Source organism: Methanobrevibacter sp. (assembly GCF_045603845.1).
In the GTDB taxonomy this organism is placed as follows: domain Archaea; phylum Methanobacteriota; class Methanobacteria; order Methanobacteriales; family Methanobacteriaceae; genus Methanocatella.
The window spans coordinates 1-44,042 of record NZ_JAZUMY010000062.1; the positions used below are offsets into that span (position 1 = coordinate 1).

Here is a 44,042-nt window from a genome sequence, read left to right on the forward strand (position 1 = left end):
TATCATACCTATTGCAGGCATCATGAATCCTAATGCAAGTAAGATAATACCAGCTTCAAATACAAACCAACAAATTTGAGAACCGATAGCTTCTTTGACATTTCCGTATCTTAAGTTGTTAATTGCACCTAAGATGAAACCAATGTTAGTGTAAATAAGACCAACAGCGATAGCTATTATCAAAATAGTATCCGGGTGTACAAATGCTTCAACAGGAGCGAATACGGTAGGAAAACGGAATCCCATTATTCTTTCCGGGGAATCTCCAATAAAACCATTTGTTATAAGACCTAGGATAACAGCCCACAGACCGGACCAAATCAAAATCCATCCAAATGAATGCATAGATTCTTTAATTTTACCTAAACCTTTTAATAATACAACACCGATTAATGATACGATTAAACCATAAACTGCATCAGTTAAACAGAAACCAAAGAAAATTGGGAACATTATTGCAACAAATATAGTTGGATCGATTTCATTGTAACGTACTGGAGAGTACATATCAACAAGGTATTCGAAAGGTTTTGCATACCATCCATTTTGTTGTAAAATAGGTACATCTTCGTCATCTGTTCCTTCTACTTCAATTAATTCAAAGGCACAGTGACCTTCAGAACTTTTTTCTACTAATTGTTCAACTTTTTCGGTATCTTTAACAGGTACCCATGCTTCAAGCATGTAAGCATCTTTAGTTTGAACAAATGCAGAAAGAATCTCGTTCTTTTCTTTTTCATTTTCTATTTGCTCTTTGAGTGCTAATATATCATCATCCCATTGCTCAGCGACAACTCTTAATTCTGATTTAACAGTTGCACGTTCTGATTCAATGGCTTTTAATCTGGAATCAGCATTTGAAATAATCTGTTGAGGAGTTCCTTCAACGTTTCCTATTTCAATTTTCTCAAAGTCGAATTTACGAAGTGTTGCGTAAACATCATCACTAAATTCTTTTAAAGTCACCACAACGATGTTAACATATTCTTTATCATCGCTAGGGACTGTATACATATCTAATTCATCAGTCAAGTTACTTAATTTAGTTTTGATTTCTGAAGCAGATTCAACATTAATCCTTCCAACAGTAGTAGAAGTGTATTTAGAATCTTTTAAAAGAGCTAAATCCATGTCAAAATTAGATAAGTGTCTAGCTAAACTTTTATTAGACTTTAATTCACTTGTTTCTGAGTCGAGAGCGGCTAGTTTTCCTTCAATGACATGAGTCTTACTTTCTACCTGAGACAAAGTCTCTTCAGCTTTAGCAATGAAAGCTTCAGTATCCAAATCTTCAACATCCTTTTGAACAGGTAAATCTGGACTAACAAAAGACTTAATTAAGTCTTTAATCCCATGGCCTTCTGATAAAGAATTTCCTAAAAGTTCAGATATACCGTTAGTTTTCATTAAGAGTGAAGATAATTTACCGGTGTACTGGGTAGATTTCGCAGGAGTTACCAATTCCGCTAATTCAGGATCTTGCTGAACGCTATCAGAAATATCACTGATTTGCACTAGCCCTTGTTCGTGGAGAGCATCCACAGTAGGAGCTACATACTTATCAAGTGTAACTATTCTAATTTTTCGCATTCTAGCTGTCTTGAACATATAATCTCACACTACAAAATATTTTTGACAATAATTGAAGCAGCTTCGTCTACATTTGCCATAGCCTTATCTTTCAATGCTTTAACATCATTTTCAGCGCTAGCAGTGATAGATTGAGCTTCTTCTTTAGCTTTATCTTCTGCATCAAAAACAGTTTTTTTCGCTTCTTCTTCTGCTGATTGCTTAGCTGCGGAAATAATTTCTTCAGCTTTAACTCTGGATTCATTGATTAAATCATTTGATTGTGATTCAGAATCCACGATAAGTTGTTCAGCATCTGATTCAGCTTTTTTAATCATTGTGATTGCATCTAAAATCTCTGCCATAAATCATCACCATGGTATATTAATGTTTATTTTGCTTAATATATATCTTTTACTATAATTTGATAAAAAATAAATCAAATCATGACTTAAACTAAAAAAAAATAACAAAGAAATAATATTTTTATAAATAACAATACTTAAAAAAAGAATTTAAAAAAATAAAGGAAAAAAAGTTTACCTATAGAAAAATTTAAGAATACTAGGGGGCAATTTCATTAAATAAGCTAAAATAGCTATTACAATAATGATAAGGCCGATTATAAGGAAGCCAAAATTATACGGAACTTCAAGAATCATATACCCTGCAACACCAATGACAATGCCTTCAAAGAAAAATACTGCCTTTGTCCATTCAGGCTTATTAGTAATTATAATGTATGCAATACCCAGAAGAATAAGAATAATTGATGTGGCGAGAGTATCGTTAGTTAATTCATCCCCACGAATAACCGGAAGGATTCCTATAACTATTAACATAACAGCCAATATTATCCCAAGCATTTTGATAGTTTTAATACGAGACATACATCAATATTTAACTTACTTAATATAAATACTATTAATTATGAACAGATGTGTTTGGATAATAGTTAACAGGAATTTTGAAATGATGCTGGATGCGCAGATTCTAGAAAACAGGATTGTCGATAAAAAATTCTCACCTGGAAGCGACATATGGACCAATGAACTTCCGGAACTGAGAATTAAAGATGAAAAAGTCCAAAAGGAATATGATGAATTCAGAGGAGATATCCTAACATTTTTTCTGGAACCTCAGGCGGACAAAGTATTAATTGATGCTAAAATAGGTGAGGAATCAGAATATCTTGAAAAAATAATAATAAGAAAAATAGAAGAATATGAAGTTGAAAAAATAATAGAAGATTAAAAAAAGTTAATTTTTTAATCTTTTGCCGTTATGGTTATTGTATTTGCAATAACTGCATTACCATACATTGAAGTGATAATATACTCACCAGGAATTAATCTAATATTTAGACTTGCAAAACCTGAGGAGTTCGTGGTTCTGTTATAGAATACCCCATTAATATTGAATGTTATAGTTACATTAGCTAATGGATTACCTTCACCATCAAGTATCTTTGCAGTGAATTTGCTTCCGTCCAGATAAGTCATGTTCATATTTTCTGCAGATAGAACTGGCAAAACAGTAATGTTATATGACATCATAAGACCTGTTAATGGATCAATAGCCGTTAAAATATATTCACCAGGAGATAAATTAATATTCAATTTGGCTGTTCCGTTTTCATTTGTGGTTCTGTTGTAAAATACTCCATTGATATTCATAGTAACATTCATTCCGGTTAATGGACTGCCTTCCCCATCAACCAGGCCGATATAGAACTGTGAAGCGTTTTGGAAATATTTAACAAGATTTTGTCCATACAAAGTTGAAAGAACAGTAATGTTATTAACAACAGTGACGCCATCATAATGAGTTTTTATGGAATAAACACCGGGATATAGATTAATGGCGATTTTAGCAGAGCCATTTTCATTACTAGTTCTTGTATAATTAACACCATTAATTTCAAAAAGAACAGTGGCATTAGCTACACCAACATCTGCAACAAATTGAGAAGCATTCCTGTAATATTTAACTAAATCCTGAGTAATTATTGGATTTGGAAGAGTATAAACTTTTAAACAAGCTACTGATTCGTTAGAAGCCATATCCTCCCAGTAACCTTTCGCATTGCTAAATGAAACACCTTCCATGAAATGTTGTCTGGTCTGTGATAAATACGGAAGTGAATTTGCAGTAATTTCCACTTCAAAAATATCTCCTTCTTTAATTGGAATATAATTAGTTAACTTTATAGTGTTGAAACCCATTAATGGAGCTTCTCCACTTTGAGTGTGTTTTAATTCGCCATTAACACTAACATTTAAAGAATAACTTCTGTCTTCAACAAAAAAGTATGTTCCGACTGCTGCAATCAAATCATCCTCATAAGCTTCATAAATATTTTTATAGGAAATATTTTCCTGATCTACAGTGTTAGATAATCCTCCGATATCATATTGATAATTATTATTATACGGAATCGTATTATTAAGAATAAAACCTATAGCCGGACTTATTGTTGTAAAAGTAGTATCATAATAGGACACATAGCAATATCCGTTATCTCCAAAGCTTTCACCCCAGCTGTTTTTGATAATCCATGCGCCGTTTTCCGGTGCTTCCACCAAGAAGTTTTCTTTAGAGTAATTATCATCCCATCCAACTAAAGTTACAGCATGGTTTGGCATGGCATTTTCATCATAACAGTACTGACCATATGTTTCTGGATTGTAGAATGATTCACTACCACTGTCTCCCAGATAAAGTACCATTAATGCACCATATTTAATTAAAGCATCCTTTATGTTATTATTATCCGTGAAATTAATGCGGGGCATGACAAATATGACATCCTGTATGTGGACACTTTGATTTGAATAGATTAATGGAGATATCTTTCCATACTGGTCATATTCATCGTTTTCAATTGGAAGCATACCGAACCAACTTACAGCATATCCAACAGCAGTATATTGGGTTGCTTCCTCAAAATGAGAAGGATTTCCATAAATTGAGTAAGCTATTGCACTATTTTCAACATTATTTTCTGAAAAGTCCATGTAAATTCCAGTAGATTTCAGTAATGCAGATTCAACAGCACCACAAAGTCCGAATGTCCAACAAGATCCTTTATTTCCCTGATTTTTAACAGAAGTTACCCAACCCCAATCACGCAAATCAAATCTTGACGGCAATCCTGCAACATTAATAGTATTGTTTATTATTTTAATCTCCAATCCGGATAGACTTAAGACATATGCATAATTGGTATTGTTAAGTGAATATGTGTCATTGTTGAAATTATTATCTATAAGATTTACTTCATCATCAAATGTTGAGAAAATTGCTTCTCCATTATTATCGAAGTTTGAATTTGTTACATCCATAGAACTGTCATATGTGGATATTGCACCTCCAGCCTGAGCGGAATTATTGATGAATTCACTTTCTTCAATTTCTAAAATACCCTTATCAACATAGATAGCACCACCGAATGAACCTCTTTCTCCATCATATAATGCATTATTTGAGGTAAATGTTGAGTTTTCAACGGAAACTACTGAATATGAAGTATAAATAGCTCCACCATCAAATAAAGCATAATTATCATTAAAATTAGTGTTGTTAATTTTAAGAACTCCACCTAACTGAAGAACACATCCTCCAAACTCAGAATAACATTCGCTGAAATTTGAATTGGTTATTGTGAAGTTACCTTCAAATCCTTCAGAATTTCCAGTTACATCATTAAATATAACCCCACCATTTTTTTGAGAGGATATGTTGTTAAATGTGCAATTGTCAATTGTCAGGGACACGGTGTTTTTAAGACCAATTGCTCCTCCACTCAATTCCGCATACAAATTGACGAATTTGGAATTTAATATGGAAATCTCATCAAAGCCAGCTCCTCTCAAAACAGGATTATATTTTGAAGTGATATTTGAAAAGGTATTGTTAATGATGAATATTCTATTATTACCATAAGAAAAAATGAAAGCATTATCTAATTGCTCATTACTTATTATTTTGGCATTATTCAAAATCAGAGAAGACATCTGGAAGAGAATTGGTCCATAGTTATCAGCTACAAGATTAATGAATTGATCATTATTACTGGTATATTCAGCACCTGAAACAAATATGATTCCTAATGAACCATAATTATCTTTAAATACAATATTATTTGTCGTTAAACTAGCAGATGGCTGAACGTCAAGCACCCGACCATTACTGTTAATAAATGTAAGATTATTTATTGTGACATTGTTAGCTGTGATTTTAAATATTGCATTTTCGTTATTTGCATCAATTATATGTCCATTACCCTTAATGATGAAATTACCCCTTTCAATGAAAATAGGTGAGTGTTCATCAGTTTCACTATCAAATTTATAATCTTTGGTTAATTCAAAAGTATCTCCACTCGCATTTATATCATTTTTTAAGTCTGTAAACGTACTGCTAGAATTTGTATAAATATCATTGTCAGTAATTTGTATTATATCTCCACCAATATCGCTTATTACATCATCAGTTATATTGTCAGTTGCTGAAACTGCACCTAAAGACAATATCAGAATAAGCAATACCATAGATAATTTGCATATTCGCATGATTTTCACATCCAATTATTAACTTATATAATTTTAATGAATATTTAAGTTATGCTATTCATTAATTAAGAAATTAATTGAATGATTTTAAAATGCAAGTATTAAAAAAATTAGAAGAGTTTATTCGCCTTTTCCAGCACTTCATCCATTGTATTGAACTCTAATTTTTCACCATCTTCAGATTTCAATTCAGTTGTTACCAAAACGTGTGGTGAAGCCCATAAATAGCTGTATGTGAAATACACTACATTAACAATCAGGGCAGGATATGCGAAAAACAGACCTATTAAAAGAAATAGACAATGGACATAATAATTCCCATATCTTTTTCTTTTCATTAATCTGAAATGATTTTCTTCCTGTATAACCTTAAATTTATTTTGAGATAATTCTTCAGAAATTTCATCCAATTCTTTAGAATTATCTGCTTTTAAAATAAACAAATCCATATTAATCTATAAATAAACTGTAAATTCATCGATTTCCTTTCTTGGAGTGTCTCTTGGTTCAGCATCCCCGTAACCTAACGGAGTAAATAATACCGGTTCCTCATTGTCTTTTAACTGTAGGAATTCACGAGCCTTATCCGGTTTGAACGCTGCAATATAACAGGTTCCAAGCCCGACGCTTGTTGCCGCCAAAATAATATGGTCCATTACAATTGTGGCGTCAATTTCATAGATATTTTTATTATCCCATTTCCTTACCCATGCCTCATCGGTTTTCGCAACGACACATAAAACATATGGAGCCTGAGTGAACCAGTCAGCAGGATAAATTTCAGCCAATGCATCCTTATTTTTCTTTGTATCAATTACATAAACTTTAAACGGCTGGTAATTGACGCCAGTTGGTGCGATTGTGGCTGCCTTTAAAACATAATCCAATTTTTCCTTTTCGACTTCCTTGTCCAAATATCCTCTAACACTATATCTTTTATTAATCACTTCATCAAATTCCATTTTAGTGGCCTCCATATTCTATATCATCCAAATCGCAGAAACGTCTGAACTCATCTTCATCCATTTTTTCTTCATGAATATGTGCAATGATTCCAGGAACACGTCCAATTATGAAAATACCCAAACCTAGATCCGGAGTAAAACCCAAATCAGATAAAATCGCAGCATTGGCTCCGTCAACATTCAGTTTGATGCCCTTATTTTGATGAACCAAATCTTCAATAGCCACAGCCAATTTTATATGCGGTCCGACAAATCCCTCTTTAATGGCCATTTGAATTAATTTTTCGGCTCTTGGGTCAGTATCATGATAACGGTGCCCGAAACCAGGGATTTTTTCCTTTTTTGCATAGTAATCATTATAAATATCAATTGCAAGACTTGCTATTTGCTTATTGTCCAAATCAACATCTTCTGTTAAGATTAAAGAATTTATTTTTGACTGATACAATTCCATTGTTTTTTCGATAGCTCCAGCATGCTTATGACCAAAGGAAAGCAATGCTCCCGCTACAGCGGAATTCATCGGTGAGCCGGAAGATGCGATTATTCTAGCTGTTTGGGTACTTGGCGGAGTAACACCATGGTCACAAAAGGAAACCAGCACATGATTGAACATTTTACTTTCCTTAATTGAAGGCAATCTTCCTTTTAAAAGTAAGTAAATCATATCCCCATATCGGATTTTTTCAATCAGATCCTTCTGATTATACCCTCGGGTAGTTAATTTATTAGGTTCTACCTTAGAAATAGCTGTTTTCAATGAATGTTCATTAATATGAAAATTATTTTCTTGCATGGTTAAAAATATAATTTAATTGTTAATAAATGTTATAGTATCTCCCAAGTCAATATTATAATAACAAGGTTGATTTTCTAGGTTCGACAAAACAGGCAGGCCTGACAGAAACTATACGAACACCGCTAGCCCTTTGATTACCTATCCTTATAAAAGAACCTAGAACAGTAGTATTTCCACCGAACCCCAATGGACCGATATGCGTTTCGTTTAATTTATGAGTTACGTATTTTTCCTCTTTGGTCAGATTATCCAAGTTTCCATAAATCATTGCCTTTAACATTAATGATGATGCTTCATAATGACTTCTTCCAATTCCTATAGCCGGAATTGAAGGAGTGCAACCCAATAACTTTAAGGAATCCTTAAGCCATCCGATAGCTTCATTAATAACAATATCAAAAGAACGCTTGTGATAAACCCTATATGTCTTTGCTCTTATTTCAGGGCCACCTCCCTGCAATAAAAAATGAATATTGAGCGTATCAGGATTTTCAGAATTATCAATTAAAAAGGAAGCCGGCTTCATTAACCCTGGATCATCAAATAATCCTTTTGACTGTTCAATTCTTTCAATAGCATTTCCCTTAACTGCCATAGGTCTTGCGGGAAGTTTATTCAATCCCTGATAAATTCCATCATTAATTTGAGATATCAAATCCGAAGTAATCTGGCGGTCTTTACCCAATTCGATTACAACATGCGGAATTCCAGTATCATCACATAATGGAAATTTGGTTTTTTGGGCCACTTCATAGTTTTGCAAAATCTGCTGTAAAGCCCAGCGTGAATTATCATTAGTTTCATTTTCAATAGCTTTCTTTAAAGCGTTTTTCTTGTCATCTGACAAGCTGGTGCTTGCTTCAATTATGCAATCTGACACTTTGTTGACAATATCCATCATAATCACTCAGGCACAGCCAAATCTGAAGAGTTCCCATCTGACATTATTGCTTCAGGCAAATACTGATTTATCATTCTTTCAACCAGTTTAACCTGTTTTATTCTTAGGATGGCTTCTTTTTGAGTAGTGTCCCAGTTATGATTGGCTGCAACAGAACCGCCTGTTTTTAAATAAACAGGAGCTGCAACCTGAATGAATTTTGGAACCTCATAATGCCTGATAAATCCTCCTGTTGATTTAGGATTTTCAGTGTGCAAATCTATTGGAATATCTATTGCATTTCTAATGCTTGCAAGCATTGGTATCTGCAAATCACGAACAGGATTTAATGAATCAAGACCTATGGATTCTAAAAGCTTTGCAGAAGCGGGATTGCCATGTCCCGTATGGGCGGACATTTTAAAATGCAAATTTTTAGGAAGCTCCCCTTCATTTCTCATTTCATTTAATACATACAATAATCCTTCATCATAAAGTAAAATTCCACGAACTCCCAAATCAACTGCCCTTTTCACATCCTCTATTGCATAAACCAAATTGTCATAACCTCTTAAACGATAACCTATTCTGCTTCCTTCCTTGGTATGGACGGTAGCTGAAGTGTCATAAGTTGCCCTTGGTCCGACAGATAAAAACAGTTCACACCAATAGTCTTTTGCAAAATTGACCATTTGTTTGATTTCATCATCTGTGAGCAGCATTATCCCTTTAGTTTGAGTTACCCTGTGAATGACAAGATCTTGTCTGTTCGCCTCATTTAAAAGTCCTTCCATCGTTTTAGGTGATTGGATTCCGGGAACTTCAAATCTGAACTGACCACCATCATTGAAAGTCTTATTGGAAATATAATTAGAATCTATGTCATCAATACCAATACCCTTTAAAAATTCCTTAGTATTATTCATTTAAAACACCAACAACGTCTGTCATTGAGTAATTATCCAATTCATCAATAATTACTAAATTATTAATGTTATAATCAGGATTTAATGCCTTAAATTTATCAATTAATTCACTCAAATCATATGGATTTTCAAAGTCTCCCTTAGGGATGAAAGTAATGTTTTGGAAAACACCATTTCTAAATTCCTCATCCAATTTAATAATTACATTAGATGGTCTTTTATTTGGATATAAATCATCTAATTTATCATCTTTAAGAATAATCATTTTATTGACGAGATTTTTAATACTGTTAACCTTATCAACCGTTGAATAATTTTCAAATAGCCCATAATCAACCAGTTTGTTTAAAGTGTCTATGTCAACTTCTCCCATTACAAGAGTTATGGCTACCGCATATGGCAGACTCTGTTTCAGTTCTTCAAGGTTTTTCGGTTGAAAATTATTGTGGTCTGCTGCAACACCATATGTTTTAACGGCCACATTTTGAATATGGGTGTATTCCTCGCCAAGACTGGTCCTTAACTTCAGTGCAGTATCTATGGAAGAGTGCAAATGTCTGCAGAACGGATATTTTTTAAAGTAAATATCCCTTACCCTGACTGCACCGACATCCTCCAAAATTGACTCGAAGGAAAAATCTTCACTGTTGAACTCATCGCCATCAAACACCATTGTTCGTAAAAATCCTTCAGAACCTTCAATTATGGTTTCAGCACCAGTAAAACCATTACGGGCAAGAAAAGCAGACAACATCCCATTATAGTTAGCCTTGCCAACATGGAGAACTTTGCCCATACTGCCACCATGATCAGATTCCAAAAGACCGGCAGCCTGAGTTCCGCACAAACCTAAAGCATTCAATATTTGTTCTTCATCCAGTTTAAGTAATTTTGAAGCAATTGCTCCTGAAACAAAAGTTCCTATTGTTCCGGTTGTGTGAAAACCATTATTTCTATGTCTCGGATTGACAAGCTTTCCAAGTAAAATACCGACTTCATAACCTACAATAACCGCCTCAAAAAAGTCTTTTCCACCTAAACCGTATGCTTCGGATAATGCAAGTGCTGTTGGAAAAATAACTGCCCCTAAATGTGCCTGAGCTTGTCTGTGTCCATCATCCAGCTCCAGAACATGGGCCGAAATACCGTTTAAGAAAGCGGCATTCAACACATTTGTCTTGACACCCGGCTTTCCAATAACTGATGCCTCAAGGCTAAAATCATTATTAATATTGAATACTTCATTAATTGTATTGAAAGCAATATTTGGAGAGTCTTCATTAGATCCCCTATATGTTACACCAATAAAATCTAAAAATGCTGCCTTAACTGTGTTTATAGATTCAACAGTAGCCTGTTCATAGCGATAATTTGAAATAAATTTGGAAATATCTTGTAAAAACATAACAATCTCAACATTAATTATGTTTAAATTAGAATAAATAGTTATCTTAAAAAAATAGAAAAGGAATTTAAATTGCTGGAACGCCTGTTGCAACAAGTACGATATGTGCTACAATAGCTGCACCATAATAAGTGGCTGCAATGACTAAAATAGTTATGACAACTGCTCTCCAACCTAATGCCTTGAATTCATCCCAGCTTTTACCCATTCCAATACCCACATAAGCTAAAAATACTGTGACAATTGATAAAAGCTCTACTTGTGAAACGTAATGAAGAACGAAATCAGATGTAGGCATTCCCGGAAATGATATTGCAATACCAATGACACTGATATAAAGGATTGATGAAATATTAAATGGAAGTTCCCTTTCCATCCAAACACCAATGAGCGTAATTACAGACAATATGGCCATACCCACCAGAGAATCAGTCATAGGATGCTTGTAACCCAAATAATTACCGATTACAGTTATGATTGAAAATATAATCAGCAATAAAATCCAATTGAAAATACCATGAACTGATACATTTTCAGATCCGTCAATCAAATCAGGCATACTATTCATCCTCCATTTTCTTTTCTACAATTGATTCTTTTCCTATTTTAGGTTCCAGCCAATAATATAATTTTTCAGTCAGCGGCATGGCAATGAATATTACAATGTAAATACCAACACAGAATGAAAGCAAATTACTGAAACCTGCAAATGCTTCGATACTGGTTTCCATTCCAGGAAATGCTGCAAGAGTCGGTCCGATAGCAGCAGCATTCATACTGGCACTGCCCACACCGCTTGCCATTGCAAATGCATAAGGGTGAAGCGGTAAAAATGACAGTGAAAGAGTAACAAGGAAACTTATGAAAATGGTTCCTATAACAGTACCTATGATAAATATTGCTAATACTCCTCTGGATTGTGGAGAATTAAAACCGAATTTATCAACAACAACAGCAACATTGGGTTCACGACCAATGGAATTGGTCATACCAATAGCTTCTTCCTTAAATCCTAAAAGTAAAGCAATCGGAAGTACCAAAATTGTGGCCAAATGTCCCAATTCCTGCAATATCAATGCAGGACCCATTTCAAAAATCAGATGAATGGACTGACCGCTGGAAATTGCCAGTTTTGCAATCAAAACACCTATAAAAAGCATCATTGCACCTTCAGCAATTCTGGCCTGTTTTCTTTGAATCCACTTAATAGGCTTTGCCAAATAAAAAACTAATCCTAAAATAATAGTATAAATCAAAGGCATTATTGTGATGGAAACATCATGGGTAATAGGTATGTTTATAGTTCCAATTAACTCGGCGATAATAACTAAAATAAGCACAGTAACATGTAATCTGTAATCTCTCCAAGGATTCTTTCTTAAAATCCTTTTATCCGTCTTTTCACGATAAATATGTTCAACCTGACCGTCATTATCTCGCCATGGAATAAAAACCCTCTCCCATCAGTATAATATCCTGGCATAAAATATGCTCAACATAAGTATTTTTCTTAAAACATATTATATAAATTATTAAGTTTTAATTTTTAAAAATTCACAAAAAGTGAATGAAAAATAGTAATAAAATTCTCAAAATAAGAATAAAATTTAAACTGCAGGCACACCCGTTAAGACCAGTATAACATGAGCAACAATAGCTGCACCATAGTAAGTTGATGCTATAACCAAAACAGTGATAACAACTGCGCGCCACCCCAAAGCCTTGAATTCATCCCAGCTTTTACCCATACCGATACCGACATAAGCCAGAAATACAGTAACAATGGATAAAAGTTCAACATTGGAAACATGATATAAAACAAATTCTGAAGTGGGCATACCCGGAAGCGCTATCAATATACCAATAATACTTATGTAGAGGATAGAGGAAATATTGAATGGAAGTTCCCTTTCCATCCACACGCCAATAAGAGTTATTAAAGATAGAATACCCATTCCCACCAATGAATCGGCAATAGGGTGTTCATATCCTATATAATTACCTATAACAGTAATAATAGAAAATATCACCAATAACAATATCCAATTGAAAATACCGTGAACAGAAACATTTTCAGATCCATCAATGAAATCAGACATATCATTCACCACCATTTTCTTCTTTAACAATGCTTTCTCTTCCGATTAATGGTTCTAACCAAGCATATAACTTTTCAGTTAACGGAATAGCTATAAAAATTACAATATAGATACCAATGGAAAAAGAAAGTAAATTACTGAATCCTGCAAACGCTTCAATACTCGTTTCCAATGATGGAAATGCTGCAAGAGTAGGACCCAAAGAAGCCGCATTCATACTGGCACTACCGACACCGCTGGCCATTGCAAAAGCAAAAGGATGAAGCGGAATTAAAGAAACTGAAATTGAAGCTAAAAAACTGATAAATACAGTACCTATTATTGTTCCTACAATAAATAATGCGAATATTCCCCGGGATTCTGCTGAATTAAATCCATATTTATCAACAATGACTGCAACTTCCGGTTCACGACCGATTGAACTGGTCATACCTATTGATTCCCGTTTAAATCCTAAAAGCAATGCAACTGGAAGAGCAACAAGAATAGTGGCCAAATGTCCCAATTCCTGCAACAATAATGCAGGACCCATTTCAAAAATCAAATGAATTGATTGGCCGCTGGAAACAGCGAGTTTAGCAATTAAAATACCAATAAAAAGCATCATTGCCCCTTCAGCAACTCTGGCCTGTTTTCTTTGAATCCATTTGATAGGTTTGGCCAAATAGAAAACCAAACCCAAAACCATCGTATAAAGCAACGGCATGATTGAAACTTCAACACCTTTAGCAATATAAATCTCTCTTGGACCAATAATCTGCGCTATTATAACTAAAACAAGTACCGTGATGTGCAATCTATAATCTTTCCATGGATTTTTCTTTAAAATCCTTTTATCAGTCTTATCCCTATATACATGCTCAACATTAGATGTTTGCATATCCTTTCCCAAAATAAAGCATTCCCCCAAATGATGCTTGCATGATTAAAACTTAATTTTCATCATATTTAAATTGATATTACTTGAATCTCAAAATTTCACTAAAAGAGAACAAAAAATAAAATAATAGGAAAAAAATACTCAAAAAGTGAATAAATAAATACTGTTAAAAATCATTTAAATTAATAAATATAAAATAAAAAAAGTTTATATATAAATTACATTCTGCAAAGGGGTTTTGAAAGATGTCTACGTGCACTAACAGGAGTTTCATAAAATTGGCCTTTATTTAATGAACGTTCAATTTTAAAGTTCACTTTTTGTGAAGAACTTATACGAGATCCACATCTTTTACATTTAAATCCCTTATTTTTTCCGGCAGAAGTCATTGTTTTTCCACATTCACATACAGGATTTCTATATTCAACATCATTCAACTTTATAACCTGGAATTTTTCAATGTTAAATGTATTCTGCTCACCGATTCCACCATAAAGCTTTATTACATCCCCTTCACGTAAATGAGAAACCGTCTTTCTGAAATTTTTTGTCGGTTCATATGCACCGCATTCAATTTCACCGCTTTCATCAAAAACCGTGAAAAACATGTGTCCGCCATCAATCACATGAGGCTTATCCTTAACAGTTGCAGTAACTTCATAGCATCCGAACTGCTTCATTTCAGATATTTTATCTGCTTTTTGGATATGCATGTCAGTATGCTGGTTGGTTAAAAAAATACAATAATCTTCTATAGGCTCATTAACCTTAACAATCTCACGAGCCTTATTCAAAGATTCCACATTGTTTGAGCGGATACCATATAAAACAGGACATGGCGTTTTAGGCTCGATTGCAATGTAGTTTTCTGAATAGTCAATATTTTCAAAGGTGTCCGGAAAAGTTTTCTTATCCATTTCAATTACAGAATCATAATCAATCTGGCGTTTTGTGCCGTAATTTTCAGGAATGCGATAAGCCAAAAGCTCATAAGTAAAATCATCCAAAGGTAAACTGATGGCCGCAATGGATCCGATGATGCCCCGTCCTTTTTTAAATTTATGCATTTCACATCCTACAGATTTGCCGAACTCTTCGGCCTCATCAATCGTGATGAATTCATTAATTGCTCTGAATGCATATTCCTGCATCGCTTTGGTGATTTCACCGTCATAAAAAACAACACCGGGATTTGTATTGTCACAGTCAAACATTGAAAGAGCAGATACTTCATCCAAAATGATTTGTTTGGCCAAATCGACCTTATCGTCATTGATGATTTTAAAAGAAACACCACCATTACCTCTGGTTTTAAAACGAGCAAAAGGATTTAACCTTATTAAACGAGGATAACCTACAATGGAAATGTCATTTTCCTGAAGCTTACTGATAATATGGCAAGCCAAATAAGTAGTACACATCCCATCAGGGGAGTCAGTATCATCAATTCCAACATATAAATAGCTAATTATAATCACCTTACATTAAATTATTATAGTTGAATGTAATATATAATGTTTTAAACAAAGTTATATCAGGCGTATTTAATATGTTGACCCGAAGCAGAATGTTGCAAGAAATAGAAAAATTATTAATTTCAGAAGGTTATAAAACATCAGACATTTATGACCAAGGTTCTTTTGATATTGTAGCTCGTAAAAACTTATTAATTTTACTCTTAAAGACATTTGTTAATATTGATAGTGTCAATGAGAAAAATGCTCATGAAATGAAGCAGCTGGCAAACATATTTTTGGCTTCACCAATAATAATAGGAGCCAAATCAAGGAACGGAATCCTTGAAGAGGGAGTAATCTATGAAAGATACGACATTCCCACCATAGGATTTGAAACATTGAAAAACATGATAATGTATAAAGAATATCCTGAAATATTGGCCGATAGAGGAGGATACTTTGTAAAAATTGATGGAAATGTAATAAAACAATACAGAGAAGATTATTCACTTTCACTTAAAGATTTAGCTGACCTAGCACATGTTTCAAGAGCAACAATGTACAAATATGAAAATGAGATTGTAAGAGCCAATACCGAAACGGCCATGATTCTCGAAGAAATACTGAATACAAAAGTAACGTTGGACATCGATATTTTAAAATACAACCAGGAAGAGCAAATTCAATACCACACAACAGGAGAAGGTACTGAAGACCTGTCAAAACTGGGATATGGAGTTATTTCAACCAATAAAAGTCCGTTTGATGCCGTTGCAAAAGACGACAACTCTTCATTAATAGCAAATATAGAAAAAAACAGAAGCCAGAAAACCTTAAAAAGAATGGCCGTACCACTGAAAGATTTGTCAATGATTACCTCCTCAGAACCGGTATTCATAATAAATAACGATAAGATAAAGGAATCACTTGGAAGTATACCTGTAATTAAATCATGGGAACTGAAAGAATTCGAACGCTCCCAGGAGCTGCTTAAATTAATTAAAGAACGAAAAGAAAATTAGGGATAATATGGAAGATTTAAGAATTGATGATATGAAAGATTACCCTATCAAATGGGTTTGTAATTTTAGAGGACAAAAAGCCATTGGAATCTGCGGATATTCACAAAAAATAGCGATGTTCGCATCAGATGAAAGAGTTTCAAGAATTCTCGAAGATATCGTGATTGGAACTAGGGAAGACCTTGAAGGATACGGATGCGAAGAAAAGGACAGATGCTGTAATTTCGACTGTGAATATTGCGAAATTACGCCTAGACAATACCTGCAAATTACTGGAAAAAAACCGTCAAATAAAAATGTAAAAGATTTAAATGAAGGATTAAAAAGCTTAAATGCAGAATTTGAAATAATGAACATCGTTCCTTTTGAAGAATACGATGTTGTTAAATTTTAAAAACTTTTTAAAACTTCCATATCTTTTTTTATCTCATCTTCACTAGCCACACCAAACGTGATTAAATCTATGAAATCCAGATTATTTAAAAAAGAGAATGCCTCGTGAGGCGTTTGGATACCTGCACTGAAAATACGGCAGGCAATTATCTTTTTATTTAAATCCAATATTTTGGATCTGAATTCTTCACGCTGTGCCTTTAAAAATGAAGGAGTATCCATCATATAGGCAAAACTATTAATAGGGAGCATATAAAAATCAAATAATTCCATATCAATATTATCCTTAAGCAAATCCGTTGTACGGTAAGGAAATGCAGTGACAATACCTGATAGTGAACCTGAATCATTGATGCTTTTTAAAATCTTTGATGTTAAATTCCATTTATATGCATCAGTGATGAATTCATCCACCAGCATCACGGGAGTGTCATATGCGGAAAACAGCTCAATATCATCCTCCCAGTCCACTTCACAGGCAACTTCATAGTTGGGATTTAGGTAATCAACATCAGACTTGCCGACAGTAGCAATAACTTTCATGTTACAGCCGTTATCGCAAGCCAAATCAAATCCTTTAAGAAGATTTTCATTATTGACGAGATTTATGGCCTCAACACCACTATCATATGCCTGCAATATTACATCAGCAATCCTTTCAGGTTGCGTGTATAAATCTTCATAGTACAATCTTGCCCTATGGCCATAATAAGGCTCGGCCATGAATGGACCATATCCTAAAATAGTTTCAGGAATGGACTTATCTTTAAAATTTAAGTTTTCATTGAAAATATTATCGCCTTATCTATTCTTTTTCAACTACAACAGCAGTTCCATAAACCAAAATTTCCTGCATCACATCAGATATTTCATTAGAATCAAAACGAATAGCAACAATACCATTTGCCCCTAATTCTTTTGCATGATCTATTGCCCTATGTAAAGCTTCATCCCTTGATTCTTCCATCATTTTAACGTATTGGGTGATTTCACCACCGAAAAGAGATTTGATACCTGCACCAATCTGGCCACCGGCACCTCTGCTTCTGACAGTCAACCCATATATAAATCCTTTTGTTTCAACAATCCTAAATCCAGGAATATCATTAGCTGTTGATATTGCAAATTCATTTACTGATACCATAATTTCACCATTTTATATTATATAATTATAGTTTTAAATAGAAGGAAATATATATATTTATTTAATATTAATGATAACATTTTAAAAAAATTAATATGGTGAAAGAATGAAAGTACTCGTTGCAGACGCAATTAATGAGAAAGGAATAGAAAATTTAAAGGAAGTAGCTGAAGTCGTAGTCGATACAAGCATTACTCCTGAAGAATTAGTAAAAACCATCGGTGAATACCATGGTATAATTGTAAGAAGTAGGACAAAAGTTACAAAAGAAGTAATTGATAACGCTGACAATTTAAAAATAATTGCAAGAGCAGGTGTTGGAGTAGACAACATCGATTTAGATGCAGCTACCGAAAAAGGAATTATGGTTGTCAATTCACCAGAATCAACTTCCATTACCGTAGCTGAACACACTATGGGATTATTACTTTCCATGGCTCGTAAATTATCCATTGCTGATAAATCTGTAAAAGAAAGCAAATGGGAAAAGAAAAAATTTATGGGAGTTGAACTCAGAAACAAAACTCTTGGTGTTATTGGAATGGGAAGAATCGGTTCACAGGTTGTTAACAGATGTAAAGCATTTGAAATGGATGCTGTTGCATACGATCCATACTTGCCTGAAGAAGTGGCTAACCAAATGGGTGTAGAATTAACTGATTTGGAAACTGTTCTTAAAAGAGCAGACTTCATCACAATTCACGTACCATTAACTCCTGAAACCAAACATTTAATTTCCTACGATGAATTTGAAATAATGAAAGATGGAGCATTCATTACAAATTGTGCTCGTGGTGGAATTATTGATGAAGAAGCATTATATGATGCTTTGAAAAATGAAAAAATAGGTGGAGCGGCCTTAGACGTATATGAAGAGGAACCACCAGCAGAAGATTCAAAATTATTTGAACTTGACAATATTGTATTAACTCCACACATTGCAGCATCAACCAAAGAAGCACAAAGAGATGCGGCAATTATCGTGGCTGATGAAATTATCGACCTATTCAAAGGCGGAACTCCAAACAATGTTTTAAACATGCCAAGAATTGATAACAGAACTTATCAGGAATTATCTCCGTACTTTGAAATCGCTGAAAAATTAGGTAGTTTCATATCACAAGCAGTTAACGGTAAAATTAGAGATTTGGAGATTATCTACAGTGGAGAACTCGCAAAAATTGATAACTTGGAAATTTTAACAAGAACTGTTATCCAAGGTGTTGTAAATCCTTTCTTAAGCTCACCTGTAAACGCAGTAAATGCTGCACTCGTAGCTAAAGACCGTGGAATCAACATAACTGAAGGAAGAAAAACCAATGCCAAAGGTTATGATTCATTAATCAGAGTCAAAGCAAAAACCGATGATGATGAATTCTCTGCAGAAGGAACCACCTTACACGAAGCAAGAATCTTAAAAGTTAATGATTATTGGGTAGATGTTATTCCTGAAGGACACATGTTCATTGCAAAATATGAAGATGTTCCTGGAAGTATTGGTGCAATCGGCACTAAATTAGGCGAATATGGAGTTAACATCGGAATCATGCAAGTTGGAAGAGACGAAAAAGGTGGAAGAGCCATTATGGTATTAACCTTGGATAAAGAAATTCCAACTGACGTAATCAAAGAAATCCAAGCTTTAAGCAATGTTTATGAAGCTGTCGGATTGAACTTATAAAAAACAATTTTCACCATATTGTTTTTTATTTTTTTATTTTATTAACCTAAAAAGCCTATTTTTTATGAATCTTTTTAATATTTCCATTCTCATCAAATTCTATTTTGATAGAATCGCCATTGGAGATGATTATTGGTTCCAAAGAATTATTTGAAATAATCTTGACATTATTTGGCCTCAGGCTCTTTTCATATTCCTCATAAGCAGTGTTAGGTTCATCATCAAAATTGGCATCCTCATCAAAGAATCCCGGCTTGATAACTTCACCTTCCTTTAAAACATCACTTTCATCAAAGAAATCATCAATGTCCTCATCAAACATATAACTGTAATCACCTACAGTGTATTTGCAGGGATTACCATACTTATCATATGCCATGAAAGTGTCATAGCCATATGGTAAGCACACAATCATATGAAACAGACCATGTTTTGAAAAAGTCTTTAAATCGGCACCTGACGGCTGTGCGCTTGGACCGGGGTGGGAGTGAACAGAACCCCAATATTTTAAAGTTGGAGGAAGCATTTCCGTATGAACAACAGCGCCGGTAGATCCGGTTTCTCCCGGAACAAAAATAAGACTAAGCAAATAAAGTTTTTTATCCTTGATTTCCCCATCAAAAAATGCTAAAAATTCATTGGGATAAGACTGTTTGGAATAATAAATTACAGCATCGAGAACTTCCCTATCAACACAGATTTCCTCAAACTCTATGTCCTCATTATTATTGAAAATTTTTGATAAAAAACTCATGATTTGACCCCTTAAAACAAACTGCTAAAAAATTCTTTTGAAAAAATTGGAAGGTTACAGTCAACATTAATGAAACTGCGATAGGATATCTGTTCCCTTCCCTCTTTTTTATTGAATCCTTTTATTTCCTTATTTTTTCTATAAACGCCAATTCCTCTTTTTTTCCAAGTTTCAACATCATTTAAATTAATTCCATTTTCAAATAATAATTCATGAATATCAGACAAATTTAAACCGTTAATTTTATTGTTAGCCTCTTCGGAAGAGTATTTTGATTTCAAGAAATGGATTCCATAGCCATTCACACAATTTTTCCATGCCTCATCCTGTCTCCATTTGAAATAACTCAAGATTTCATCATCATTAATTGGAATGACCCTGGAATCAAATGCAACAGGTTTAGAAAATTCCTTATTATAATTAATGGAAAAAGAGGAAGACGTAAAACTTGCAATGACAGAATTTATTTTTTCAATGCGGCCGTTAAATGGAACATTATCTAAAAGAATACTTATTTCATCAGAAAAAGTGTAAATAAATAACGGTGAAAACTCTTCAAACAGATCCTTGGAAACATTCACCATCACTTTATAGAAATTATCATCATATGGCTTTACAAGTTCCATTTTGCGAGCAAACGAATGGAAACTTCGACCATCCAGCCTTACAATGATTTTTGAATTAACTGGAACCCTCAAATCTGAGTAAATTTCATATTCTTTCATTATAATCCTACTGATATTGTTTCATCAAAACTTTTAAGCAATTTAATTGCAGAAATTGCGGCAAGCATACTTGTTTTTGGATTTGCGGCACATGGATGATTCATCGTAATTGTTTTAAACTCACCGAAGTCACCCTTTGCAGTAATTTCATGAACATTACGGTCAACATTTGGATCGACAATGATTTTTACATCAATGTCACGATTACATGCTAGACTAATGGTTGCTGCCACATTAATGTTTAATGGAAATTCTTTAACTGCATCTGAAGCTTTTCCTTCAAATAAAACTTCTCCAGTATCGATATCCTTTCCTAATGATTTTGGAGACTTGCGAGTAACTAATGTAATTTCTTTCAATCCGAAATCGGCAACGGCCTTGATACCGTCCAAACCGACAACAGCTCCTGAAGGCAAATGAATATGCGCATCATTTTCACGGGCAATGTTTAACGCTTTGGTAAAGAAATCCTTATCCATAAAAGCACCTATGCTCATAATAATCATGTCTATTCCTTTTTCCAGAATTTTTGGAGCCAGCAGTTTAACTGAATCAGGTGAAGCACATTCCAAAATCAAATCAACATCATCCAACATGTCATCAAAATCAAGAACAGCAACACCACCTGCAAAACTGGCTAAATTTTCTGCTCTTTCAATATCCTTGTCAAAGAAATATTTAATTTCAATATTGTTATCTTCAGGAACTATTCTGCTTGCAATAATGTTAGCGATAGCCCCACAGCCTATAATTCCTACATTCATTAAAATCACTTAAAAAAAATTAATAAATAAAAAAAGTAGAAAGATTGAAATTATAATCTTTCAGATTCAAAATTAGGTTTATTTTCAAATTGTGGTTGAGTTTCAGGTTTTGGAGCTTGTTGTGGAGCAACGGATTCAGGAACTGGAGGTTCCGGGTTAACCTTTTTGATATCTCTTGGGTTGATTAACATAATGTCCCCAATAGCTTGTACTTTATCGAAATCAACAGTCAATAAATCATGCTGGAAAGATCTGGTTCCAATACTTTCTTCAGGAACACCCTGAAAAGCTCCTTTAATATTGTCAAGAAGACCAATTTGTTTTCTTTCAGGTTCAACAGCTCTTACTTGTAATTTTGAAATTGTTCCTAATCTTATGTTTAAAACAACATCTTCTACTTGGCCCACATAATGGCCAGTGTTTGTATATATACTTAAATTACGTAAATTTGAAACTTCTACCATTTTAACACCACAGGTTAACTTATAATAAATCAACTAAATAAATATGTATAACTTTATATTATTGTTTATATAAATAGTTTTTGATATAAAAACTAATTTTAATTAAAAAAATAAGGAAAAATAATAGAAATTAGCCAAAAATATAAGTTATTAATTGAAATATCCCCTCTGAAATATTTTGGAAAAAATTTATTATTGTTTATGTCAAATATTATATTAATTATAATTTGAAAGGAGATTAGACATTGTGGGATACAAGTAAAGATTATAGAATTTTAGTGGCAAACAAAGCAAGAGAAAACTACTTGAATCTTATTCCAACAGCATCATTTAGAGGAAATTGGAACAAAAAACTTGCTGTTGAAACTGGAAAACAGATGAACAGCGATTTTCAGTCATTGATTTACTCATATCTTGAAGGAGATGACCTTGTCAACTCACCTGATGTAGCAAGCCTAACCGAAAAAGCGGAAAAAATCGTTGAATGTTTAGGTGGAGAAGGCTGGAATAAAAAGTTTTTAAGTGCCGCTCCAAAGGAAGACCGTGAAAAAACAGCTGAAAATATCGCTAAAGTAAGATTTTTCATTGATACCATGTTAGGACTCAAAGACCGTCTGGCATTGGGTCCAATAAATGATCCGATAATAGGTGTTGACATTAGGGTTGGAGAAGTAATGAGTGTTACAAAACATCCTAAAGCAGATTCATTAATGATATGTAATGTTAACTTAGGAAAACGTGCAATAACCGTTGTGACGAATGATTTGAATGTAAAAGAAGAGAATCGTGTAGGTGTTTCACTTCTGCCACCTCAAAGCTTTATGGAAACAGTGAGCGAAGGAATGTTTCTGGGAATGGATGGAAGTATCCTTAAAGAAGTTGACGGCGAGCTTGGCCAGATGCCAAAAGGCATCCCAATGGAATCATTGAACGAAACACGTAATTTAGTGGAAGCTTATCTGGATTAAGCAGATATAACTTTCTTATTTTCAATTCAAAATTAACCATACACCCATAATTAATTCAAAAAAAACTATTTATTGTATGAAAATTAAATTATTAGGTGTACCTAAATTTAAAAAAATTTAATTATACTTTATAACGGATTTGAATGAAAAAACATATTTTCTATTTTGATGCTTTGAGAGCGTTGGCAATAATCAGTGTTATTGTACTGCATGCAACGGCAATGCTGAAATTTTCAATGCCAAGCAATATGACACACGTATTCAGATTTGATGTTATTGTAGAAGCGATATGTAATAATTCATTTAGAATTGGAGTTGACTTGTTTTTAGTTTTATCCGGAGCCCTTTCATTAGGCCGTGAATGGAAAATTAAAGATTTTCTCTCCAAAAGACTGGTTAGAATAACCAAACCGTTTATATTCTGGGCAATATTTACAAGCATAATGTTAATCATATTTTCATACTGTTTCACACAGGTGCATTATGTAACCGCATTTGACCCAATTAGCTTAATCAAATACATTTTGGAAACATTTCTTGCCAAATCAAGCGGATCAACACCATACTGGTTCTATTGGATGATTCTTGGAACTTATCTGATAATGCCAATATTCAACAAATGGCTACTTCATTCCGATTTATAAGAAGCAGAATATTTCTTGGTGATTTGGTTGTTTGTATCCTTGGTTGAAGAGACATTAGGCTACACTTCACCAATAAAACTCAGCTATTTCACCTCCCCAATCGGACTGGTTGTTCTGGGATACTATTTAAGATACACTAAACGTGAATTCCTAAACAATAAGAAAGTTGCAATATTTTTAATCCTATTCTCATCAGCAATAATGTTAATCTGCTCATTTGCATTTCCAGAAGACAATTTCTTCAAAACATTTTCAAGATATTCCATATTGAATATAATTGAAGTTATTGGAATCGTATGCCTGTTCAAAACGTCAAAAATACTTGAAAATCCAAATAATATTCTTAAAAGAATTACACAGGCATTGGCACGTACAAGCTATGGACTGTATTTGGTTCACTGCCAGATTATGATAATAATAGTAAGATTTTTACCGTTGGATAAATTAGGATATACTATAGAATTTTTAACATTGATACTTGGAAGCCTTATAATATCCTATATTTTAGTAACTATCGTAAGTAAAATCCCACATTTAGAGGAATATGCTGGATCAAAGTAAAAAACTATCTTAAATTCAAACCAATCAATTTGGTTTTAGTCATCTCTTCAACAGCATATTTAATTCCTTCTTTTCCACAACCACTGCTTTTAAATCCACCGAAAGGCATGTTGTCAGTTCTGAATGTGGACTGTTTATTGACAAATACTGTTCCCGCTTCAATTTCATTGGCACATCGCATTGCATTTCTGTAATTTTCCGTGAATACTCCTGCCTGAAGGCCATATTCTGTGGCGTTGGCAAGTTCAATAGCATCATCCACTGTCTTTACTTTCATCAACGGTGCTACAGGACCGAATGTTTCATTGACAACCAAATCCATTTGCGGAGTTACCTTATCCACAACAGTTGCTTCGTAAAATGCCCCATCACGTTTTCCGCCGATTAATATTTCTGCACCATCATTAACTGCATTGTTTACTGTTTCTTCAACCTGCATTGCTGCCTTTTCGCTAATTAACGTTCCAAGCTGTGTTGTCTTACCCATAGGATTCCCCATCTTAATTTTGGATGTTGCATCAACTAATTTAATCTTGAATTCATCATAAATGCCTTCCTGTACAATTATTCTTTTAACACCCATACACACCTGACCGGCATTGAGATATGCTCCGTTGATAACGCCCTTAACTGCAGCATCGACATTGGCATCATCCAGAACAATCAAAGGGTCATTTCCGCCGAGCTCCAATGTTACCTTTTTCATTCCCGCTCTTTGAGATATTACCAAACCCGTAGGCACGCTTCCGGTAAATGATATCTTATCAATTTCATTAGATGCAACCAAGGCATCACCGACTTCGGAACCGTATCCTGTGATTGTATTGATTACACCGGCAGGAAACTCTTCATCAACAAGTTCTGCAAATTTCATTACGGTTAACGGTGCATCAGTTGGAGGTTTAATTATTACTGTATTTTTACATGCTATTGCAGGCGCAATCTTGTGAATTGTTAAGTTTAAAGGATAATTGAATGGAGTTATGGCCGCAACAACACCTAAAGGCAATCTTTGAGTGAATGCAAAAAATCCTTTTCCGTTCAATCCAGCATCCAGAGGAACTGATTCGCCATAGATTCTTTTAGCCTCTTCAGCAGCAAGCTTTAAAGTTTCAATTGATCTGTCAAGTTCAACATAAGATTCATTGATCGGCTTTCCCACTTCCATTGTCAATAGCTCAGCAAAATCTTCCTTATTGTCTTTTAATTTTTCACAAACGGCATATAATTTATTTGATATTTTAAAAGCAGACATTTCCTGAAGAGATGCTTTGGCATTATTGGCCGCTTCAATAGCCTTGTCAACATTATTCAAATGAGAAATCGGAACAGTATCTATCACTTCACCATTATATGGATTTATGACTTCACTTTTATCCATGTCGCTTACATGTTCACCATTAATCAGCATATCCATCTTATCACCTTATTTAATTATTTATAGTTTAAAATTAAAATATTATTTTATGGAGACGACACGATTTGAAACATTTATCGATGCGATAATTGCAATTATAATGACTGTGTTGGTTTTAAAAATTGCACAACCTGCCGAACCAACATTATCTGCAATATGGGAATTAAAGACTTTCTATTTGGCTTATTTAATAAGTTTTCTAACATTGTTTAATATATGGTATAACAACCACAACCTTTTCAAGAAAGTGGATAATCTGGACAATACCTCAGTGTGGATTTATGGAGTAATGACTTTTATAATTTCATTAGTGCCATATTTTACGATATGGGTAGCATTGCATCCAGAATCCATTCCTAGCGAAACAATGTTCGGTTTACTGTTTGTTGTAACAAATATTCTTTACATAATATCCATTAAAGCAGTTTATAGGAGCAATCCATATAATAAAGAACTGCAGGAGACCAATTCAAAAGTGTACTACGAAATCTCCCCATTATTTATAATACTGATTGGTTTTATTTTAACATATACCATTTACAGACCAGGAATCTATATTTCATGTTTGATTTCCATAATTCTTTGGATAATTATCGGATGGAGGTCTATAAATGGATAGTGAAAGATTTGAAGCATTGATTGATGCTATTTTAGCCATCATACTTACAATTATTGTTTTGGAAATACCTATGGCCGCAGACGGGACTTGGGAAGCCCTGTTTGAAATACATCTTGAATTTATCATATATGCCTTAAGCTTTTTGGTCATATTCAACTACTGGAATTACAACAATAATGTATTCAGCATGGTGAATAAAGTAAACAACAAGGTTATCTGGTTAAGCGGACTTTCATTATTCATTCTGTCATTATTGCCGTACCTAACAATATTCGTTGCAGAAAACTTTGATTCATTCATTGCCCATGCCGCATACGGCCTTGATTTTGTGGCAACAGCAATAATTTCAATTTTCATATCCAATGCGCTTAAAAATTCAGATAAGGGAAACATTGCTCTTCAGGTTGCATTCGAAAACAACAATTCCCTATACTGCATGCTGGCATTAATGATTGCAGGTTATATCATAGGATATCTTGTTTATCCTCCGGCAATAACATTATGCTGTTTAATATCAATACCCTCCTTATGGATACTAAAAAAATATAAATTTATGTAAAAATTTCGGATATCTCTTGCAGTTTATTGTTTAGTCTTGAAACTTCTTCAGACTGGATTTCATTTTGCAAATCCCTAATATAGTTCTTATACATATAAATTGCAAGCAATACCACCACCATAATACCGCCAAATAATAATATTAATTCTGCAGATGCTTGAGCACTATTATCCATTTAAATCACCATTAAATATTATAAAAAACATCATATATAAGTATTTTGTAATTTAACGGACAATATAACCTTTTTAAAGCAATATTGCCCTCATGAAGTAAAATAGATAAATACATATGAAATCCCCAAATCAAAATAACACAACATATAAATATATTCGTAGATAATTATTAACTACATGAATGTTTTATCAAATAATATTGCCTTTTAAGATTGTTTGTACAATATAGAACATTTTTATTAGAATATTTTTCAGATAGGGGGAAAATTTAATGAAATTAAAAAAACCTGTATTAATATTATTAATGTTTTTAATGATATTCCTCTGCATTGGCTCTGTCAGTGCTTTAGAAAATCAGACAGACGACTCAGGAGAATATGAAATAATCGGTGCTGATGAAAGTCCGGCAATTTCAACTGCCAGCAATGGTACTTACACCGATTTAGCTGCAAGAATAGATGATGCGATTGCAAACAACAATAGTGTATTATACTTACCTTATGATTTTGCATATAATGAAGAAACCGATCATGAATACAACCAGTATACTTACCCTGACCACCAATATTACGGCATACTGATTAACAAAACATTGACAATCAACGGTAATAATCACATAATTAGCGGCAGTAGTGGAGCAAGAATTTTCACAGTTAATGCTACAGACGGCACAGTAACATTCAATAATATCACATTTGCAGATTCTGCAGGCGCTATTAATACTGAAAGTGAGTTAATTATTAATGATTGTACATTCATCAACAATATTGAAAAACATAATGTGGGCAGTTGGGGTGCAATCCTAAGTAATGGCGGTAGAATTACAGTAACCAACAGTGCATTTATAAACAATTCCGCATTTTCAGGAGGTGCAATCAATCTTATGCAAGCCGACATTAATACGATAACCGGATCTGTATTCATCAACAATACTGCTACCGGAGATGGAGATGCAGCTGGTGACGGTGGTGCTATCTATGCTAATGCCGGCCTTAAACTCAATATTGATAATTGTACATTCACAGGCAATAAGGCTCTTGCCGGAGAATTAACTGGCTCAGGCGGTGCTATCGAGACATATTACGATACTAATATAAACAATTCCAAATTCAATAAAAATAGTGCTGGTTCAGGTAGTGTAATATATGCTATAGGAGGTATTGATCCTAGTTCCATAATAATATCCAACTCCAATTTCACGGAAAATGATGATTCAGATGAAGAAGGTGGTGCTATTTTTAATCTTGAAGATAATGTAACTATCCAATCATGTACTTTTGATGGAAATAAAGGCAAATCCATTTATAACGAAATGGAGAGCATATTATACTTATCAAATAATAAAATATCATACGATAAAACGGAAATTTGTAATAATGGCGGTGCAATCATCTCCACAACTAATCTAACCATATTATCAAATAAAACCGTCAAAGTCGAATATGGTCAAACCGTAACATTAAATGCAACTTATATGGACGACAATGGAAACTTAATTTATGATACCAATTTTAATTTCGTAGTTGATGGTGTAGAAAATCCTATTCCTGCTACTTACGATAAAGGCCAATACACAGCCCAATACAGGGCGGATAATATTGAACAAAAAATTGTATCAGCCGATTTAGGATATGATGTGCCTACATACAGCGGTTTACTCGATGTTGTTCCATCAAATGACACAGTAATTGTTTTCGCCCCGAACTTGACCAAATACTATAAAAATTCTAAAAAGTTCACTGCAACAGTTACGGATGGAAAAGGCCAAGCAACACCAAATAAGACTGTAAACATCACCATTAATGGAGTAACATACTCCAGAACTACTGACGAAAACGGTACCGCTAAACTAAACATTAATCTTAATAGTGGCGAGTATCCGACCATTGTTACTGTTGATGATGTGATTGTCAACTCCACAACAATTGTCAAGACAACCATAGATGCGGCAGATGTATATAAAGTATACAAAAATGACAGCCAATATGATCCAATGTTCCTTGATTCAGACGGCAACCCAATAGAAGATACTCTAGTTTCCTTTAATATTAATGGGACTATTTATAGTTATACAACAGTTGATGGCGGTCTTGAATTATACATTGACCAAATGCCCGGTGACTACATTATAACCGCAACCAATCCGGTTACGGGCGAGATGAGATCCAATAAGATAACAGTAATTTCACAAATCGAGTCCAATGAACTGACTAAGTATTACAAGAATGAATCCCAGTTTATCGTTCGCATGCGCAATCTTGAAGGAGAATATATAGGTGCAGGCGAGGCAGTGAAATTTGACATCAACGGCGTATCCTACACTAGAACGACCAATGCAACTGGTCACGCCAAGTTAAATATTAATTTACATCAAGGAAACTACACAATAAGTACAGAATATAATGACTTTATTGTAAGTGATAATGTTGAAGTCCTTCCAATTTTAAGCGCTGATGACTTAGTGATGAATTATATGGACGGATCACAGTTCAAGGCCAAATTGGTCGACGGTCAAGGAAAAGCTTACCCTAACCAATCTGTTACATTCAACATTAACGGAGTGTTATACAACAGAACAACCGATAGTGAAGGTGTGGCTAAATTAAACATCAGGTTGCAGTCAGGCCAGTACATCATAACATCAAGTTTTAATGGCTGTGAAATTGCAAGTAAAATTACAATAAGGAGTTAAGTAAACTCCTTTACTTATTTTTTTAGTGAATATTACTGTAAAATAACAATCACCACAAAGCAGTAAAAGAAAAGAGACTTCAAAATCCTCCTGCAAACATTGACAGCCCGAAATTTGATACCAAATAGAATATTCCGTAGGATACGACAACAATCGGAATTGAAAACTTAATACCTTTCTTAAAGCTCCCATACATGATAACGCTTATAATTAAACCAATTAAAATAGAATGGATTATTAGATAGAATTGACCTGCAACAGGTGCAACCCGAACCAAATCAGTAACCTGGCCGAAACTTTCCATAAATCCGGCATAAACGCTTACCATACCCAATGCAAAAGGCGTTGCTATTACTGCAGATATTATTAAAAACATTACTGCCATCATTACGGAGGACTTTCTCTCCTGTTTAATTGCAAGCAAATCCCTCAAGTCATCGGAAACATTCCTTATAACATCCGCCATGCTTGATCCGCTTTTACGACCATCCAAAATTATCCCAAATATTCTTTCCAGCTCCCTTGACTTCAGTCGCTTGCTCATGGCAATCCATGCCTCATCAAAATTACGGCCCATCCTTATTTCCAAAATTGTTCTCCTCATCTCATCATAAAGAGGCCCTTTTCCATATTTGGACATGTCTTCCATAGCATTTTCGAAACTCAAACCAACCTGAAGCATACTTGAAAGCTGTCTTAAAAAATCTGGGGCTGACTGTTCAATTTCGGCCACATTCCGTTCATGTTTCACAGAAACATATGTATAAATTACTGGAAAAATCAAAAATGGAGCAAATAATATTGACGATGGTAAATTAAATGCCAATAATATAGTTACTAGAATAATTTCAGTAACGACCATAAAAATTATTATTCCGGCTAAAAATTCAGATGTTTCGGTAAAAATAGATCCGCTAAGTAAAAATTCCCTTAAAGATTCCAAATATTTTTCAGAAATTTTATTTTCCAATATTTCTGATATTATAATAATACTTTTAAATTTCATAAAGATATTATTATCCTTATCCTATATAAAACCCTAGTTATGAGCTAAATTAAAATTACTGAGTTTTTAGAATATTTACATGAGCAGGTAATTCCATTATCATATTTTGAAGAGATTTTTCGCATTTTCTGTAGTTGTTTCAATGATTTTATCTTCATCCATACCTAATTCTTCTGCAATCTTTCCAATTATATATTTTATGTTTAATGAGGTATTTTTTTCACCTCTTTTATCCTCAGGAGGCAAATATGGAGAATCAGTTTCTACAAGGATATGATTAATATCAATTTGTTTAAGCATTTTTCTTATTTTTTTATTGTTGCTGTGAGTAATCGGCCCGGCAATGCCAATATAGAAACCTAATTTAATAAATTCCTGTGCCATTTCAGCAGAACCCTGATAACAGTGCATGGAGCCAACAACATCATGATTTTTTAATATATCAAAAGTGTCCTGCATCGATTTTCTGGAATGCACGATTACAGGTAAATCATGTTTTTGTGCGAGATCCAGCATATTTTCAAATAATTCAATTTGTTTTTCCTTATTTTCTTTTGTATGATAATAATCTAACCCAATTTCTCCCACTGCAATTACTTTATCGCAGCTAAGTTGACTATCCAATAAAAGGATATCCTCATCAGTTATCTCATCTGCAAAAGAATGAAAATATCCCAAAGCAGTATAGACATTTTCATATTTGCCTGATAATTCCAATATTTCTTTATTGCTTATGGGATCAGTACCATTCAATATTATATGAATATCCCTTTTTGCAGCTTCTTTTATTATTTCCTCAGCATTTTCCATTTCACTGTTATAAACATGGCAATGTGTATCTATTATCATGAAAAATCCTCATTTGAAAGATTAAGTTTTTATTCTTAAGGCATCAATTATTATATAATGGATTGAATTAAATTAAATTTTTTGGTGAAAGGGATGGATGAGAAGTTTTCAAGAACAGAAATGTTAATTGGAAATGATGGAATGGAAAAACTGAATAATGCTAAAGTTGCCGTTTTTGGCCTTGGAGGCGTTGGCTCTTTTGTCTGTGAAGGACTTGCCCGAAGCGGAGTGGGTAATTTTATTTTAGTGGATTTTGATAAAATAGATGAAAGCAACATTAACAGGCAACTGATTGCAACAGTAAACACTGTAGGCAAATATAAAGTGGATTTAATGAAAGAAAGAATTTTAGAGATTAATCCGAATGCAAACGTTGAAATTTATAAAGAATTTTACCTTGCAGATTCAAAAACTGATATTATTACACCAGAACTGTCATACGCTGTTGACTGTGTGGATACGATAATGGCCAAGATTGCAATAGTGTGCAAATGCGACAGCATTGATGTTCCGGTAATTTCTTCAATGGGAACTGGAAACAAATTAGACCCAACAATGTTTGAAGTGGCAGATATTTATGAAACTTCAGTATGTCCCCTTGCCAGAATAATGAAAAAAGACCTCAGAAAGAGAAATATAAAAAAGTTAAAGGTAGTTTATTCCAAGGAACATCCAATAAACACGAATGATTGTGAAATAAATAAAAATGCAAAATATAAAGTGAAAGGCAGCGTTTCATTTGTGCCTTCCGTTGCGGGACTGATTATTGCAGGTGAAGTGATAAAAGACATCATCAGTGATTGAATTAAAACAGAAGATGAAAACATGTGGGAAATAATTATTAATGCATTGAATCAGATTGACAATTTCATGTACTTTCCTGTTCTGATTGTAGTTATGGCTACAGCAGGATTATATTTTACCTTCCGCACAAGAGGAGTCCAAATCAGATTGTTTATCGAATCAATTAGACTATTATTAGAACCTTCAGGTGATGAAAATTCCGTGTCATCCCTGCAGGCAATGTTAGTATCAACTGCTTCAAGGGTTGGAACAGGAAATATCATAGGCGTATCAACAGCAATATGTCTTGGTGGACCCGGAGCATGTTTCTGGATGTGGATTATGTGTATTATTGGAGCATCATCCGCATTCGTTGAAAGTACTCTCGCCCAAGTTTTCAAAAGAAAAGATGATGACGGAAATTTCTATGGAGGTCCTGCATATTATATAGAGGAAGGGCTGCACAGACATAAGCTCGCTATTCTATTTTGCATATTCCTAATCGCCACTTACGCTGTAGGATTTAACTTATTGTGCTCCTACAATCTTCAGTCAACATTTATGGAATATTCATTTTATGATGCATCAACCACACCGATAATCATAGGTGCATTAATAGCTATTCTAACCGGATATTGTCTTCTTGGAGGCGGCAAAAGAATCGTCAAGGTTACAAGTACAGTTGTTCCATTAATGGGTGTTTCATATGTTATTATTGCATTAATTGTTATTCTGTTTAATTATTCCAACATACCATCAATGTTTATTCTAATTTTCCAGGACGCTTTTGATTTCAAATCCATTGCAGGAGGGATTCTTGGTTCCTGTTTAGTTTATGGTATTAAAAGAGGATTATTCTCTAATGAAGCAGGTGTTGGATCTGCACCAAACGCTTCCGCTTCTGCAAGAGTTTCACATCCTGCAAAACAGGGATTGGTCCAGACATTATCCGTTTATATAGACACTCTTCTTTTATGTACCGCTACGGCATTGATGTGCTTGTCTACGGGAGTGACAAGAGATGCTGCAGTTTCAGGTGCACCATACGTTCAAAATGCAATTTCAACCGTCTTTGGTACTGCAGGACCAATATTCATCACTGTTGCAATGGTTCTGTTTGCATTCACCACACTTCTTGGAAATCTGTATTATGTTGACAATGCCCTGACTTTCATGAACAACAATAATAAACCTTCTAAAAGATTCATGAACATATTCTATATTTTCGCCACTTTGATTATATTTGTCGGCGCGATTATTCCAATGGATGCTGCCTGGGCTATGGCGGATATCACAATGGGGGGAATGACCCTTATTAACCTGCCAACATGTATGATTCTCAGTAAAATCGCCATTGACTGTTTAAAAGATTATGAAAAACAGAAGAAATCCGGGAAAAATCCTGTTTTTAAAGCAAATCTCATTGGACTTAACGAAGAAGAATTGGATTACTGGAAATGAATACCATTTCCTTATTTTCCATATTTTACCGAGAAAAAATTAGTGAAAAATGAAAATAAATAAAATTATGCAATTACTAGAATAATTTCAGTAACTGTTAAAAACATCATTATTTTCTAAAAAACCAATAAATTCAAGTCCAAAAAAATAATTATTGAATTGAAATGTTAATTTTCAAAAAAGTAAACCCTCCAGTATTTACTTAATCATTATCTTCAATCCAATTTGAAACATTATGAAGTAACTTTTTTGAACGAAGCCCGATTAATCTTTTACAGAACAACAATATGAACGGCGCCAGAATAACCATCAGCAATGCATGAATCATTTCAATTGACGTTAAATTTGGAGAAAAATCAATATAACATGTAAATATAATCAATTGTGATGTTATTGCCGCCAAAAAGAGCAATATAAAATTTTCCAAATCAAACAATTTAAATAAAGAGAAAATTTTCTTGAAATTGAAAGCCTGGAAAAAAGAACCCTTATGCTGATACCTGTTGAGAAGGGCAGTTATTAAAATAGCATATAGAACAATGAATAATGCAAAAAACACTGATGCCAACAATAGATTATCGGACAAATGGATTTTACCTAAATGAAACAAATATGAAAGGAAAATTCCATAGATTGCCACAATAGCAGTCTTTTTAAATCCTTCCCAAGTTAATTTTCTAAAATGTCCAATTTTTGGAGGCTTATCATTTTCCTGAATTGTTTTCAAAGTGACATAAGAACCATAACCTGTAATGTAAAATGACAACAGATTAAAAATTATTCTCACAGCAAAATCAAAATCATCCAGATTTACTTTCTTATTCAATAAGGAAATTATACAAAGCACGATACCAACAAATAGGACCGTTTTCAAATCTGAAAAAGCAAATCTTATTGCATCTTTAATATCTGAGATAATAACATTCATCATATCAGCTTAAAGCGGCAAATTGCCGATAATTCTTCCTTTATTTCCTATTGCTATCGTATCTTCTATGCGAATACCAAATTCCCCTTCAAGATATATTCCTGGCTCGACGGTGATGACCATTCCCTTTTCAATAAGTGTTTTATCCCGAACGGAAAATCCGGGAGTTTCATGAATATCAAGACCAAGGCTATGACCTGTAGAGTGAATAAATTTATCCCCATAGCCATATTCCGTGATAATGTCTCTTGAAACTTTATCGATTTCACAGCATTTTAAACCAGGCTTTATTGCCTTGATTGCCTTGTCATGAGCCTGGCGAACAATATCGAATATTTCATGCTGCTTTTCAGTGTAGACTATAGTTCTTGTATTGTCTGAGCAGTACCCATTGAATTTAGCTCCCCAATCGACCAATATTGGTGTTTCCAGAGATTTGGGCCGTGGAGTTGCATGGGGCAAACTAGTATCGGATCCGCTCACCAGAATGGTGTCAAATGACTCGCCGGAAGCACCATTTTCAATCATCAGTCTGACCAAATCAAATGCTAAAACATCTTCATTTTCATCTCTTGAAGCAACATCCAACTCCTTAAAAGCAATTTGTGCAATTTCAGTTGCTTTTTCAATGTTTTCAATCTCTGAAGGCGTTTTTATCATTCTTTGTTTTTCAATATAGTTTTTTGAAGAAATTTCAAAATCGTCTTTAAATTTTTCATAAGTACTATAAACCAAACTTGGTTCAATAGCCAGACTTTTTATACCCTCTTTTTTCAGTTCATCAACCATAGTTTCAAATTTTTCATATTCCCGAACTTCAATTGAGGAATCCCTTTTTGCAATTTCCATATCCATTTGTGAAGCATAAATTATCGGATTTTCCTTAATGATGCAAAATGCAAAACTGGTGGGTTTATAATTTGAAATATATTGAATATTTGTAAATTGAGTAAGCAGATAAGCTTGAATGTTATCTTTTTCCATATCCCTTAAAATATTTTTTATATGCATACTTAAATATTTAGAAAAAACTTTTATATATAGAATTAGATATTTTAAAACTATGTTTAAAGTTACAACAAGTGAAATTCGAGATTTAATTATTGCATTTATTTTTATTTCTCTAAGCTTTTCAATCCTGTATTCAGGTCGAAATATAGCTGCATTGCAGCAGATATTCCCAATAGTTATGATTGGATTAGGTTTAGGATTTATATTACATGAATTAGGACATAAGTTTACTTCAATGCATTATGGTTACTGGGCCGAATTCAAGTTATGGCCTGCAGGACTAATATTTGCATTAGTATCATCATTTTTCGGCTTTGTTTTCGCAGCACCGGGTGCGGTATATACTTATGCGGGAAACTATTTGGATGATAAGACCAATGGGATAATATCCCTTGCGGGACCTGTCGTTAACATTGTGCTTGCTTTAATTTTCCTCTTTATCGCAGCTGCAGTTTATCCACTTGCATTTTATGATGCTACAATGCAATTCGTATTCATTGTATGTTCCTTAGGCTTTTCAACAAACAGTTATTTGGCTGTCTTTAATTTAATTCCCGTTTGGAATTTGGATGGATCCAAAGTTTTAAGATGGAATATTGGAATTTGGCTTGTTACAATTGCCATTGCAGGAATTATGACCTTTATGTCAATGACAATAGGTGTTGAAAACATTATCAGAATTTTAATAGGATTTTAAAATGACATCAAAAGAAATTAAATATTTTAAAGGAACACACAGGATTATTCCCCCTAGCGAAACCATTGCAAACAATGAGGACAAATGCAAAATTGCAGGCATTACCCGTATTACTGAAATTACCCATTTGGATAGAATAGGACTTCCTGTTTTTTCAGCCATCAGACCAACATCCCAGGAAGGTTCAATCAGCATTTATGGAGGTAAGGGAATAAGCGTTGAGCATGCTAAGGCTTCAGCAATGATGGAAGGTTTTGAGAGATATTCCGCTGAAAGACAGGATGATGAGACAATTTTTGGAACGCTCACGGACATTTCAAAAAAAGGAAATGCTATTGATCCAAAATCATTGAATTTACCTAATGAATTTGAAAGAAAAGATATGGATGATGTAAATCTTGAATGGAGTCTCTGCCATGATTTAATTAATGATGAAGATTTTTATGTTCCTTCAAATGCGATTTTCCACCCCTATAATTTGGAAGATAATTCGGCTTCAAGCTTATTTAAATCCAATACTAACGGCCTTGCTTCAGGAAACAGCAAAGAAGAAGCAATACTGCACGGAATGTTTGAGGTTATTGAAAGGGACGCATGGAGCATATTTGAATTAACCCATAAAAATTCCAGACAGATTAATCTGGACACCATTGAAAGTGATGTAGTAAACGATGCCCTTTCAAAGTTTAGCGAAAATGACATTAACATCAAATTAATGGATCTGACCGCAGACATCAATATTCCGACAATAGCTGCATCATCAGACGATACATTGCTGAAAGATGCCGGCTTATTGACATTAGGAATCGGAACTCACCTAGATCCCGAAGTTGCGATTTTAAGGGCATTGACAGAAGTGGCTCAAAGCAGAGCAACCCAAATTCATGGAGCTCGTGAAGATACTGTAAGGGCCGATTTTGCAAGAACTGCAGGCTATGAACGTATGAAAAGAATAAATAAACATTATTTCCACCAGGAAGAAAATCAAATCGCCTTAAGCGACATTGAAAACAGAAGTACTGATTCAATCACTAAGGATATTGATATCGTGTTGGATGAATTGAAAGCAAATGAAATAGAGCATGTTTTATATTATGATTTGACACGTCCAGAACTCGAAATTAACGTTGTGAGGGTCATTATTCCGACAATGGAAATGTATTCAATCGACCAAAGCCGTGCAGGATATAGATTTTTAAGAGTATGATTTTATGGTAAAAATTATAATTTATTGCGGATTATCCGTTCCTTATGACGAAGCAAAAGAAATCCTGGATTCTCATGATGATGTGGAAGTAATTTACAAAAGGCCAATTAAAAGAGGAGATTTGGGTGTGGATATGAAAGAGAATCCTGACATTATCGGCATTATAGATGGAGTATTCCACCAAAACTCATCCGTTGGACATAAAGAGCTTTTAAAAGTCATTGATAGTGGAGTTACTGTTGTTGGCGCATCAAGCATGGGAGCGCTGAGAGCATCAGAACTTGACACACTGGGAATGATTGGTATAGGATATGTTTATGAACAGTATGCCACAGGAAAAGTTGCATCAGACGACGATGTGGCAGTGATGCTTGACAGCGAAACATTAGAAAGCCTGTCCGAACCGTTAATCAATATGGATTATGTTTTTACTAATGCGGTTAAAGAAAATATCATTTCACAAAGCCAGAAAGATGAATTGATTCAAATTGCCAAATCCACTTTCTATCCGAAAAGAAATTATGCGCAGACATTAGCCAAATCAGATCTGGATGATGATACTAAAACCAGACTTATTGATTTTATCCGCACATCCCCTGACATTAAAAAAGAAGACGGCAAAGAATTGCTGAGATATATTGCAGACATGGTAAAATGAAAATTGAAGACAAAATTGAAATTGTTAAAGAAATTTTAAAAGATAAAAAAGTAGCTATCGGATTTTCCGGAGGAGCCGACAGTACACTAATCACATATCTTGCATCAAAAGTAAGCAGCGATGTTTTGGCAATAACCATCGACAATCATCTCTTTCCAGACAATTTTTTAAATCACACCAAAAATATGGCCTGCGAATTTGGGGTGAAACATCATATTATCGATTTGGATTTCTATGAGGATGAAGAATTTTTGAAAAACCTCTCTGGCAGATGCCATTCATGCAGAAAGATGATGTATTCAAAGATTAAAAAGTATGCTGAAGATAATGGCTTTGACTATATCTGTGATGGGAATAACATTAGCGATCTTGTTGTAGACAGACCGGGAATATTAATCACCTATGCAATGGATTTCAAAACCCCATTAATTGAAGCCAAATTAACTTCAAAAGAAATTCATGAATATCTAAGTAAAAACAATATCAAATATTCAAAATCAACGACATGCCTTGCAACGAGAATACCTACCGGTACTGAAATCACTTATGAGAAAATCAGCAAAATTAAAAAAAGTGAAAACATCCTTTCTGAAATAAGTGGCTGTGAACTTGTCAAGGTTAGGGACTTTAATGAAGTTGGTATATGTGAGGTTGAAAGTTTTTCAACAATTACAAACATCAATTCATTAAATGAAATTAATGATAAATTAAAATCATTAGGATATAAAAAAGTTTGTTTAAATTTATCAATACTTGATGATAATGAAGAGATCGTTATCGACTATGAAAATAACGGATTCAAATACCAGCTGCCGTTTACAGTAAACATTGAAAATACAAAAAAAGTGCTGGGAAAAAAAATTCCGAATGAAAATTCGGATAAAATAAAATTAGAAAAAATAAGTATAAATCAAAATGGCCTAATTGAAGGACATGATTATGAAAATTATGATGAAGCGCTATTTGACTTCATGGAAACATTGCCCCAAATAAGAAGAAATATCTGAGCTACTTATTTTTCATTTCCATATATTTCTTTAAAACGATATCAGGGGTTTCAATGGATTTGGTAATTGTTTCATTAAAAGGACTTTTTTCATCATCCCCGTCTGGAGAATTTTTAAGACCGTTTAATGACAATGTTTTACCGTCGATTTTGAATCCGATATCGTCTGCTTCAACTTCAATTAAGTTGATTTCGATTTGAGAAGCCTTTTCTAAAGCATCATCCGCTTTAACTTCATATTTTAAATTTAAAGTTTTGTGAGGAGTTAGTTCATTAATAGTTCTTTTAATAACAGATTCAAAAAGTTCCAAGAACTTTACAACAGGAGGCAAATCATTCGCCCACCAGTATGCAAGAACAGAGTTCAAGACAATATGATGTTCGACAAACTCATCTCTCCATCTAGCCCTAACACCTACAGAACTGTCATCAACAATTTTAATAACAAGAACCGGACTAACCGCCATCATATCACAGCTATTCAACTAAAGCTTTGATTAAGTCACTAGCTCTTACAAGACCGACCAAATCCCCTTCAACACCGATAACAGGAATTTGTTCAATGTGCAATGTTTTCATCTTTTTAGCACAATCGGAAACTTTGGTTTTTGAGTTTGCAACTTCAACATTGCCAACGGCAACATCGCTTACAACCTTATCGGTGAATTTCAAATGATTCTTTTCAATGTATAATACGGAAGTACTATCCCATGACCATTTGTCTCCTTCTGTACCGACAGTGGAGCTGTGTTCACTTCTTTCGGAAATAATTTCACTTTCAGCGATGAAATCAGTTTCGGTTAAAATTCCAGTTAATTGGGCATCGTCATTCAATGCCAAAATTGATTTGAGTCCAAATTGCTTCATTGATTCAAAAGCAACATTCAATGGGGTTTTTTCCCATGTTGTAGGAACAGTGGTAATCATATAATTTTCAACTGCATCTTCAATTTCAAGTTTAGTTAAAGCCTGAGATACCAAATCAAATGAAGTAATTATTCCAACTAATTCACCATCTTCATTAACAACAGGAACTCTTCTTACATCATTTTCAATCATTCTTTTAGCCACATCAGTTACATCTTCATCAGGGCTTGCTGTAATAAGATTCCTACTCATTAACATAGCAATTTGTTCTTCATCAGGATTATTGATTAAATCAGAACGGGTTACAACACCCACCAATTTATTATCATCTTCTTTAACTACAGGAAGAACTGCCTTATTTTCTTTTCTCATTAAGTCTAAAACTTTTTCTCTGCTTCCAGGAACGGAAACACTAACTACTTTTTTAGACATTACTCTTTTAACTAACATTAAAAACACCTTATGTTATAAATACGCAAATAATATTAAATTAATGTACAATTAATACCGGGCATTTAGCAGTGTGTACAACTTTTTCACTGACGCTGCCCAAAATAAATCTATCAAAACCAGATTTACCTGAACTACCTATAACGATTAAATCAACTTCCTCTTCAGAAGCCACTTCCAATATGGACTTTGCTGGAGAGCCTTCTTTAATAACTGGGGATATTACAACATCCTCTTCATTCATATCTTCAAATTGTTTGAGATCTTTTTCACAGCGATCTTTTAATAATTCATTTAATTGTTCTATTTCATCGTTTGAGGAAATTCCATTAATAAAATGATTTTCTGATACACTTAATGCAATAATTTCAGCACCAGTAGCTTTTGCTAAGTAAATAGCATGCAATTGTGCTTTTTTTGCAAATTCAGACCCGTCTGTTGGGACTAAAATCTTTTTGTACATATTTACATCTCCAATAATATATGATTCTTAAGTTCGATATATTATTGGTTTATATTTCTATTGATAGTACATAATATATTTTTTGTTTCTGAACGATTTATTATGGATAAATGAGGATTCTTAGAAAAACTTTCAATGACATTGAACTCTGCAATTTGACCAATTTCAATATAAGATTTATCAAAATTAAAATGACATGCATTTGTAGTTGACATTTTTAAAAGTTCACAAGGATTTAAGTAGTTCTTATACGTGATAGACATTAACTTAAGCGTGAATTCCAATTCCCTGAACATGTTTGGTGAATTGAGCATTACATTGTCAGTTCCCAAAATCGGTTTAAAACCCATTTTTAACATTTCATTTAAAGGAGCGATGCCTACATTCAGTGTCGCATTGGCTCTCGGACAGACAACAACATTGGCATTGGAACTTTTAATCAAATCCAAATCATTGTTTTTAGGATTGGTGCAGTGAACTAGCTGGTTAAAACTAGAATGGACTCCCCTTTCAATTTCAGTTCTGTCGAATTTGGCTAAAGAATCAATTTGTGTAGATTCAGACTCAGCAACATGAATTGATGAAATTTTCCCTGCCTTTTTACACTCTTCAACAATCAGATTAGCAACTTCATCTGTAATCTCGCCGAAACCGCTTGGAGCAATACCATCAGCTATTTTCAATAGTTTACGGACAGCCTTTCTAACTTCAGATAAATCAGGATCATCGCCATAGAAACTGTCGTCACGGCCAAGAATTATAGGAGTTATCGGAATGTCTTTTGAAGCCTGCCTTAAAAGTTTTACTCCATTGATGCCCCCTTCACGATAGTCTATGAAATGAGTAGTGCCCGATTTGACCATGTCCCACATGGTATCTTTCATTGCTTCTATGATGTCCTCATCTTCAGCAGAAGCCAAAGCACGATGCTTAACTCCATTGGGAGGCTTTACCATTTCACCCAAAGACAGCCCATATCCTTCATCTTTAATTATTGAATCACCGATATGTGTATGGCCGTTTAAAAAGGAGGGGCATATTATTGCACTGTCAGCATCAATAATCCTGCCTTCATGAGCATCTTGGGAAATATCCGTGATAATTCCATCATCAACGACAATATTTGCCTTAATCGGATTGAGATTCAGACCCCTTAAAATAATTCCATTAGTTACAGTAAACATTAAAAAAAAGTTTTTAATTGAAAATATTTAAATCTTGTGGGAATTAAAAAAAAAGAAAAAAATAGTTTAAATTTATAATTTAAACTAAATCTACGGAGTTATGCTTTAACAAGGAGTTAAATCCACCAAAGGCATACCATTATCCGGATCATCATCCACTTGAATACTACTAAGGTCAACTTCTCTATGAATCGGATTACCCTGTGCGGATAAACCTGATCCGTCATCATAAACAGGACAACCATGTCCCGCCCAATCATCATATGCATCATCATATGATATAGCATAATCTTTGTAATTTGGTGCTAAATTACCTTTAAAATGGTGACATAAAGCAGCATCAGGTAATGCATTTGTAACATCACCTATTGCAACATAACCTCCACATTCAATACATTTTATATAATAATCTGCAATTCCATCCTCTTTGTGATAAAATGCATAAGTTCCTATATATACTATATCATCCTCAACTTTAGGATAAATATTCTGTATATTCTTTTGACTATCAGATAATTCAATTTGTCCAGAATCATCTGAATTAATTCCAACATCATTATTTACTTCAATACTTGAGGAATCATCATTGGAAACAGTTGCATTTTCAGATAAAAATGCATATGCCCCTGATGTTACACAAATAAGAGCAACAATTAATGCTACAAACATGATTTTTTTCATTTTTTACCTCCTAATTTACAATAATATTATTCGGAATCGATAGCCCGTTATGAGAAGATGTTACTATATAATTTCCAGGCAATAAATTTATATCCAAACTAGCAATACCATTAGAATTCGTTGTACGATAGTAAAATGCTCCATTAATATTAAAAGTTATAATTTGATTTGCATAAGGATTACCTTGACCATCAACCAAATAAACTTTAAACATTGATCCATCACCATAATTCATAATTAAATCAGATGCAGACAATGTTGATAAAACAGTTATATTATTACTACGTAACTCATTATTACATGGATTATTTGCTGTTATAATATAAACCCCCGGATCTAAATTAATATTTAATTTTGCAACACCACTTGAATTAGTGTGCGTGTATAAAATACACCATTAATATTAAATGTTACTTGTGTATTTGTAAGCAAATTACCTGATGTATCATAAAATGTAGCGCAGTATTGTGTCCCATTTTTATAATATTTCACTATATCATTTCCTATTATTGTAGGCAATATAGTAATATATCTATGGTATGTGACTGAAAAATCATTTATTGTAGTATATGCATCATAAGTACCACTATTAAGATTTATAGCTAGACTTGCCACACCTAAAGAATTAGTTGTTCTCAAATAATTTTGCCCATT

At 33.8% G+C, this 44,042-nt stretch carries 50 protein-coding genes; 16 read left to right on the forward strand and 34 right to left on the reverse strand.

Going from position 1 to position 44,042, the window contains the following annotated elements; all coding sequences use genetic code 11:
- From ACKI2W_RS05355 to ACKI2W_RS05365, 3 genes are all read right to left on the reverse strand, one after another.
- Window positions 1-1,608, reverse strand: a 1,608-nt coding sequence (locus ACKI2W_RS05355; protein WP_407379981.1) for a V-type ATP synthase subunit I, incomplete at its 3' end; no start/stop codon positions are given.
- Between the two features lie 11 nt (window positions 1,609-1,619).
- Window positions 1,620-1,934 carry an ATP synthase archaeal subunit H gene (gene ahaH, locus ACKI2W_RS05360; RefSeq protein WP_407379983.1) on the reverse strand — a complete coding sequence of 105 codons (315 nt, stop codon included), beginning with the start codon at window positions 1,932-1,934 and terminating at the stop codon, window positions 1,620-1,622.
- Between the two features lie 174 nt (window positions 1,935-2,108).
- Window positions 2,109-2,459 carry a hypothetical protein gene (locus tag ACKI2W_RS05365; RefSeq protein WP_407379985.1) on the reverse strand — a complete coding sequence of 117 codons (351 nt, stop codon included), beginning with the start codon at window positions 2,457-2,459 and terminating at the stop codon, window positions 2,109-2,111.
- A gap of 40 nt (window positions 2,460-2,499) precedes the next feature.
- Here ACKI2W_RS05365 and ACKI2W_RS05370 point away from each other — a divergent pair, with 40 nt between their 5' ends.
- Window positions 2,500-2,823 carry a hypothetical protein gene (locus ACKI2W_RS05370; RefSeq protein ID WP_407379987.1) on the forward strand — a complete coding sequence of 108 codons (324 nt, stop codon included), beginning with the start codon at window positions 2,500-2,502 and terminating at the stop codon, window positions 2,821-2,823.
- 14 nt (window positions 2,824-2,837) lie between these two features.
- On the opposite strand, the gene ACKI2W_RS05375 is transcribed toward ACKI2W_RS05370, so the two are convergent.
- The 12 genes from ACKI2W_RS05375 to ACKI2W_RS05430 form a co-directional block, all read right to left on the reverse strand.
- Complete coding sequence (locus ACKI2W_RS05375) at window positions 2,838-6,143, reverse strand: C1 family peptidase (RefSeq protein WP_407379989.1); 3,306 nt, start codon at window positions 6,141-6,143, stop codon at window positions 2,838-2,840.
- A 110-nt stretch (window positions 6,144-6,253) separates the two neighbouring features.
- Complete coding sequence (locus ACKI2W_RS05380; RefSeq protein WP_407379991.1) at window positions 6,254-6,592, reverse strand: hypothetical protein; 339 nt, start codon at window positions 6,590-6,592, stop codon at window positions 6,254-6,256.
- 6 nt (window positions 6,593-6,598) lie between these two features.
- Window positions 6,599-7,105, reverse strand: a complete 507-nt coding sequence (locus ACKI2W_RS05385; RefSeq protein ID WP_407379993.1) for a nitroreductase family protein — start codon at window positions 7,103-7,105, stop codon at window positions 6,599-6,601.
- Window position 7,106: 1 nt separating this feature from the next.
- Window positions 7,107-7,904 (reverse strand): citryl-CoA lyase, encoded by a 798-nt coding sequence (locus ACKI2W_RS05390; protein ID WP_407379995.1) that lies wholly within the window; start codon window positions 7,902-7,904, stop codon window positions 7,107-7,109.
- 55 nt (window positions 7,905-7,959) lie between these two features.
- Window positions 7,960-8,805, reverse strand: a complete 846-nt coding sequence (locus ACKI2W_RS05395; protein WP_407379997.1) for a fumarate hydratase — start codon at window positions 8,803-8,805, stop codon at window positions 7,960-7,962.
- A 5-nt stretch (window positions 8,806-8,810) separates the two neighbouring features.
- Entirely contained in the window at window positions 8,811-9,713 is a 903-nt protein-coding gene (locus tag ACKI2W_RS05400; RefSeq protein ID WP_407379999.1) for a peptidase, read from the reverse strand.
- Window positions 9,706-11,118, reverse strand: a complete 1,413-nt coding sequence (locus tag ACKI2W_RS05405) for an MmgE/PrpD family protein (protein WP_407380001.1) — start codon at window positions 11,116-11,118, stop codon at window positions 9,706-9,708. Before ACKI2W_RS05405 ends, ACKI2W_RS05400 begins: the two co-directional genes overlap by 8 nt.
- Before the next feature lie 67 nt (window positions 11,119-11,185).
- Complete coding sequence (locus tag ACKI2W_RS05410) at window positions 11,186-11,677, reverse strand: hypothetical protein (protein WP_407380003.1); 492 nt, start codon at window positions 11,675-11,677, stop codon at window positions 11,186-11,188.
- 1 nt (window position 11,678) lies between these two features.
- Window positions 11,679-12,566 carry a DUF3100 domain-containing protein gene (locus ACKI2W_RS05415; protein ID WP_407380078.1) on the reverse strand — a complete coding sequence of 296 codons (888 nt, stop codon included), beginning with the start codon at window positions 12,564-12,566 and terminating at the stop codon, window positions 11,679-11,681.
- 159 nt (window positions 12,567-12,725) lie between these two features.
- Entirely contained in the window at window positions 12,726-13,217 is a 492-nt protein-coding gene (locus ACKI2W_RS05420) for a hypothetical protein (RefSeq protein ID WP_407380005.1), read from the reverse strand.
- Window position 13,218: 1 nt separating this feature from the next.
- Entirely contained in the window at window positions 13,219-14,097 is an 879-nt protein-coding gene (locus ACKI2W_RS05425) for a DUF3100 domain-containing protein (RefSeq protein ID WP_407380007.1), read from the reverse strand.
- Between the two features lie 218 nt (window positions 14,098-14,315).
- Entirely contained in the window at window positions 14,316-15,575 is a 1,260-nt protein-coding gene (locus tag ACKI2W_RS05430; protein WP_407380009.1) for a DUF1743 domain-containing protein, read from the reverse strand.
- 71 nt (window positions 15,576-15,646) lie between these two features.
- On the opposite strand from ACKI2W_RS05430, the gene ACKI2W_RS05435 reads away from it, so the two are divergent.
- Window positions 15,647-16,576, forward strand: a complete 930-nt coding sequence (locus ACKI2W_RS05435) for a transcriptional regulator (protein ID WP_407380011.1) — start codon at window positions 15,647-15,649, stop codon at window positions 16,574-16,576.
- A gap of 7 nt (window positions 16,577-16,583) precedes the next feature.
- A complete protein-coding gene (locus ACKI2W_RS05440; protein WP_407380013.1) occupies window positions 16,584-16,970 on the forward strand; it encodes a hypothetical protein in 387 nt (128 codons plus the stop codon).
- On the opposite strand, the gene ACKI2W_RS05445 is transcribed toward ACKI2W_RS05440, so the two are convergent.
- Window positions 16,967-17,692 carry a hypothetical protein gene (locus tag ACKI2W_RS05445; protein WP_407380015.1) on the reverse strand — a complete coding sequence of 242 codons (726 nt, stop codon included), beginning with the start codon at window positions 17,690-17,692 and terminating at the stop codon, window positions 16,967-16,969. The genes ACKI2W_RS05440 and ACKI2W_RS05445 overlap by 4 nt on opposite strands.
- Window positions 17,693-17,774: 82 nt before the next feature.
- Window positions 17,775-18,113, reverse strand: coding sequence for a heavy metal-binding domain-containing protein (locus tag ACKI2W_RS05450; RefSeq protein WP_407380017.1), 339 nt, complete (start codon window positions 18,111-18,113; stop codon window positions 17,775-17,777).
- A 106-nt stretch (window positions 18,114-18,219) separates the two neighbouring features.
- Here ACKI2W_RS05450 and serA point away from each other — a divergent pair, with 106 nt between their 5' ends.
- Window positions 18,220-19,794: a phosphoglycerate dehydrogenase gene (gene serA / locus ACKI2W_RS05455; protein ID WP_407380019.1), complete on the forward strand. Its 1,575-nt coding sequence runs from the start codon at window positions 18,220-18,222 to the stop codon at window positions 19,792-19,794.
- A 55-nt stretch (window positions 19,795-19,849) separates the two neighbouring features.
- Here the strand turns inward: serA and ACKI2W_RS05460 are convergent, their stop codons facing one another.
- The 4 genes from ACKI2W_RS05460 to ACKI2W_RS05475 are packed head-to-tail and all read right to left on the reverse strand — an operon-like array spanning window position 19,850 to window position 22,501.
- On the reverse strand, window positions 19,850-20,548 hold the full coding sequence (locus ACKI2W_RS05460; protein WP_407380021.1) for a Mov34/MPN/PAD-1 family protein: 699 nt from the start codon (window positions 20,546-20,548) through the stop codon (window positions 19,850-19,852).
- Between the two features lie 11 nt (window positions 20,549-20,559).
- Window positions 20,560-21,273, reverse strand: coding sequence for a tRNA(His) guanylyltransferase Thg1 family protein (locus ACKI2W_RS05465; RefSeq protein WP_407380023.1), 714 nt, complete (start codon window positions 21,271-21,273; stop codon window positions 20,560-20,562).
- Window positions 21,273-22,037, reverse strand: coding sequence for an aspartate dehydrogenase (locus tag ACKI2W_RS05470; protein WP_407380025.1), 765 nt, complete (start codon window positions 22,035-22,037; stop codon window positions 21,273-21,275). The genes ACKI2W_RS05465 and ACKI2W_RS05470 overlap by 1 nt, the downstream gene beginning before the upstream one ends.
- 50 nt (window positions 22,038-22,087) lie before the next feature.
- Window positions 22,088-22,501 (reverse strand): PRC-barrel domain-containing protein, encoded by a 414-nt coding sequence (locus ACKI2W_RS05475; protein WP_407380027.1) that lies wholly within the window; start codon window positions 22,499-22,501, stop codon window positions 22,088-22,090.
- A gap of 245 nt (window positions 22,502-22,746) precedes the next feature.
- Between ACKI2W_RS05475 and ACKI2W_RS05480 the strand changes: the two genes are divergently transcribed.
- The 3 genes from ACKI2W_RS05480 to ACKI2W_RS05490 all read left to right on the forward strand — a co-directional run bounded on the left by ACKI2W_RS05480 (window position 22,747) and on the right by ACKI2W_RS05490 (window position 24,674).
- Window positions 22,747-23,469 (forward strand): tRNA-binding protein, encoded by a 723-nt coding sequence (locus ACKI2W_RS05480; RefSeq protein WP_407380029.1) that lies wholly within the window; start codon window positions 22,747-22,749, stop codon window positions 23,467-23,469.
- Window positions 23,470-23,612: 143 nt separating this feature from the next.
- Window positions 23,613-24,113 carry an acyltransferase family protein gene (locus ACKI2W_RS05485; protein WP_407380031.1) on the forward strand — a complete coding sequence of 167 codons (501 nt, stop codon included), beginning with the start codon at window positions 23,613-23,615 and terminating at the stop codon, window positions 24,111-24,113.
- 27 nt (window positions 24,114-24,140) lie between these two features.
- Window positions 24,141-24,674: an acyltransferase family protein gene (locus tag ACKI2W_RS05490; RefSeq protein WP_407380033.1), complete on the forward strand. Its 534-nt coding sequence runs from the start codon at window positions 24,141-24,143 to the stop codon at window positions 24,672-24,674.
- Window positions 24,675-24,678: 4 nt separating this feature from the next.
- Here the strand turns inward: ACKI2W_RS05490 and ACKI2W_RS05495 are convergent, their stop codons facing one another.
- Window positions 24,679-26,091 carry a lactaldehyde dehydrogenase gene (locus ACKI2W_RS05495; RefSeq protein WP_407380035.1) on the reverse strand — a complete coding sequence of 471 codons (1,413 nt, stop codon included), beginning with the start codon at window positions 26,089-26,091 and terminating at the stop codon, window positions 24,679-24,681.
- 49 nt (window positions 26,092-26,140) lie between these two features.
- Here ACKI2W_RS05495 and ACKI2W_RS05500 point away from each other — a divergent pair, with 49 nt between their 5' ends.
- Entirely contained in the window at window positions 26,141-26,710 is a 570-nt protein-coding gene (locus tag ACKI2W_RS05500; protein ID WP_407380037.1) for a TMEM175 family protein, read from the forward strand.
- Window positions 26,703-27,269, forward strand: a complete 567-nt coding sequence (locus ACKI2W_RS05505) for a TMEM175 family protein (RefSeq protein ID WP_407380039.1) — start codon at window positions 26,703-26,705, stop codon at window positions 27,267-27,269. Before ACKI2W_RS05500 ends, ACKI2W_RS05505 begins: the two co-directional genes overlap by 8 nt.
- Here the strand turns inward: ACKI2W_RS05505 and ACKI2W_RS05510 are convergent.
- Entirely contained in the window at window positions 27,262-27,444 is a 183-nt protein-coding gene (locus tag ACKI2W_RS05510) for a class III signal peptide-containing protein (protein ID WP_407380041.1), read from the reverse strand. The genes ACKI2W_RS05505 and ACKI2W_RS05510 overlap by 8 nt on opposite strands.
- 272 nt (window positions 27,445-27,716) lie before the next feature.
- On the opposite strand from ACKI2W_RS05510, the gene ACKI2W_RS05515 reads away from it, so the two are divergent.
- Window positions 27,717-30,137: a right-handed parallel beta-helix repeat-containing protein gene (locus ACKI2W_RS05515; RefSeq protein WP_407380043.1), complete on the forward strand. Its 2,421-nt coding sequence runs from the start codon at window positions 27,717-27,719 to the stop codon at window positions 30,135-30,137.
- A 79-nt stretch (window positions 30,138-30,216) separates the two neighbouring features.
- Here ACKI2W_RS05515 and ACKI2W_RS05520 read toward each other — a convergent pair whose 3' ends face one another.
- On the reverse strand, window positions 30,217-31,143 hold the full coding sequence (locus ACKI2W_RS05520; protein ID WP_407380044.1) for a type II secretion system F family protein: 927 nt from the start codon (window positions 31,141-31,143) through the stop codon (window positions 30,217-30,219).
- A gap of 99 nt (window positions 31,144-31,242) precedes the next feature.
- On the reverse strand, window positions 31,243-31,992 hold the full coding sequence (locus tag ACKI2W_RS05525) for a TatD family hydrolase (RefSeq protein WP_407380046.1): 750 nt from the start codon (window positions 31,990-31,992) through the stop codon (window positions 31,243-31,245).
- 93 nt (window positions 31,993-32,085) lie between these two features.
- Between ACKI2W_RS05525 and ACKI2W_RS05530 the strand changes: the two genes are divergently transcribed.
- On the forward strand, window positions 32,086-32,796 hold the full coding sequence (locus ACKI2W_RS05530; RefSeq protein ID WP_407380048.1) for a ThiF family adenylyltransferase: 711 nt from the start codon (window positions 32,086-32,088) through the stop codon (window positions 32,794-32,796).
- A gap of 21 nt (window positions 32,797-32,817) precedes the next feature.
- Entirely contained in the window at window positions 32,818-34,236 is a 1,419-nt protein-coding gene (locus tag ACKI2W_RS05535; protein WP_407380050.1) for an alanine/glycine:cation symporter family protein, read from the forward strand.
- Window positions 34,237-34,438: 202 nt separating this feature from the next.
- Here ACKI2W_RS05535 and ACKI2W_RS05540 read toward each other — a convergent pair whose 3' ends face one another.
- Both ACKI2W_RS05540 and ACKI2W_RS05545 read right to left on the reverse strand, forming a co-directional pair.
- Window positions 34,439-35,164: a DUF4013 domain-containing protein gene (locus ACKI2W_RS05540; protein WP_407380052.1), complete on the reverse strand. Its 726-nt coding sequence runs from the start codon at window positions 35,162-35,164 to the stop codon at window positions 34,439-34,441.
- A gap of 9 nt (window positions 35,165-35,173) precedes the next feature.
- Entirely contained in the window at window positions 35,174-36,175 is a 1,002-nt protein-coding gene (locus tag ACKI2W_RS05545; RefSeq protein ID WP_407380054.1) for a M24 family metallopeptidase, read from the reverse strand.
- A 52-nt stretch (window positions 36,176-36,227) separates the two neighbouring features.
- Here ACKI2W_RS05545 and ACKI2W_RS05550 point away from each other — a divergent pair, with 52 nt between their 5' ends.
- From ACKI2W_RS05550 to larE, 4 genes are read left to right on the forward strand one after another with little or no spacing between them, the layout of a single operon-like run.
- Window positions 36,228-36,872 (forward strand): site-2 protease family protein, encoded by a 645-nt coding sequence (locus tag ACKI2W_RS05550; protein WP_407380056.1) that lies wholly within the window; start codon window positions 36,228-36,230, stop codon window positions 36,870-36,872.
- Between the two features lies 1 nt (window position 36,873).
- Window positions 36,874-38,079 carry a YcaO-related McrA-glycine thioamidation protein gene (locus tag ACKI2W_RS05555; RefSeq protein ID WP_407380058.1) on the forward strand — a complete coding sequence of 402 codons (1,206 nt, stop codon included), beginning with the start codon at window positions 36,874-36,876 and terminating at the stop codon, window positions 38,077-38,079.
- A gap of 4 nt (window positions 38,080-38,083) precedes the next feature.
- Entirely contained in the window at window positions 38,084-38,737 is a 654-nt protein-coding gene (locus tag ACKI2W_RS05560) for a TfuA-related McrA-glycine thioamidation protein (RefSeq protein WP_407380060.1), read from the forward strand.
- Complete coding sequence (gene larE / locus ACKI2W_RS05565) at window positions 38,734-39,744, forward strand: ATP-dependent sacrificial sulfur transferase LarE (protein WP_407380062.1); 1,011 nt, start codon at window positions 38,734-38,736, stop codon at window positions 39,742-39,744. Before ACKI2W_RS05560 ends, larE begins: the two co-directional genes overlap by 4 nt.
- Window position 39,745: 1 nt before the next feature.
- Here the strand turns inward: larE and ACKI2W_RS05570 are convergent, their stop codons facing one another.
- The 7 genes from ACKI2W_RS05570 to ACKI2W_RS05600 form a co-directional block, all read right to left on the reverse strand.
- On the reverse strand, window positions 39,746-40,210 hold the full coding sequence (locus ACKI2W_RS05570) for a hypothetical protein (RefSeq protein ID WP_407380064.1): 465 nt from the start codon (window positions 40,208-40,210) through the stop codon (window positions 39,746-39,748).
- Between the two features lie 10 nt (window positions 40,211-40,220).
- Window positions 40,221-41,060 (reverse strand): CBS domain-containing protein, encoded by an 840-nt coding sequence (locus ACKI2W_RS05575; RefSeq protein WP_407380066.1) that lies wholly within the window; start codon window positions 41,058-41,060, stop codon window positions 40,221-40,223.
- A gap of 40 nt (window positions 41,061-41,100) precedes the next feature.
- Window positions 41,101-41,523 (reverse strand): universal stress protein, encoded by a 423-nt coding sequence (locus tag ACKI2W_RS05580; RefSeq protein WP_407380068.1) that lies wholly within the window; start codon window positions 41,521-41,523, stop codon window positions 41,101-41,103.
- Window positions 41,524-41,564: 41 nt separating this feature from the next.
- Complete coding sequence (locus tag ACKI2W_RS05585) at window positions 41,565-42,707, reverse strand: amidohydrolase family protein (protein WP_407380070.1); 1,143 nt, start codon at window positions 42,705-42,707, stop codon at window positions 41,565-41,567.
- 105 nt (window positions 42,708-42,812) lie between these two features.
- Window positions 42,813-43,388 (reverse strand): hypothetical protein, encoded by a 576-nt coding sequence (locus ACKI2W_RS05590; protein ID WP_407380072.1) that lies wholly within the window; start codon window positions 43,386-43,388, stop codon window positions 42,813-42,815.
- A 10-nt stretch (window positions 43,389-43,398) separates the two neighbouring features.
- Window positions 43,399-43,602: a hypothetical protein gene (locus tag ACKI2W_RS05595; protein ID WP_407380074.1), complete on the reverse strand. Its 204-nt coding sequence runs from the start codon at window positions 43,600-43,602 to the stop codon at window positions 43,399-43,401.
- A 134-nt stretch (window positions 43,603-43,736) separates the two neighbouring features.
- On the reverse strand, window positions 43,737-44,042 hold a 306-nt coding region (locus ACKI2W_RS05600; RefSeq protein ID WP_407380076.1), incomplete at its 5' end, for a hypothetical protein.

Excerpts from the sequence above, each read along its gene's own strand:
- ahaH (WP_407379983.1), bottom strand. The coding sequence starts at position 1,934 with ATGGCAGAGATTTTAGATGCAATCACAATGATTAAAAAAGCTGAATCA.
- ACKI2W_RS05365 (WP_407379985.1), bottom strand. The coding sequence starts at position 2,459 with ATGTCTCGTATTAAAACTATCAAAATGCTTGGGATAATATTGGCTGTT.
- ACKI2W_RS05370 (WP_407379987.1), top strand. The coding sequence starts at position 2,500 with ATGAACAGATGTGTTTGGATAATAGTTAACAGGAATTTTGAAATGATG.
- ACKI2W_RS05375 (WP_407379989.1), bottom strand. The coding sequence starts at position 6,143 with ATGCGAATATGCAAATTATCTATGGTATTGCTTATTCTGATATTGTCT.
- ACKI2W_RS05380 (WP_407379991.1), bottom strand. The coding sequence starts at position 6,592 with ATGGATTTGTTTATTTTAAAAGCAGATAATTCTAAAGAATTGGATGAA.
- ACKI2W_RS05385 (WP_407379993.1), bottom strand. The coding sequence starts at position 7,105 with ATGGAATTTGATGAAGTGATTAATAAAAGATATAGTGTTAGAGGATAT.
- ACKI2W_RS05390 (WP_407379995.1), bottom strand. The coding sequence starts at position 7,904 with ATGCAAGAAAATAATTTTCATATTAATGAACATTCATTGAAAACAGCT.
- ACKI2W_RS05395 (WP_407379997.1), bottom strand. The coding sequence starts at position 8,805 with ATGGATATTGTCAACAAAGTGTCAGATTGCATAATTGAAGCAAGCACC.
- ACKI2W_RS05400 (WP_407379999.1), bottom strand. The coding sequence starts at position 9,713 with ATGAATAATACTAAGGAATTTTTAAAGGGTATTGGTATTGATGACATA.
- ACKI2W_RS05405 (WP_407380001.1), bottom strand. The coding sequence starts at position 11,118 with ATGTTTTTACAAGATATTTCCAAATTTATTTCAAATTATCGCTATGAA.
- ACKI2W_RS05410 (WP_407380003.1), bottom strand. The coding sequence starts at position 11,677 with ATGCCTGATTTGATTGACGGATCTGAAAATGTATCAGTTCATGGTATT.
- ACKI2W_RS05420 (WP_407380005.1), bottom strand. The coding sequence starts at position 13,217 with ATGTCTGATTTCATTGATGGATCTGAAAATGTTTCTGTTCACGGTATT.
- ACKI2W_RS05425 (WP_407380007.1), bottom strand. The coding sequence starts at position 14,097 with ATGCAAACATCTAATGTTGAGCATGTATATAGGGATAAGACTGATAAA.
- ACKI2W_RS05435 (WP_407380011.1), top strand. The coding sequence starts at position 15,647 with ATGTTGACCCGAAGCAGAATGTTGCAAGAAATAGAAAAATTATTAATT.
- ACKI2W_RS05440 (WP_407380013.1), top strand. The coding sequence starts at position 16,584 with ATGGAAGATTTAAGAATTGATGATATGAAAGATTACCCTATCAAATGG.
- ACKI2W_RS05445 (WP_407380015.1), bottom strand. The coding sequence starts at position 17,692 with ATGGCCGAGCCTTATTATGGCCATAGGGCAAGATTGTACTATGAAGAT.
- ACKI2W_RS05450 (WP_407380017.1), bottom strand. The coding sequence starts at position 18,113 with ATGGTATCAGTAAATGAATTTGCAATATCAACAGCTAATGATATTCCT.
- serA (WP_407380019.1), top strand. The coding sequence starts at position 18,220 with ATGAAAGTACTCGTTGCAGACGCAATTAATGAGAAAGGAATAGAAAAT.
- ACKI2W_RS05460 (WP_407380021.1), bottom strand. The coding sequence starts at position 20,548 with ATGAGTTTTTTATCAAAAATTTTCAATAATAATGAGGACATAGAGTTT.
- ACKI2W_RS05465 (WP_407380023.1), bottom strand. The coding sequence starts at position 21,273 with ATGAAAGAATATGAAATTTACTCAGATTTGAGGGTTCCAGTTAATTCA.
- ACKI2W_RS05470 (WP_407380025.1), bottom strand. The coding sequence starts at position 22,037 with ATGAATGTAGGAATTATAGGCTGTGGGGCTATCGCTAACATTATTGCA.
- ACKI2W_RS05475 (WP_407380027.1), bottom strand. The coding sequence starts at position 22,501 with ATGGTAGAAGTTTCAAATTTACGTAATTTAAGTATATATACAAACACT.
- ACKI2W_RS05485 (WP_407380031.1), top strand. The coding sequence starts at position 23,613 with ATGAAAAAACATATTTTCTATTTTGATGCTTTGAGAGCGTTGGCAATA.
- ACKI2W_RS05495 (WP_407380035.1), bottom strand. The coding sequence starts at position 26,091 with ATGGATATGCTGATTAATGGTGAACATGTAAGCGACATGGATAAAAGT.
- ACKI2W_RS05500 (WP_407380037.1), top strand. The coding sequence starts at position 26,141 with ATGGAGACGACACGATTTGAAACATTTATCGATGCGATAATTGCAATT.
- ACKI2W_RS05505 (WP_407380039.1), top strand. The coding sequence starts at position 26,703 with ATGGATAGTGAAAGATTTGAAGCATTGATTGATGCTATTTTAGCCATC.
- ACKI2W_RS05510 (WP_407380041.1), bottom strand. The coding sequence starts at position 27,444 with ATGGATAATAGTGCTCAAGCATCTGCAGAATTAATATTATTATTTGGC.
- ACKI2W_RS05515 (WP_407380043.1), top strand. The coding sequence starts at position 27,717 with ATGAAATTAAAAAAACCTGTATTAATATTATTAATGTTTTTAATGATA.
- ACKI2W_RS05520 (WP_407380044.1), bottom strand. The coding sequence starts at position 31,143 with ATGAAATTTAAAAGTATTATTATAATATCAGAAATATTGGAAAATAAA.
- ACKI2W_RS05525 (WP_407380046.1), bottom strand. The coding sequence starts at position 31,992 with ATGATAATAGATACACATTGCCATGTTTATAACAGTGAAATGGAAAAT.
- ACKI2W_RS05530 (WP_407380048.1), top strand. The coding sequence starts at position 32,086 with ATGGATGAGAAGTTTTCAAGAACAGAAATGTTAATTGGAAATGATGGA.
- ACKI2W_RS05535 (WP_407380050.1), top strand. The coding sequence starts at position 32,818 with ATGTGGGAAATAATTATTAATGCATTGAATCAGATTGACAATTTCATG.
- ACKI2W_RS05540 (WP_407380052.1), bottom strand. The coding sequence starts at position 35,164 with ATGAATGTTATTATCTCAGATATTAAAGATGCAATAAGATTTGCTTTT.
- ACKI2W_RS05545 (WP_407380054.1), bottom strand. The coding sequence starts at position 36,175 with ATGCATATAAAAAATATTTTAAGGGATATGGAAAAAGATAACATTCAA.
- ACKI2W_RS05550 (WP_407380056.1), top strand. The coding sequence starts at position 36,228 with ATGTTTAAAGTTACAACAAGTGAAATTCGAGATTTAATTATTGCATTT.
- ACKI2W_RS05555 (WP_407380058.1), top strand. The coding sequence starts at position 36,874 with ATGACATCAAAAGAAATTAAATATTTTAAAGGAACACACAGGATTATT.
- ACKI2W_RS05560 (WP_407380060.1), top strand. The coding sequence starts at position 38,084 with ATGGTAAAAATTATAATTTATTGCGGATTATCCGTTCCTTATGACGAA.
- larE (WP_407380062.1), top strand. The coding sequence starts at position 38,734 with ATGAAAATTGAAGACAAAATTGAAATTGTTAAAGAAATTTTAAAAGAT.
- ACKI2W_RS05570 (WP_407380064.1), bottom strand. The coding sequence starts at position 40,210 with ATGGCGGTTAGTCCGGTTCTTGTTATTAAAATTGTTGATGACAGTTCT.
- ACKI2W_RS05575 (WP_407380066.1), bottom strand. The coding sequence starts at position 41,060 with ATGTTAGTTAAAAGAGTAATGTCTAAAAAAGTAGTTAGTGTTTCCGTT.
- ACKI2W_RS05580 (WP_407380068.1), bottom strand. The coding sequence starts at position 41,523 with ATGTACAAAAAGATTTTAGTCCCAACAGACGGGTCTGAATTTGCAAAA.
- ACKI2W_RS05585 (WP_407380070.1), bottom strand. The coding sequence starts at position 42,707 with ATGTTTACTGTAACTAATGGAATTATTTTAAGGGGTCTGAATCTCAAT.
- ACKI2W_RS05590 (WP_407380072.1), bottom strand. The coding sequence starts at position 43,388 with ATGAAAAAAATCATGTTTGTAGCATTAATTGTTGCTCTTATTTGTGTA.
- ACKI2W_RS05595 (WP_407380074.1), bottom strand. The coding sequence starts at position 43,602 with ATGTTTAAAGTTTATTTGGTTGATGGTCAAGGTAATCCTTATGCAAAT.